Source organism: Pseudomonas sp. MWU16-30323 (genome assembly GCF_020515595.1).
In the GTDB taxonomy this organism is placed as follows: Bacteria; Pseudomonadota; Gammaproteobacteria; order Pseudomonadales; family Pseudomonadaceae; genus Aquipseudomonas; species Aquipseudomonas yamanorum.
This window is the reverse complement of record NZ_JAIWYM010000004.1, coordinates 115,344-173,014: the sequence shown is the minus strand read 5'-3', so window position 1 is coordinate 173,014 and position 57,671 is coordinate 115,344. Positions and strand designations below refer to the sequence as shown.

At 61.3% G+C, this 57,671-nt stretch carries 44 protein-coding genes (2 of these 44 cut by a window edge); 19 read left to right on the top strand and 25 right to left on the bottom strand.

Going from position 1 to position 57,671, the window contains the following annotated elements; genetic code table 11:
• On the bottom strand, positions 1-313 hold the 5' portion of the coding sequence (locus LIY45_RS07250) for a LysR family transcriptional regulator (protein ID WP_226475827.1). 578 nt of this gene lie to the left of the window's left edge; only the first 313 of its 891 coding nucleotides appear in the window; its start codon is at positions 311-313; the stop codon falls past the left edge of the window.
• 181 nt (positions 314-494) lie between these two features.
• Between LIY45_RS07250 and LIY45_RS07245 the strand changes: the two genes are divergently transcribed.
• The 4 genes from LIY45_RS07245 (at position 495) to LIY45_RS07230 (ending at position 3,894) form a co-directional block, all read left to right on the top strand.
• Positions 495-830 (top strand): multidrug efflux SMR transporter, encoded by a 336-nt coding sequence (locus LIY45_RS07245; RefSeq protein ID WP_003209492.1) that lies wholly within the window; start codon positions 495-497, stop codon positions 828-830.
• 69 nt (positions 831-899) lie between these two features.
• Complete coding sequence (locus LIY45_RS07240; protein ID WP_226475826.1) at positions 900-2,075, top strand: FAD-dependent oxidoreductase; 1,176 nt, start codon at positions 900-902, stop codon at positions 2,073-2,075.
• A complete protein-coding gene (locus LIY45_RS07235) occupies positions 2,072-2,884 on the top strand; it encodes an aldo/keto reductase (protein WP_226475825.1) in 813 nt (270 codons plus the stop codon). Before LIY45_RS07240 ends, LIY45_RS07235 begins: the two co-directional genes overlap by 4 nt.
• A gap of 41 nt (positions 2,885-2,925) precedes the next feature.
• Entirely contained in the window at positions 2,926-3,894 is a 969-nt protein-coding gene (locus LIY45_RS07230) for a hypothetical protein (protein WP_063033413.1), read from the top strand.
• Positions 3,895-4,011: 117 nt separating this feature from the next.
• Here the strand turns inward: LIY45_RS07230 and hldE are convergent, their stop codons facing one another.
• Together hldE and msbA are read right to left on the bottom strand one after the other, a co-directional pair.
• Entirely contained in the window at positions 4,012-5,433 is a 1,422-nt protein-coding gene (gene hldE / locus LIY45_RS07225) for a bifunctional D-glycero-beta-D-manno-heptose-7-phosphate kinase/D-glycero-beta-D-manno-heptose 1-phosphate adenylyltransferase HldE (RefSeq protein ID WP_026078080.1), read from the bottom strand.
• A 97-nt stretch (positions 5,434-5,530) separates the two neighbouring features.
• Complete coding sequence (gene msbA, locus LIY45_RS07220) at positions 5,531-7,336, bottom strand: lipid A export permease/ATP-binding protein MsbA (protein ID WP_026078079.1); 1,806 nt, start codon at positions 7,334-7,336, stop codon at positions 5,531-5,533.
• A gap of 159 nt (positions 7,337-7,495) precedes the next feature.
• Here msbA and LIY45_RS07215 point away from each other — a divergent pair, with 159 nt between their 5' ends.
• A complete protein-coding gene (locus LIY45_RS07215) occupies positions 7,496-9,373 on the top strand; it encodes an O-antigen ligase family protein (protein ID WP_226475824.1) in 1,878 nt (625 codons plus the stop codon).
• Between the two features lie 65 nt (positions 9,374-9,438).
• Here the strand turns inward: LIY45_RS07215 and LIY45_RS07210 are convergent, their stop codons facing one another.
• From LIY45_RS07210 to LIY45_RS07180, 7 genes are all read right to left on the bottom strand, one after another.
• On the bottom strand, positions 9,439-10,323 hold the full coding sequence (locus tag LIY45_RS07210; protein WP_177076117.1) for a glycosyltransferase: 885 nt from the start codon (positions 10,321-10,323) through the stop codon (positions 9,439-9,441).
• Positions 10,320-11,468 (bottom strand): glycosyltransferase family 4 protein, encoded by a 1,149-nt coding sequence (locus LIY45_RS07205; protein WP_177025896.1) that lies wholly within the window; start codon positions 11,466-11,468, stop codon positions 10,320-10,322. The genes LIY45_RS07210 and LIY45_RS07205 overlap by 4 nt, the downstream gene beginning before the upstream one ends.
• A gap of 86 nt (positions 11,469-11,554) precedes the next feature.
• Positions 11,555-12,961 carry a PIG-L family deacetylase gene (locus LIY45_RS07200; RefSeq protein ID WP_226475823.1) on the bottom strand — a complete coding sequence of 469 codons (1,407 nt, stop codon included), beginning with the start codon at positions 12,959-12,961 and terminating at the stop codon, positions 11,555-11,557.
• Entirely contained in the window at positions 12,958-13,854 is an 897-nt protein-coding gene (locus LIY45_RS07195) for a GNAT family N-acetyltransferase (protein WP_226475822.1), read from the bottom strand. Before LIY45_RS07195 ends, LIY45_RS07200 begins: the two co-directional genes overlap by 4 nt.
• Positions 13,855-15,612 carry a carbamoyltransferase gene (locus tag LIY45_RS07190; RefSeq protein WP_063033420.1) on the bottom strand — a complete coding sequence of 586 codons (1,758 nt, stop codon included), beginning with the start codon at positions 15,610-15,612 and terminating at the stop codon, positions 13,855-13,857.
• 154 nt (positions 15,613-15,766) lie between these two features.
• Complete coding sequence (locus tag LIY45_RS07185; protein WP_226475821.1) at positions 15,767-16,120, bottom strand: YceK/YidQ family lipoprotein; 354 nt, start codon at positions 16,118-16,120, stop codon at positions 15,767-15,769.
• 53 nt (positions 16,121-16,173) lie between these two features.
• Positions 16,174-16,506, bottom strand: a complete 333-nt coding sequence (locus tag LIY45_RS07180; protein ID WP_226475820.1) for a YceK/YidQ family lipoprotein — start codon at positions 16,504-16,506, stop codon at positions 16,174-16,176.
• Positions 16,507-16,663: 157 nt separating this feature from the next.
• On the opposite strand from LIY45_RS07180, the gene LIY45_RS07175 reads away from it, so the two are divergent.
• Positions 16,664-18,754 (top strand): TonB-dependent receptor, encoded by a 2,091-nt coding sequence (locus LIY45_RS07175; RefSeq protein WP_226475819.1) that lies wholly within the window; start codon positions 16,664-16,666, stop codon positions 18,752-18,754.
• 66 nt (positions 18,755-18,820) lie between these two features.
• Here LIY45_RS07175 and LIY45_RS07170 read toward each other — a convergent pair whose 3' ends face one another.
• Genes LIY45_RS07170 through glnE form a run of 8 tightly spaced genes read right to left on the bottom strand, consistent with a single transcriptional unit; the run spans position 18,821 to position 28,762 of the window.
• Complete coding sequence (locus tag LIY45_RS07170; protein WP_226475818.1) at positions 18,821-20,263, bottom strand: lipopolysaccharide kinase InaA family protein; 1,443 nt, start codon at positions 20,261-20,263, stop codon at positions 18,821-18,823.
• On the bottom strand, positions 20,263-21,015 hold the full coding sequence (locus tag LIY45_RS07165; RefSeq protein ID WP_008439156.1) for a lipopolysaccharide kinase InaA family protein: 753 nt from the start codon (positions 21,013-21,015) through the stop codon (positions 20,263-20,265). Before LIY45_RS07165 ends, LIY45_RS07170 begins: the two co-directional genes overlap by 1 nt.
• A complete protein-coding gene (locus LIY45_RS07160; protein WP_017478300.1) occupies positions 21,012-21,746 on the bottom strand; it encodes a lipopolysaccharide kinase InaA family protein in 735 nt (244 codons plus the stop codon). Before LIY45_RS07160 ends, LIY45_RS07165 begins: the two co-directional genes overlap by 4 nt.
• A complete protein-coding gene (gene rfaP / locus LIY45_RS07155; protein ID WP_076015502.1) occupies positions 21,746-22,552 on the bottom strand; it encodes a lipopolysaccharide core heptose(I) kinase RfaP in 807 nt (268 codons plus the stop codon). Before rfaP ends, LIY45_RS07160 begins: the two co-directional genes overlap by 1 nt.
• On the bottom strand, positions 22,549-23,673 hold the full coding sequence (locus tag LIY45_RS07150; protein ID WP_226475817.1) for a glycosyltransferase family 4 protein: 1,125 nt from the start codon (positions 23,671-23,673) through the stop codon (positions 22,549-22,551). Before LIY45_RS07150 ends, rfaP begins: the two co-directional genes overlap by 4 nt.
• The gene (gene waaC, locus LIY45_RS07145; protein ID WP_017478297.1) at positions 23,673-24,731 is read right to left on the bottom strand and encodes a lipopolysaccharide heptosyltransferase I; all 1,059 of its coding nucleotides are present in this window, start codon (positions 24,729-24,731) and stop codon (positions 23,673-23,675) included. Before waaC ends, LIY45_RS07150 begins: the two co-directional genes overlap by 1 nt.
• A 1-nt stretch (position 24,732) precedes the next feature.
• On the bottom strand, positions 24,733-25,767 hold the full coding sequence (gene waaF / locus LIY45_RS07140) for a lipopolysaccharide heptosyltransferase II (RefSeq protein WP_087692498.1): 1,035 nt from the start codon (positions 25,765-25,767) through the stop codon (positions 24,733-24,735).
• Positions 25,768-25,822: 55 nt separating this feature from the next.
• Positions 25,823-28,762, bottom strand: a complete 2,940-nt coding sequence (gene glnE, locus LIY45_RS07135) for a bifunctional [glutamate--ammonia ligase]-adenylyl-L-tyrosine phosphorylase/[glutamate--ammonia-ligase] adenylyltransferase (RefSeq protein WP_226475816.1) — start codon at positions 28,760-28,762, stop codon at positions 25,823-25,825.
• A gap of 383 nt (positions 28,763-29,145) precedes the next feature.
• On the opposite strand from glnE, the gene aceE reads away from it, so the two are divergent.
• From aceE to msrA, 4 genes are all read left to right on the top strand, one after another.
• Positions 29,146-31,791 carry a pyruvate dehydrogenase (acetyl-transferring), homodimeric type gene (aceE, locus tag LIY45_RS07130; protein ID WP_017478294.1) on the top strand — a complete coding sequence of 882 codons (2,646 nt, stop codon included), beginning with the start codon at positions 29,146-29,148 and terminating at the stop codon, positions 31,789-31,791.
• Positions 31,792-31,802: 11 nt separating this feature from the next.
• On the top strand, positions 31,803-33,452 hold the full coding sequence (aceF, locus tag LIY45_RS07125) for a dihydrolipoyllysine-residue acetyltransferase (RefSeq protein ID WP_226475815.1): 1,650 nt from the start codon (positions 31,803-31,805) through the stop codon (positions 33,450-33,452).
• A 315-nt stretch (positions 33,453-33,767) separates the two neighbouring features.
• Positions 33,768-36,458 (top strand): GGDEF and EAL domain-containing protein, encoded by a 2,691-nt coding sequence (locus LIY45_RS07120; protein ID WP_226475814.1) that lies wholly within the window; start codon positions 33,768-33,770, stop codon positions 36,456-36,458.
• Positions 36,459-36,532: 74 nt separating this feature from the next.
• Positions 36,533-37,180 (top strand): peptide-methionine (S)-S-oxide reductase MsrA, encoded by a 648-nt coding sequence (gene msrA, locus LIY45_RS07115; protein ID WP_226475813.1) that lies wholly within the window; start codon positions 36,533-36,535, stop codon positions 37,178-37,180.
• A 123-nt stretch (positions 37,181-37,303) separates the two neighbouring features.
• Here the strand turns inward: msrA and rlmJ are convergent, their stop codons facing one another.
• Complete coding sequence (gene rlmJ / locus LIY45_RS07110; RefSeq protein ID WP_093202466.1) at positions 37,304-38,140, bottom strand: 23S rRNA (adenine(2030)-N(6))-methyltransferase RlmJ; 837 nt, start codon at positions 38,138-38,140, stop codon at positions 37,304-37,306.
• A gap of 174 nt (positions 38,141-38,314) precedes the next feature.
• Here rlmJ and LIY45_RS07105 point away from each other — a divergent pair, with 174 nt between their 5' ends.
• A complete protein-coding gene (locus LIY45_RS07105; protein WP_226475812.1) occupies positions 38,315-39,592 on the top strand; it encodes an O-acetylhomoserine aminocarboxypropyltransferase/cysteine synthase family protein in 1,278 nt (425 codons plus the stop codon).
• On the opposite strand, the gene LIY45_RS07100 is transcribed toward LIY45_RS07105, so the two are convergent.
• Together LIY45_RS07100 and LIY45_RS07095 are read right to left on the bottom strand one after the other, a co-directional pair.
• Entirely contained in the window at positions 39,578-40,291 is a 714-nt protein-coding gene (locus tag LIY45_RS07100) for a DUF4123 domain-containing protein (RefSeq protein ID WP_226475811.1), read from the bottom strand. The genes LIY45_RS07105 and LIY45_RS07100 overlap by 15 nt on opposite strands.
• Positions 40,288-42,321, bottom strand: a complete 2,034-nt coding sequence (locus tag LIY45_RS07095) for a type VI secretion system tip protein VgrG (RefSeq protein WP_226475810.1) — start codon at positions 42,319-42,321, stop codon at positions 40,288-40,290. Before LIY45_RS07095 ends, LIY45_RS07100 begins: the two co-directional genes overlap by 4 nt.
• Positions 42,322-42,510: 189 nt before the next feature.
• On the opposite strand from LIY45_RS07095, the gene LIY45_RS07090 reads away from it, so the two are divergent.
• From LIY45_RS07090 to LIY45_RS07080, 3 genes are all read left to right on the top strand, one after another.
• Positions 42,511-43,005, top strand: a complete 495-nt coding sequence (locus tag LIY45_RS07090; RefSeq protein WP_226475809.1) for a DUF2165 domain-containing protein — start codon at positions 42,511-42,513, stop codon at positions 43,003-43,005.
• A 240-nt stretch (positions 43,006-43,245) separates the two neighbouring features.
• The gene (locus tag LIY45_RS07085) at positions 43,246-44,193 is read left to right on the top strand and encodes a hypothetical protein (RefSeq protein ID WP_226475808.1); all 948 of its coding nucleotides are present in this window, start codon (positions 43,246-43,248) and stop codon (positions 44,191-44,193) included.
• Positions 44,183-44,557 (top strand): hypothetical protein, encoded by a 375-nt coding sequence (locus LIY45_RS07080; RefSeq protein WP_226475807.1) that lies wholly within the window; start codon positions 44,183-44,185, stop codon positions 44,555-44,557. The genes LIY45_RS07085 and LIY45_RS07080 overlap by 11 nt, the downstream gene beginning before the upstream one ends.
• Positions 44,558-44,638: 81 nt before the next feature.
• On the opposite strand, the gene putP is transcribed toward LIY45_RS07080, so the two are convergent.
• Positions 44,639-46,123 (bottom strand): sodium/proline symporter PutP, encoded by a 1,485-nt coding sequence (putP, locus tag LIY45_RS07075; protein ID WP_177022510.1) that lies wholly within the window; start codon positions 46,121-46,123, stop codon positions 44,639-44,641.
• 123 nt (positions 46,124-46,246) lie between these two features.
• Positions 46,247-46,552, bottom strand: a complete 306-nt coding sequence (locus LIY45_RS07070; protein ID WP_226475806.1) for a hypothetical protein — start codon at positions 46,550-46,552, stop codon at positions 46,247-46,249.
• Positions 46,553-46,581: 29 nt separating this feature from the next.
• On the opposite strand from LIY45_RS07070, the gene putA reads away from it, so the two are divergent.
• Positions 46,582-50,535 carry a trifunctional transcriptional regulator/proline dehydrogenase/L-glutamate gamma-semialdehyde dehydrogenase gene (gene putA, locus LIY45_RS07065; protein WP_226475805.1) on the top strand — a complete coding sequence of 1,318 codons (3,954 nt, stop codon included), beginning with the start codon at positions 46,582-46,584 and terminating at the stop codon, positions 50,533-50,535.
• A 236-nt stretch (positions 50,536-50,771) separates the two neighbouring features.
• A complete protein-coding gene (locus LIY45_RS07060; protein WP_017478280.1) occupies positions 50,772-52,574 on the top strand; it encodes an acyl-CoA dehydrogenase in 1,803 nt (600 codons plus the stop codon).
• Here LIY45_RS07060 and LIY45_RS07055 read toward each other — a convergent pair.
• Together LIY45_RS07055 and LIY45_RS07050 are read right to left on the bottom strand one after the other, a co-directional pair.
• On the bottom strand, positions 52,571-52,864 hold the full coding sequence (locus LIY45_RS07055; RefSeq protein ID WP_226475804.1) for a cell division protein ZapA: 294 nt from the start codon (positions 52,862-52,864) through the stop codon (positions 52,571-52,573). The genes LIY45_RS07060 and LIY45_RS07055 overlap by 4 nt on opposite strands.
• Positions 52,861-53,091, bottom strand: a complete 231-nt coding sequence (locus LIY45_RS07050; protein WP_003209413.1) for a hypothetical protein — start codon at positions 53,089-53,091, stop codon at positions 52,861-52,863. Before LIY45_RS07050 ends, LIY45_RS07055 begins: the two co-directional genes overlap by 4 nt.
• Positions 53,092-53,368: 277 nt before the next feature.
• Here LIY45_RS07050 and LIY45_RS07045 point away from each other — a divergent pair, with 277 nt between their 5' ends.
• The 3 genes from LIY45_RS07045 to mscK all read left to right on the top strand — a co-directional run.
• Positions 53,369-54,994 (top strand): methyl-accepting chemotaxis protein, encoded by a 1,626-nt coding sequence (locus LIY45_RS07045; RefSeq protein WP_226475803.1) that lies wholly within the window; start codon positions 53,369-53,371, stop codon positions 54,992-54,994.
• Between the two features lie 232 nt (positions 54,995-55,226).
• Complete coding sequence (locus LIY45_RS07040) at positions 55,227-56,969, top strand: potassium/proton antiporter (RefSeq protein ID WP_003209410.1); 1,743 nt, start codon at positions 55,227-55,229, stop codon at positions 56,967-56,969.
• Between the two features lie 70 nt (positions 56,970-57,039).
• A protein-coding gene (gene mscK / locus LIY45_RS07035) for a mechanosensitive channel MscK (protein WP_017478276.1) crosses the window boundary here: on the top strand, positions 57,040-57,671 show its 5' portion. 2,719 nt of this gene lie beyond the right edge of the window; the window shows 632 of its 3,351 coding nt (coding positions 1-632); its start codon is at positions 57,040-57,042; its stop codon lies off the right edge, out of view.

The window sequence follows — 57,671 nt, the reverse complement described above, 5'->3', positions numbered from 1 at the left end:
CTTCATCCTGAGCCAGGCGCAGGCAGGCTTCCTCCCCACGCATCAACGACAAGGCGCGGCCATTCAGGCGCTCGCACTGGCGCAAGACCTCTCGCGCCTCCTCGAGCAAAACTGTGCCGGCCTCGGTCAGGCGGGGCTGACGGCCACTGCTGCGATCGAACAGACACACGCCCAGGTCTGCCTCCAACAGGGCAATTCCGCTGCTGACCGCCGACTGCGCCCTGCGCTGGTCCCGCGCCGCCGCCGAAAACGAACGCTGCTCGGCGACACTGACAAACAGGCGCATTTGCTCAAGACTCCACTGCACGCTCATGGCTCAACCCATCTTTAATTCAGATAGGTAATGACTTTACCGCATCTGGTAAGTCTCTAGAATGCCGACCTTTGTAGGAGCGAGCTTGCTCGCGAAAAACCTGAGAACGCTGCGTTATCGTTGACGATTTTCGCGAGCAAGCTCGCTCCTGCGGTTGAACCCCTGTACCGAGGATTTACCCATGAACGCCGCCTACTATTACCTGGCCATTGCCATTTGCTCGGAAGTGATTGCTACCGTTTCCATGAAAGCGATCAAGGGGTTCAGCACGCCGATCCCGCTATTGCTGGTGATCGTCGGCTACGGCGTGGCCTTCTGGATGCTGACGCTGGTAGTGCGCACCGTGCCGGTGGGCGTGGCGTATGCGGTGTGGGCCGGGATGGGCATTGTGATGGTCAGCATCGCCGCACTGTTTATCTATGGGCAGAAACTGGATATCCCGGCGATGCTGGGGATGGGCCTGATTGTGCTTGGGGTGGTGGTGATTCAGTTGTTCTCGAAAACGGCCGGGCACTGATCACCGACAAATCGCCACCGCTCTGTGCCTGTATACTGCGCCTCTTGTCTTGAACACTGAGGTCGCTGCATGCCATCCGTTATTTCCACCGACGTTCTGATTGTCGGCGCCGGGGTTGCCGGCCTCTGGCTCAATGCGCGCCTGCGCCGCCAGGGCTTTTCCACGGTACTGGTGGAAAGTGCCACCCTCGGCGGTGGGCAAAGCGTGAAGTCCCAGGGGATCATCCACGGCGGTGCGAAATACGCACTGCATGGCGCCCTGACCGGCGCCTCCGAAGCCATCGCCGACATGCCCCGCCGCTGGCGCGAAGCCCTGGCAGGCAACGGTGAACTGGATCTTTCCGGTGTGCGCCTATTGTCCGAAGCCCACTATTTGTGGTCGCCGGGCACCATCGCCGGCAACCTCACCAGCTTCTTCGCCAGCAAGGCCGTGCGCGGCCGCGTGGATCAAGTGAAGGGCGATGACCTGCCACCGGCCCTGCAAGACCGCCGCTTCAAGGGCAAGGTCTACCGCCTGGCCGAACTGGTGATCGACGTCCCGAGCCTGATCGAGCGCCTGGCGCAACTGGCCGGTGACGGCTTGCTCGCCGGGGAGAAGATCGAACCGTTAATGGAAGACGGCACCCTGGCAGGCCTGAAGGTCGATGGCCGCGAGATCCGTGCCCAACGTATCGTCCTCAGCGCCGGTGGCGGCACCGCGGATTTGCTCAGCGCCCTGGGCCTGAGCCAACCCGCCATGCAACGCCGGCCGTTGCACATGATCATCGCCAAGGGCCCCGGCCTGAAGCCGCTCTATGCCCATTGCCTGGGTGGCGGCACCAAGCCACGCATCACCGTGACCACGCACCCCGCCGCCGATGGCAATTGGGTGTGGTACCTGGGCGGTGATATCGCCGAGGCCGAAGGTGTGGCCCGTACCCCGGAACAGCAGATCGCCACCGCACAAAAGGAGTTGGCGCAGTTGCTGCCCTGGATCGACATGAGCCAAACCCAATGGGCGACCCTGCGCGTGGACCGCGCCGAACCGTTGCAGTCTGGCCTGACCCGCCCGGACAACGCCTTCCTCGCCGAACAGGATCGCCTGCTGGTGGGCTGGCCGACCAAGCTGGCATTGGCGCCGGACTTCGCTGACCGTGTGATCAACACACTGGAACGTGACGGCATCAAGCCAAGTGCCACGCAAATGCTCCCCGACCTGCCAAAGCCCGCCATCGCCCAACCTGCCTGGGAGCAACTGCTACCATGACCCTGCCGACCCTGCATGACCTTCATCGCCCGTTGGGCAGTACCGGCCTGCTGGTTTCGCCGCTGGGTTTGGGCACCGTCAAGCTGGGCCGTGACCAAGGGGTGAAATACCCCAACGGTTTCCAGATTCCTGATGACGATGCCGCGCGGATGCTGCTGCGCCAGGCCCGGCAATTGGGCATCAACCTGATCGACACGGCGCCCGCTTATGGCCGCAGCGAAGAACGCCTGGGCCCGCTGTTGCGCGGCCAGCGCCAGGAATGGGTGATCGTCAGCAAGGTGGGTGAGGAGTTCGCCGAGGGCGTGTCCCATCACGATTTCAGCGCGGCCCATACCCGGCTTTCAGTGGAGCGCAGTCTGAAACGACTTGAAACGGATTTTATCGACCTGGTGCTGGTGCACTCCGACGGCAACGACCTGCACATCCTCAACGACTGCGAGGTTTACCAGACCCTGGCGGACCTCAAGCGTGAGGGCAAGATCCGTGGTTTCGGCTTCTCCGGCAAAACCGTCGAGGGCGGCGTAAAGGCTCTGGAACAAGGCGATTGCGCCATGGTCACCTACAATCTGAACGAACAGGCCGAAAAAGCCGTCATTGATTATGCGGCCGCCCACGGCAAAGGCATCCTGGTGAAAAAGGCACTAGCCAGTGGCCATGTCTGCCTGGAATCAGGAGTGGATCCAATTTACGCCAGTTTCATGTTGTTGTTTGCGCAAACCGGCGTCGCCAGTGCTATTGTCGGGACCATTAATCCGCTGCACCTCGCCCATAACGTAGCGACCGCTGCCAAGGTCATTCGCCAACTCTGATGCCGCCGACGCGGCCGACCCCGACGCAAGAAGGAGCCGACATGGCGCGAACGCTCATTAGAAAAAACCCGAGTAACTTTAAAACACTGCCGCTGCATGTCGAAGCCACGCCCGAAGGCTTGAGTTACCAGAGCGTCGGCATGCCGCTCAACTTCGCCCAGACCCTGCAACGGCGCAAGCCGGTGGAGGTGAAAGACACTGAGCGTTTCGTGCTGGAGCTGGCCAACCTTGGTGTCTCGGTGCGCCTGACGCTGCATTGGCAGAACCGTGATTACTGGGTGCTGGTGCGCCAGCGTCGGCAAGACCGTGGCGACGTTGTGCTCAAGCTGATCTCCGGTTATGTGCCGGCCCACGAACTGAACCTGCCACTGCACACCGCCATCCAGGAAATCGCCGAGGAATGCCTGCTGGAAACCCCGGAAGGCTGGCTGGGCGGGCGCTTCAACGACACCTGGCTACCGGCACCCTACTCGTCTGCCCTGCACTACCGCGAAGCGTTGCCGTTTCGCCTCTCACCGCTGTCCGGGGCCGCGCGCCCGGTGCGCTGCGCCACCATGCAGTTGATTGAACGGCCACGGGCTTACGTGCACCTGCCGACGGCTTCGCTGCAGTTGATTTATGACTTGCGCCTGGAAGTGCCCAAGGAAGCAAAGTCCCTGAGCCTGTTTCATGTGGACGAGCGCCTGGAGGGTGACCAACTGGTGGCCCGCCTGGACCGGCAACGCCCGGACCTGTACCTGATGCCGCTCAAGGACGGACAGCCATGTGCAGAGCTGTATACCTTGAAGAAGGATCAGCTGTATCCGGCGAGTACGCGAGGGTTGTATCTGGCAGAGAGCTTTGCCCAACAGGAAGGCTGGGTGGTGCGTGATGAGCGGATCCGCTGGAAGGATTGGCTGCGCCAGCAAGGGTTGAGTGCGCCGGAGAAAGAATCGAAATTGAAGCGCTTGACGGGTAAGGCGCGGCAGATCTTGCGCAAGATCGTGCCGAAGAAAAAAGCCAACCCGTAACCGGACGCCAGGTCGCGGCGGTCAAATGAGGGAGCGGGCTTGCTCGCGAATGCGCTGTATCAGTCACTGCATCTGCCCGCTGATCCACCGCTTTCGCGAGCAAGCCCGCTCCCACAATCAGTTACTGCGGATTTTTTCCACGATTGCCGTGGTCGAGCTGTTTTCAACCAACCCCAGCACTTTGACCTTGCCGCCATAAGCACTGACGATATCGGCCCCCACCACCTGGTCGACCGAATAATCACCACCCTTGACCAGCACGTCCGGCTTGACCTGAGCCAACAGGTTTTCCGGCGTCCCCTCGGCAAAGCTGATCACCCAGTCCACCGCCCCCAAGCCCGCCAGTACCGCCATGCGACGGTCGACACTGTTGATCGGGCGACCAGGCCCTTTCAGGCGACTGACCGACGCATCGTCGTTGACCGCCACGATCAAGCGATCGCCTTGGGCCCGCGCCTGCTCCAGGTACGTCACGTGACCGGCGTGGAGGATGTCGAAGCAACCATTGGTGAAGACAATGCTCTCTTTATGGGCACGGGCATCGTCAATTGCCAACAGCAGTTGTTCGATACTCAACACACCCCGCTCCGAACCCTCGGAACGCTGAATGGCGCGGCGCAGCTCAGGTGCGCTGATGGCAGCCGTACCCAGCTTGCCAACCACAATGCCCGCTGCAAGATTGGCCAGGGCCACTGCGTGAGGCAACTCTTCACCAGCGGCAATGGAGGCCGCCAGGGTGGAAATCACCGTGTCGCCGGCACCGGTCACGTCGAACACTTCACGGGCTCGCGCTGGCAGGTGCATTGCAGGGTGATCAGGGCGCAGCAAGGTCATGCCATGTTCGCCACGGGTCACCAGCAAGGCGCCCAGGTCGAGGTCGGCCATGAGTTTGGCACCCTTGGTCACCAGCTCGTGCTCATCGACGCAACCGCCGACGATGGTTTCAAATTCGCTGAGGTTCGGCGTGATCAGGCTCGCGCCCCGATAAATCGAGAAGTCCTTGCCCTTGGGATCCGCCAGTACCGGAATGCCCCGGGCCTTGGCGGCCTGGATCAGCATCTGGTGGTTTCTCAAGGCGCCTTTGCCGTAGTCGGACAGCACCAGCACCTTGATGCCTTCGAGCAACTCGTCAACCTGGGCGCTTAGGGCCAGGGCGTCGGTGGCGAAGGGTTCTTCAAAATCGATACGCAGCAATTGCTGGTGCCGGCTCATGACCCGCAGCTTGACGATGGTCGGCTGGTGGGGAATGCGCTGGAACAACGCACGCACACCAGCACCCCGCAGGCTGTTGGCCAGGCTGTCGGCGGCTTCGTCGTCGCCGGTCACACCCACGAGGGAGGCCGGGGCGCCGAGCGCAGCAATATTGAGGGCAACGTTGGCAGCGCCACCTGGACGGTCTTCGATTTGCTCGACCTTGACTACCGGTACCGGTGCCTCAGGGGAAATCCGTGAGGTACCGCCATGCCAGTAACGGTCGAGCATGACATCGCCGACCACCAAGACAGGGGCTTGATCGAATCGCGGCATGGACAACTTCATGGAGCAACCCACATACAAAATGAACAGGGGCGCGATATTACCACAGGGTTGTCAGAGGCTTGTGCAATGTAGGAGCCGGCAAGCCGGCTCCGACAAATCAGGTGATGTCGGCCGGGATCGGCGCGTCCAGGCCCATGGCGTGCAAGCGGGCGTAATAACCGTTTTGCGCCAGCAGTTCGCCGTGGGTACCGCGCTCGACAATCCGGCCATCGTCCATGACCAGGATCAGGTCGGCCTTCTCGATGGTCGACAGGCGGTGGGCAATCACCAGGGTCGTGCGGCCTTGCATGACTTTGTCCAGGGCCGCCTGGATATGGCGCTCCGACTCGGTATCCAGCGCCGAGGTCGCCTCGTCGAGGATCAGCAATGGCGCGTTCTTGAGCAGGGCCCGGGCAATGGCCAGGCGCTGGCGCTGGCCACCGGACAGCAGCACGCCGTTTTCGCCGACCTGGGTATCGAAGCCTTTGGGCAACTGGTCGATGAAGTCCTTGGCATAGGCATCGGCCGCCGCCGCCTCGACATCGGCCCGCGGGGCACCGGCCAGGTCACCGTAGGCGATGTTGTTGGTCACGGTGTCGCTGAACAGGGTCACGTGCTGGGTCACCTGGGCGATGTGCCGACGCAGGTTGAGCAGGCGATAGTCTTCGATTTCCACGCCATCGAGCAGGATCTCACCGCTCTCGTGGTGGTAGAAACGCGGGATCAGGCTGGCCAGGGTCGACTTGCCGCTGCCCGAACGGCCCACCAGGGCAACCATCTGCCCAGGCTCTGCGGTAAAGGTAATGTCCTTGAGGACATGGCGATCGGTGCCCGGGTAGGTGAAGTTCAGGTTGCGCACTTCCAGGCGGCCGCTGACCTTGTCGCGCTCGATGGTGCCGCGATCGATTTCCACATCTTCGTCCAACTGCTCGAAAATGCTTTCGGCACCGGCCACGCCTTTCTGGATGGTCGAGCTGACTTCAGAGAGCTGGCGAATCGGCTTGGGCAACAGGCCGGCCAACGTGATGTAGGCCACCATGTCACCTGCGGAAGCATCGCCGCGAAGGTACAGAACCAGGAACATCAGCACCGCCATGGCGCTGTAGATCACCAGTTGCAGCGCCGGCGTGTAGATCGCGCCGGTACGGGTCATGCGCAGTTGCTTGTTGGTGTTGCTCAGGCTGGCCTTGAGGAAGCGCTTCTGCTCATACACCTCACCGCCGAAGCTGCGCACCACGCGGTAGCCCTGGATGGTTTCCGAGGCGACATGGGTGACGTCCCCCATGGCAACCTGGATCTTCTTGCTCTGCTTGCGGAATTTCTTGCTCGCGGTGCTGACCATCACGGCAATCAACGGCAGGATCGCGATCATCACCAGGGTCAAGCGCCAGTTCATATACAGCAGCGAGGCGAACAGGAAGATCACCGTCATGCCTTCGCGAATCACCACCTTGATGGCATCGGTCGCCGCACCAGTGACCATGGTCACGTTGAAGGTGATGCGGGAAATCAGGTGCCCGGAGTTGTGATTGTCGAAATAGCGATTCGGCAAGGTCAGCAAGTTGTTGAACAGTTGCACCCGCAGGTCATGCACCAGGCCCAGGGACACCTTGGCCAGCAGGTAGTTGCCCAGGAACGAGCCGAGGCCCTGCCACGCGGCGATCAGGATGATCAGCAGCGGCACGGCCTGCAGCAATTGCAGGTCCCGCAGCACAGGTACCGTGGGGAACAACACCGCTTCAGGGTTGGACAGGCCGTCGACAAAGTACTTGAGGATGTAGCCCAGCATCGGCTGGGTCGACGCGAAAATCAGAAAGCCGACGATACTCAGCGCAAACAAGCCAGCATAGGGCTTAACGTAGCTGAGCAGACGGAAGTATATTTTCAAGCTCGAAGGGCTTGCGCTCGGACTGGAGTCGGTCATATCACGCGGCGGTTTTGAAAAAGGAGGCTGACTTTAGCACAGCTTCTCTGTTGTACTTGCACGCGGCACAACCGCGGCCCCGTTGGATCCAACGGGCGACATTGTATAGCCACTACTTTAGTATGGTTGGCTTTCTTTATTCTGGAACGGCTTTTCTGTATGCAATCCAAGCGCCTTACCTATGGCTCAAACCGCGTTTTCGACTTCCTCTGTCTGTGGATTCTGCCCATCGGCTTGTTGCTGCTCCTGAGTGCGCTGTTCTTCGTTACCAATCGAAATGTGCTGCACAGGTTCTACTACCTGCTGTTCGCCGCGCCGACACTGTTGCTGCTGTGCCTGCGCCCGGCGGAACTCAAGCAGGTATTGCGCGAGCCCCTGGCGATTGCCTTCCTGGTTTTCTCGGGCTGGGCGCTCATCAGCCTGTTCTGGAGCCCTGAGCCCACGACAGACTCCGACTTGTTCAAGCGGCCACCGAATACCTTCACGTTGTTTGCCGGTATGGGACTGTTGCTGCATTACCGCAACGAGCTGTTCAAGCCGATCTTCTTCTGCGCCGCGCTGATTGCGCTGGTCTCCAGTGCCTGCAGCCTGGTGGCTTTTGCCCCCCACTTCGCGGAGGGCGCGCGAATGATCGGCGGGCGCGGGGCGCTTGATAATGCGCTACTGAGCTCTCACGTATTCGGATTCTTCTGCGTTTACTGGCTATACGTATGCATGACCACCCAGCGTCCGCACGCACTCTGGTTCAGCGTTCCGGCACTGGCAATCATGGCCGCAGCAGTGCTGGCCACCGGCTCGAGAACGCCGCTGGTTGCCCTCATCCTCGCCGTACTCTGGATGAGTTTCACCACTCGCAATCGGCGCGCGGCCCTGCTGATCACCTGTATGACGCTGGGGGCTGCGGCGCTGTTGCTGCTCTATCCCGAACTGATCACCAATCGTGGCAGCTCGTTCCGCTTCGAAATCTGGGGCATGTCGCTTGAGCGTATCGCCGAACACCCCTGGATCGGCCACAGCTACGACTCAGAACTGTACCTGACGCTTCCCGACAGCTATCAGCTGCGCGAGCCCCACAGCTTTGCCCTCGGGGTACTCTATTACGTCGGCATCATCGGCTTCATCCCATGGGCCTTCATGCTCGGCTGGGGCCTGTACAAAAGCCTCAAGGAACGTGCACAGCCGTTGTTCATCCTGGCCTCCTCCCTGCTGGCCTACGGCATCGGTGCCGGCCTGACCGAAGGCGGCGGCATTCTTTCGCGGCCAAAAGAGCACTGGTTTCTGCTGTGGATCCCGCTGGCGCTGATCGCCGGCCTGAGCATCGCCCAGCGTCGTCGCAGCCTGCTGCGCATGCCGGTTCAACGCCTGAAACCTCAAGACTTCGAACAGCTGTGCGCCAACGCCCACGTGATTGAAGCCGATGGCCTGGGGCCCAAGGTCCTGCGCCTGGAGGATGGCAGCTTCCTCAAGCTGTTCCGCCCTCGTCGCTGGTACACCTCGGGCAGCTTCAATCCCTATTCGGAGCGCTTTGCCAGCAACAGCGAGCAACTGCGTGCATTGGGGATTCCATCACCGGCCATCCTCAATCTCTACCAATTAAAGGATGCCAGCAGCGCCGTACGTTATCAGCCGCTGCCCGGCCTGACCCTGCGCCAGGCCCTTCAAAGCCTGGACAGCAGCCTGCGGGAGTCGTTGATTGAGCGTTTCGGCCGGTTCATGGCCCAGCTTCACGAACGCGGCGTGTACTTCCGCTCCCTGCATTTGGGCAACGTGCTGTTGATGGATGACGGCGAGTTCGGCCTGATTGACGTGGCCGACATGCGCATCTACCCGTCAGCCCTGCGTAACGCCCTGCGCCAGCGCAACCTGCGGCACATGCAGCGTTATCCCCAGGATCGCAACTGGCTGTTCGAAACCCATTTCGAGCAATTGGCCAAGGGCTATGCCTCGGTTGCCTCGCCAAGCGCGACGGCGAAGATTCGTGAACAGGTGCTGAAGCTCAACAGTCCGGCCGTACAGGTCACGAGCCCGGCCAAGTGATGGTGTGAACCGCTGAGGTTCCAAGCCCTGGCCATTGCGGTGTACGCAATGGCCAGGCCGAAGCCCTATGAGCTGCGCTGCGGCGCCAGATACAGCCGCACCAACCCACGCAAGGTCTTGCGACCCCAGAACTTCAAGGGAATCTGCTTGAGGATCTCCCGCGCCAGCGGGCGGTCGCGGTCGGCGGTCTTGAGGAACATCGAGTTCAGGAAGTTGTAGCGAACCTGATCATAGGCCGGGTGATCGCTGAACAACCCGTAGGTCTTGAGGATGTTCTGGATCATGTAGCGATGATTCTTGTACGTATTGGTCGCGTGCTGGCGATAGCGCGCCATCACCACGTTCAACACGTCGATGGTGTAGCCGGCGTGGGTGATCTTCAACTCGATCAACAAGTCTTCCAGCGGAATCAGTGGGTCGAACCCCCCGACCTCTTCCAGCGCCTGCCGACGGATCATCAGGGTCGGTGCCGGAGGAAAGGGCTTGCGATCCAGGAACAGGTCATCGAAGTCCAGGCTGCGAAACGGCAAATCGCGGCGCTGCTTCTTCTCCGGGTACGGCTTGCCGTCACCATCAATCAACTCGATATTGCCGGCACAGATGCCCACCTTCGGCTTGCCTTCCATGTAGGCAACCTGGGTCGCAATGCGCTCGGGCAACATGATGTCATCGGAACCGAACGGCGCAATCAGGCTGCCTTTGGCGCGGGCGATGGCGCCGTTGAGGGTATTGGTCAGGCCCTGGTTCTGCTGAACCTGGAAATCAAAACCGTGCTCGGCCTGCAAACGCTGGATGCGCTCCACGCTGTCGTCCTTGGAGCCATCGTCAACCACCAGCAACTCGATGTTGGGGTAGGTCTGGCCGAGCACACTGAGGATACTCTGCTCGATATACGGGCCATGGTTGTAGGAGGCGATGATCACAGTGACCAGGGGTTGCTGCAGACTCATGCTTTACCTACTTCACGCAGACCGGTTTCGATCAGGTTCAAATACTTGTGCCGGAACTCGTCCAGGGTGTGGTTTTCTTCCAGGTAGCGGAACACTTGCTCGCCCTTGGCACGCAACTGCTCGTCGCTCAACGCCAGGTAAGTGTCCAGCGCCGCCGCCAGTTGCTCGACGTTGCCCGGGTCATGGGACAGCCCGCCTGCACCTTCCACCAACGGCAACATCGCCGGGCCATTGGAGGCGATGACCGGCAAATGGCCGCTCATGCCTTCCAGCAGCGCCAGGCCCAGGCCTTCGAACAGCGAGGGCATGGTCCAGATGTCGAAACCGCGCACGTACTTCATGCCATCTTCGCGAAAGCCCAGCAGGTGCGCACGGCCGGTCAGGCCCAGGCGCTCGATGTCGGCACGCAGGTCCGCTTCGGCGCGGCCGGAGCCGATGATCCCCACCTGAGCCTCAGGGTATTTATCCTTGAGAGTGGCGAAGGCTTGCAGCAAATGGGTGTGGCCCTTGATCGGCACCAGGCGGCCCAGGGCGCCAATCATCCGCGCATCCAGCGGCAGGCCCAGGGCCTTGCGCGCTTCATCCCGTGGCAACTGCAAGGCTTCGGCCTGGGGGATGTCGATGGCATTGGTGACGAAGGTGGTGTTTTCACGGGTGAACCCACAGTTGAGGTCCACCAGGTAATCCCTGACCGCGGCCGACACCCCGACAAATCGCCACGCCGGGCTGACCCACTTCTGGGTCTGGCGCCGACGGTAGCCACGGGCGTACTCGCCAAAACCGTGGGAGATGCCGATGCACAGGGGAATCTTCAACCAACGGTTGAGGGACAGCATCATGTTGACCGACTTGAAGCGGTTACAGATGACCACGTCGAATTTCTGCTCGCGGCAATATTTGTAGATCTGCCACATGGCGCCGAAACGGATGCCCTTGAGGGACTTTTCCGGCAGCTCGAAGTAATGGGAGTGTTCAGCCACGCTCAGGGGCTGGCCGGGCAGCGGGCGGCCGCTGAGGAACCCGGATGTGACCTCGAAACGTTCAGCCGGCAAGGCCTTGACGATCTGCTCGCCGAGGTCGGCGAAGTCGTGGGTCTTGACGTTGTAGTCCGGCTGTAACTGCAAAACCTTGAAACGAGGTTTCATAACTCTCCATGCTGCAATCTGGCTGCGGGCACACAGCCCGGCAAAAAAAGGGCGGCAGGCGCTGCAAGCCTGCCTTCAATAAGGTCTCAGTCCTGCTTCAACACCCAGAGCAATTCATGGCGGCGCACCGCCTTGCGGAAGAATTCATTCTCTCCATAAGGCGATGGACTACGGCCCGCCAATAATTGCTGCAAGCACCTGCGCACACGGCGCTTGAACGGCGCCCGCGGCTGCAAGTCGTGCATCATGCCCAGGGCCATGGCCTTGTCCTGCTGCTGGCTCAGCGTCAGCGGCAAGCTGCAAGGCACCAGTTCATGCGTGGCATCAAAACGCGGCGGCAAGGCCACGCCAGCGCCCGAGTCGCCCATGGGCCAACGATCATTATCATGCAGGTGGTTGGCGTAGCCGAGCAATGTGCCCGGCTGCCACTCCAGGCCTTGCAGGGCCTCAAGGATCGCGGCGTGGGCGCAAATGTGATCCGGGTGCGGATCCAGCAGCGGCGTTGGCAACACGATCACCTGCGGGCGCGCCTTGAGCAGCAACGCCCGCAGGTCGGCAATCAGGTTGTTCCAGGTCGGGGCACCGTCCACATCCCCGGGCAAGGCCAGGGCATTGAACTGGCGAAACAGCCGCGTATCGTCCAACTGGGCTTCCCGGGAAGCCTGGGGCTGATCCGGCGCGGCCTGCATTGCCGGCAGTTGCATGCAGAAGTAGCCCAACTGCACGCACTGCGCCTCGGGAACGCCCGCCCAGCGAGGCACGGTGACGCTGTCCCAGGCCCGCAGGCGGCCTTTGAGGCGTGCGGCATCGGCCTTGGGCATACCCATTTGCTGATAGTGATCGGCTTCGATTTCGCCCGCTGTAAGGGTGACGATCCAGCTCTCATCGGCCTGGCTGTAAAGGCTGAAGGCAGCCAGTTCGGCATCGTCGGCATGGGGCGCAATGACCATCACGCGCTGGCGACGGTAATCCGGCTGGCGGAACAACCACAGCGTCGGCTGCCCCTTGATGCGGCAGAAGCGCCCGCGCAAGCGCAGCTTACCGCTGGCCAGCGCTTCGCCCATGCCTGTCAGGTTGAGGTAGCGCCGCCCTGCAACACCCCGCTCGAAGACTTGCCGGTCGGGTGCATCCAGGCCCGATAACTCCACCGCAGGATCGAAAAAACGCCCAAGCCACGAGCTATTGAGCTCAACCCCAACGATCAGGGTTTCATCCCCCACCAGGGGCGTGTCCAACAGCAGGCGCCCGCTTTCAAGACGCAGGCCCGCGCACTCGCTCCCTTCAGGAAACGCGTACTCATAGTCGTCTTTAGGCGAGTAGAACAGATGGTCGGCAAACCAGGCTTCATGCGCCGCCCACAGCACCACCGCCAGCAGCAGCGGCAACCACCAGGCCACCAGCACACCGACGGCCACCAGCAGCAACAGGCCCACCAACAACGCAATACGCTTGTTGCGGCGATGCTGCTTGAGCAGTTGCTGTTTGCGACTCATACGCTGAACACCGGCACCGGGTTGCACCAGCGCTCCTTGTATTCACGATCGGAACGCCCGAAGGAAAAACGCAGCGGCTTGTCGCTCGCCCGCGCTTGCTCCCAGGCACTTTGGGTATTCAGGAAGCTCAGCACGCTGCCGGGGCTGAACGCCTTGGTTTCAGGGTCGACACCGCCGTTGACATACTCGGCACTGACCCACTGCGGGGCCTGCACCTGATACACCAGTTGCACGGCAATCGCAGCGTCATTGAGAAACAGCACCGAGCCGAACAGGAATTCATTGAGCAACTCCAGCACTTCGGCCAGACGCTCGGCCCCCGCAGCCGGGAAACCCCAGCGCCGCTGGAACAGGTCGCAGTAAATGGCCGCCAGTTCGCTGCTGGAAAACTCGCCGACCGCCCGCACCACGCCGCCCGCCTCTTCCAGCAAACGCAGTTCGCGGCGCTGGTTGTAGCGAAACTTCTTCGACAGCTCTTCCGGTGTGCGCGCCATAGCCAACTGCTCGGCCTGGGGCTTGAGGGTGCTTACGCGCCCCTCATTCAGTGCAGAGAGATAACGCGCGCGATGGCGCAACGGCACCTGCGCATCGGCGGCAATCGGCAGGATGATCTCGGCGTTACCCAGATCAAACAGGCCTTTTTTGCCTTTGCGCTTGAGCACGTCCTTGGACAGGGCCAGGTCGCGCCCCCAGGTAGCAATTGCACCTTTGAGCTCGCCGTCCTGCTCCCAGCCCAGGTAACGCACCGGAATCTGCGCCAGGTGCGCCAGCCGCTCGACGATCTGCGGATGGGTTGCCACGCTGCCACCAAAACGCTGCCAGGCCTGGGCGTAAACCTCGGCCTCGACAGGCGTCCAGCCACGTTCACGCCAGCCCTGGAAGCGGTTCAGCATTTAGACCACAGCGTCATAAGGGTCCACGCCGTCCTTGACCACCAGGATGTCTTCCATGATCAAGTACTGCAGGTCGGAACCGAAGAACATATTCAGCGCATCCGTCGGCGAGCAGATCATCGCTTCACCACGGCGGTTGAGCGAGGTGTTCAGCGACACGCCGTTGCCGGTCAGCACTTCCAGCTCTTTCATCATGTCGTAGTAGCGCGGGTTGTATTCGCGCTTGAGCACCTGGGCACGGGAGGTTCCATCTTCATGGACCACTTCCGGCACGCGGGTCTTCCACTCTTCCGACACTTCAAAGGTGAAGGTCATGAACGGCGCCGGGTGATCGACCTTGATCATCTGCGGCGCAACGGTGTCGAGCATCGACGGGCAGAAAGGCCTCCAGCGCTCGCGGAACTTGATCTGGTGGTTGATCCGGTCAGCCACGCCGGTGGCGCTTGGGCAACCGATGATCGAACGACCGCCCAAGGCACGCGGGCCAAACTCCATGCGGCCCTGGAACCAGGCCACCGGGTTGCCGTCGACCATGATCTTGGCGATGCGCTTGGGCATGTTTTCGATCTTGCGCCAGACCGGCTTGCTCTCGTGCTTGGCGCACGCGGCGATCACGTCTTCGTTGCTGTAGGACGGGCCGAGATAGACGTGTTCCATCTTCTCCACAGGTACACCACGGGCATGGGACACGTAGGCGGCTGCACCCACCGCAGTACCGGCATCGCCGGATGCCGGCTGCACGAACAGTTCCTTGACGTCGTCACGGGCAATGATCTTCTGGTTCAGCTTGACGTTCAGCGCACAGCCACCGGCGAAGGCCAGCTTGCCGGTGTCTTTGAGGATGTCACCCAGGTAATGGTCGATCATCTGCAACGCCAGCTTCTCGAACAGCGCCTGCATGCTGGCCGCGTAGTGGATGTACGGCTCGTCGGCGATGTCGCCTTCGCGCTTCGGCCCCAGCCACTCGATCAGCTTCGGCGAGAAGTAGAACCCCTTGCCCTTCTCTTTGTAGCGGCGCAGGCCGATGACGTTGGCGTAGTCGGTGTTGATCACCAGCTCGCCGTTTTCAAAGGAGGCCAGGCGCGAGAAATCGTACTTACTGGCATCGCCATACGGCGCCATGCCCATGACCTTGAACTCACCGTCGAGCATCTCGAAACCGAGGAACTCGGTGATCGCGCCATACAGGCCGCCGAGGGAGTCCGGATCGTAGAATTCCTTGATCTTGTGGATCTTGCCGTTTTCGCCGTAGCCGAAGAAGGTGGTGGCGTACTCGCCCTTGCCGTCGATTCCGAGGATCGCGGTCTTCTCCTGGAAGCCCGAGCAATGGTAGGCGCTGGAGGCGTGGGCCAGGTGGTGCTCAACCGGTTCGATCTTGATTTTCTTCGGATCGAAGCCCAGTTGCTCCAGGCACCAGACGATCTTGTTGCGATAGCGCTTGTAGCGACGGTTGCCCATCAGGATCGCGTCGAGGGCGCGGTCCGGGGCGTACCAGTAACGTTTGGCATAGTGCCAGCGGGCCTCGCCGAACAGGCTGATCGGTGCGAACGGAATCGCAACCACGTCAACGTCGGAAGGCTTGATACCGGCTTGTTCCAGGCAGAACTTCGCCGACTCGTAGGGCATGCGGTTCTTTGCATGTTTGTCGCGTACGAAGCGCTCTTCTTCGGCGGCCGCAATCAGCTTGCCGTCGATGTACAAGGCTGCGGAAGGATCATGGCTAAGGGCGCCGGACAGGCCAAGAATCGTCAATGCCACAGGGGTCTAGCCTCTTTTAGTCTGCATGCAGGCGCGTCACGCCTGAAAAAAGTGTGCTTCTCGCCTGGGGGAGAAACAGCTAAAGGGCGGGATTATAGCGTAAACACGCCACGGGATGATCTAGGGATTGTGGCGACCGGTTGTCACTGCGGGCCTAACGGAATATCTCGATGCTGCCGTCCCTGTTCTGGCGGTAGACCGTGTAGGGCAGCACGAGGGTGTCGAGCAAGCCGGAGCCCACGAGTTCGGCGGCGAAGATCGGCAATGAGCCGGAGGCATCGCGCATGTGCTCTTTGGTGGTGTCGGGGGCGCCGTTCAATGTGCAAAAACCGTAGATCACCCCACTGTAGATACGCGGCACGTTTTCACAATAACTGCGCGATTCCTTGAGGTTCTGGCTGGCAACGGCGTCCGGGCGAAACACCGTGTTGATGGTGCCGCAACCGGCGGTGGAAACCAGTACCGCGGCGAGAAGAAATTTGGTCGCAAGACTCACGGACAACTCCATTTGGCATAAGTGTGGGCATTCACCCCTGGCCCATACAACCCTACTGGATCCGTTTATGAACCCGGGCGCCAATAGATACTGATGTTGCCATCAGTTCCTTGCCGGTAGACCGTATAGGGCAGGACCACTGTATCAACAATGCCTGAAACCGTTATATCCAATAGAACGAATGGCATCATCACGCCAGTGAGGTCCGGCGCGGCGTGCAGCCGGCAGAAATCAAAGGCAACCCCACTGTAGACACGAGGAATCGACTGACAATAGGTTTTTTGCTTTCTGAGTTCTCGTGCCGCTGCCGCATCCTCGCGCAATACCGTATTGGCCGTTCCACAGCCGCTCAACACAAGGATTCCAATGCTTAGCGCAGCAGTCATTTTTAGTGTCATGGCCGACCCTCTGAATGGCCAGCAACGCTAACATCGGCCCTGTACGTGCCCCAGACCCCGTGCACCGCCGCGCCATGTAGGAGGATTCCGAAATGGTAAAAGCTGGCTGAATCGTTAAACTCGCGCACTTTTGTGCGTCATGGATGCTGGTTTACTCATGAAAGTTGTTGCCCCCAAACGCTTCGCCCTGTTGCTTCCCGGCCTTCTGGGACTGTGTAACGGCGCCCAGGCCGACGAGGCTCCGCTGGTCCTCGACCCTAGCGTGGTCACCGGCTCGCGTAGCGCCAGCCCGTCGTTTGACCTGCCTTATTCCGTGGACAGCATCAGCCGCGAGCAAATCAGCGACGGCCAACTGGGCATCAATGCCTCCGAAGCCTTGTCCCGCGTGCCTGGCCTGGTGGTTCAAAACCGCCAGAACTACGCCCAGGACTTGCAGATTTCCTCCCGAGGCTTCGGTGCCCGCTCGGCGTTTGGGGTGCGCGGTATCAAGCTGATCGCCGACGGCATCCCTGCCAGCACCCCGGACGGCCAGGGTCAGGCCGCCACGTTCAACCTCGATACCGCCGAGCGCATCGAAGTGCTGCGCGGCCCGGCCGCTACGCTGTATGGCAGCAATGCGGGCGGCGTAATCCAGATGTTTTCCCGCAACGGCGAAGGCCCGCCGCGCATCGGTGCCGAGACACTGGTGGGCGGTGACGGCCTGAGCAAGAACCACCTGACCGCCGAAGGCGCGGCAGACGGCGCAGGCTTCGTGCTGGATGCCTCGCGCATGGACACCGATGGCTATCGCGACCACAGCAGCGCCCGCCGCGACCAGACCTTTGCCAAACTCAATTTCGAGCCGGACGAAGACAGCAAACTGGCGCTGATCTACAGCAGCCTGGAGCAGAACGGCACCCAGGATCCGCTGGGGCAGGCGTGGGATGCATACAAGGCTGACCCGCGCTCGGTCAGCAGCGCCGCCGAGCTGTACAACACCCGCAAGAGCATCGACCACCAGCAAGTGGGGATGAATTACGAGCGGTACTTTGGTGAGGCAACGCTGCAGGTGAATGCCTACACCGGGCGGCGAAGCGTGATTCAGTACTTGTCGATTCCCAAGGGAACGCCCGCCAACGAACGCGGCGGCGGCGTGGTGCAATTCGACCGCAAGTTCTACGGCGGCTCCGTGCGCTGGATGCAGCCCATCGACAGCGTGCCGGGCGAGCTGATGATCATCACCGGCCTGGATTTCGACCAGAGCGAAGACAGCCGCCACGGCTACCAGAACTACAGCGGCACTACCCTTGGCGTAAAAGGCCAGCTACGCCGGGATGAAATCGACACCGCCCGCAGCCTCGACCCCTACATCCAGGCCAACTGGGCCATCGACCGCTGGACCCTGCAAGCCGGAGTCCGCCACAGCACCATGGAACTGGACGTCGACGACCAGTTCCTGAGCAACGGCGACTCCAGCGGCAACAAGACCTACCAGAAGAACACGCCGTCCGTGAGCGTGATGTACGCCTTCACGCCCGACCTGCACGGTTACGTCAGTGCCGGCAAGGGTTTCGAGACGCCGACCCAGGCGGAACTGGCGTATGCGCCAGGCAATATCGAAGGGTTCAACTTCGGCCTGAAGCCGTCCGAAAGTACGCAATATGAAGTGGGTTTGAAGGCGCAGCTGAACGACACCCGGGTGAACGCTGCTGTCTTCCAGATCACCACCGAGGATGAGCTGGTGGTGGACCAATCAAACGGCGGCCGTACCAGCTACCAGAACGCCGGCCGCACCCTGCGCCGTGGTTTCGAACTGGGTATCGAAAGCCAGCTCAGCGAACAGTGGAGCAGCAACATCGCCTACACCCGCCTGCAAGCCACCTACGACAGCGACTTCATCGGCGGCGGCAAACCCGTGGACAAAGGCAACTACCTCCCCGGCGTCCCGCAAACCACCTTATTCGCCGAACTGAACTGGAAACCCCGGGACTGGGTCAGCACCGCCCTGGAAGGCATGTACCGCAGCAAGGTCTACGTCGAAGACACCAACCAGCAACACGCGGCACCGGGCTACAGCGTGTTCAACTGGCGGGCACGGTTTGAGCAGAAGGTGGAGCATTGGACGTTTCACCAAACCCTGCGCCTGGATAACCTGCTGGATCGCCAGTACGTAGGGTCGGTGATCGTCGGAGACGGCAATGTCCGCTATTACGAAGCCGCGCCGGGACGCTCGTGGTACGCCGGCGCAGGCGCCGAGTACACTTTTTAGAAACTGACATCGAACTTGTGGCGAGGGAGCTGGCTCCCGCTGGGCCGCGCAGCGGCCCCAACCCCCCTAACCCACTGCCTTTGGCAACCGCTGATCAATCACCCGATACAACGCACTGCTCTCAGGCCAGTTACGCATAAACCTTGCCCGATCCCTGGCATATGCCGGAGCGAAGCTGCTCAAGGACGTGTGCTGACACATCGAATCAAGGTCGATCAACGCCCAGCGATCCGTGTGCCAGAACAGGTTATGCCCCTTGAAATCCCCATGGCTGATGCGCTCGCGGATCAACTCTGCAAACAAGTAATCCAGGGCCTGCAATTCGGCCTCGGGCGCCTCGCCACTTTCAACGTGCGGTGCAAACCGCTCGATAATGTCCGGCCCGGGCAGGTACTCGGTCACCAGGTAAGCCCGGCTGCGCAGCCACAGGAAGCGCTTTTCCAGCAACGCCAGTGGCTTGGGCGTGGCGATACCGAGAAATGCCAGGCGATTGCCTTCACGCCACGAATGCCAGGCCCGGCTCGGCCGCCAGAAGCGCTTGAGCCAATGGGCAAAACCCTTGATGTTGTAGCGTTTGATCACGAGGGGTCGACCGGCCACCTCGACCTTGGCGACACTGGCCGCCCCGCCGGTTTTATACAGGTGGCCCTGATCCAGCAGCGCGTCAGCCTGCTCCAGCACCGGCAGCATCGACGCTTCTTCCTCACGACGGGTCGCGCGCAACGCGAATGGCCCGCGCACCACACTGAACAGCGTGCACTCACGGCCAACCTTGCTCAGGAAATCCTTCAAGCGCCAGGCACTGACTTTACGTACCTGCTTTTGCAGTGCTTCCAGCGGCAAGGCATGTTCGCCATTGCTCAGCAGGTAATACACCAGTAGCTCTTCGGTAAACGGCTCGAGGTTTTTCGGCAACTGTGCGAAAAACACCCCGAGGTTTTCCAGCACCCGGTTGCGCGACAGCGGCTTGCCCGCCTCTTCGACACAAATCCCGGCGCCATCGATCAAATACAGTTTGCCGTCCTGGCGCAGCAGGTTGTCCAGGTGCAGGTCTTCCTGCCACAGGCCCTTGGCGTGCATCTGCGCAATCGCGCCCAACGCTTCGGCCAGCACCGCCTGCTGCTCGTCAGCCAGCGGCGGCAAGGCTTCGACGGCATGCCAGGCATCGGCCAGGCTGTCGGCACCTTCCAGGAACTCGAACAGCAGCCAGCCGCCCTCGCCTTCTTGCAGACCATCGGCCAGCAACAGCGGTGTGGTCAGGCCTTGCTCGGCCAACAGCCGCACACCCTTGAGTTCACGCTGAAAATGCCGCGCCGCCTTGCTGCCCACCAGCAGTTTGGCCAGCACCGGGCGCCCGCGCCACACGGCTGCGCCGACATAGCGCTGGCCCGGCAATACCCGTAGCAAACTGAGCAATTGCAACTGCCCAGGCCCGGCAGCGTCCGCCAGCTCGATGCTCAAGGGCAGGCTGGGTGTACGGCCGGCATGTTTCAGTTCGGACAAACGCATCAGCGGTTCTCCTTGTGACTGCGGCGGGCCGCCAGGCGCTGGTGCCAGGTAGCGACCAACGCGCTGTCCTGCGGCTGATCCAGATACGCCGCCAACAGCTGGCGCACCTGATCGTCCGACCATTGCGGCGCACGGCGCAACAGCGGCTCCAGGTCCTTGACCCGGTCACGCCAGCCGAACAGCAGCGGGCGGGTTTTCTCCAGGTCGATCAACTGTGCCGCATACCCGTCGCCGGTGGCTTGCAGGAAAATATGCTTGGGATAAAAACAGCCATGCACCTGGCCCACGCTGTGCAACTGACGAGCAAGCTGACCGCAGGCCAGCAGGATTGCCCGCTGCTGCACGTCGCTCAACTCAGACCATTGCTCCAGCAACGAATCCAGATCATTCCAACCATCCAGCGCCCGGGTCAGCAACATCGCCCGATGCTCTCCGGCCACTTTGCGCTCACCGAAAAACGCCGCCTGCAACGCCGGAATACCCAACTGCCGATAGCGGCTGATGTTACGAAACTCGCGGGCAAAACTCGGCTCGCCAAACGGGCGGTGCAAGGTGCGCGTCAGGTAGTTGCTCTGGCGCTTGAGGTAGTAGCCCTGGCCTTCGAGCTCGAGGCGAAACACGCTGCTCCAGCCGCCGCGACTGGTATTCGGCTCGTCCACGGCATCCAGTTGCTTGGCCCACAGCGCGTCGAAAGTGCCGAGGCCGTTGCGCTCAAGCAATGCTCGATCTTCGGCCGCCAGGAAATCACTCATTCTCGCCCCTCGAAAAACTTCACCACGTGGCGAATTCGCTGTTTGTCCGCCGCGCTCAGGTGTTTGCGCTGACGGTATTGCATGTAGAAGCGCAGGCGCTGGGTAGCCGACAAGTGATACTTGGCAACCTTGTCCAGGCAGGCCAGGTCCTTGGTGATGCGGTACTTGAGCCAGAACCCGCGCCAGAAATCGCCGTTGGGGCAATCGATCAGGTACAGGGTTTGCTGGTCGTCCACCAACAAGTTGCGCCACTTCAAATCGTTATGGGTAAACCGATGGTCGTGCATGGTCCGCGTGTATTCAGCGAGCTGGCGACTGACCTTGCTGACCCACACCGGGTCGGACAGTTGCGGGTCATTGCGCTCGGCCAATGCCGACAAGTCTTCGGTCTTGGGCAGCTCGCGCGTGATCATCGCCCCACGGTGATAAGCCAGGCCTTTGCGTTCCAGGCCCCAGGCGATCACGTCGGCAGTGGGAATGCCCCACTTGGCGAAGCGCTTGAGGTTCTGCCATTCAGACTTGACCCGTGGCTTGCCCAGGTAGCGGCGCAAACCCTTGCCCGCACCGACGTAGCGCTTGACGTAATAGTTGACCCCGCCACGCTCCACGCGAATCACTTCGGACAACGGATCGCGGGTCAGCCGCTCGCCTTGCAGGGCGAACACGGCTTCCAGGCTACCAAAGTCATCCGCCAGGGCGGCGTAAGCGGGTTCCAGGTTCCAACCCGCCATCAGAGCGCATCCCCGTAGCGTTGCTTGCGGTCGTAGAGCTTGGCCGCCTTGCGTTCCAGCCAGCCGAGCAAGGCGGCTTCTTCAGCGAGAATCTGGCGCAGTGGCTGCTGGAAGTAACCCTTGAGGAAGCGCAGTTTGTCGCGGCGGGTCAGGCCGATGTCCAGGGCCGAGAAGTACAGCGCGGCCAGGTCCTTGTTGCGCCAGCGCAACGGAATCTTCGAACGCACCTGGGCGCGATGCAGGTCGATCACCGACAGCTTGAAGTCATCGGCTACCAGCGGCTTGTCGGTGTGCAGCAGGAAATGGCAGATGTAGCAGTCGCGGTGGTTGACCCCGGCGCGGTGCATCATGCCGGTCATGCGCGCCACTTCGGCGATCAGCGCATGCTTGATCACAGGCACCGGCGGCTGCTTGACCCAGTCCATGCTCAGGTCTTCGAGGCTGACGGTCGGCGCCAGCTCTTCGGTGACAATGAAAGAGTGTTGGTCCGCCGGGTTGCTGCCCTTTTCGCCGTAAGCGACGGCGGTCATGGTCGGCACGCCCACTTCCTGCAAGCGCTGGATCGCCAGCCATTCCTGGCCCGCGCCCAGCACCGGCAACTTGGCGGTGATCAGGTTCTTGAGGATTTCGGCCCAGCCGATCCCCCGGTGGATCTTCACGAAAAAGCCGTGGCCGTCCACTTCCGTACGCAAGGTACGGCGGGCATCCAGTTCACGGTACACCTGGCCGTCCAGCTTCTCGACTTCGGCGAACGCATCGCGTCCGGCCCACAGGGTCTTGAACGGTTCGGCAAGAATCAACTTCATCGGTTTGGCTCCGCCAGAATCAGGTCCGCAGCGTACTGCGGCATGCTATAGAGGTCGGCCGTCTCAGCGAAGGCCAGACCATTGCGGCTCCAGGCCGCGCGCGCTTGTGGATCGTCGAGCATATCCACCAGGTACTGGTTGAGCTGGGCCTGCTCGAACGGTTCGTCCAACACTCGGCCATTGCGGGCCTTGTCGATGTAAAACGCGTAACCGCAGACCTTGCTCACCAGCACCGGGAGGCCGGCGACCACCGCTTCGATCAGCACCATGCCGGCCGCCTCGTTGTACGCGGGGTGGATCAACAGGTCCGCGCCCAGCAGAAAGCGCGGGATATCGCTGCGCCCCTTGAAGAACTGCACCTGGTCGCCCAGGCCCAGCGCTGCACTCTGCAATTGGAATACTTTGGGGTCGTCCTGGCCGATTACAAATAGACGGGTGCGTTTCTTCAGGTTCGACGGCAGCGCGGCCACGGCCTTGAGGCTGCGATCGACGCCCTTGGTCTTGAAACCCGAGCCGATCTGCACCAGCAGCAAATCATCTTCGGCCAGGCCGAATTCGCGACGAAACTCGGCACGGACCTCGGCAGCGTTGGGCGGCGCACGGCGGTCGCGGGCGATACCCGGTGGCAACAAGTGAAAACGCTCGGCCTGGGTCCCGTAATACTGGGTGAACAGCTGCTGCTGGTGCTCGGACAGCACCATGATCTGCGTCTTGGCGTCCTTGTCGAACACCGCGCGCTCGTATTCGGCAAAGTGTTTGTATCGGCCGAACCAGCGGTACATCGGGTTGCGCAGGGTCTGTGCCTTGTCTTCGAACACACCGTCGGCGGCGAAATACAGGTCCAGCCCCGGCATCTTGTTGAAGCCCACCACGCGATCCACCGGGCGCTTGGCCAGGTCGGCCTGGATCCAGGCGTAGAGCTTTTCATTGCGCCGATGGTTGACCAACGCCTTGACCGGGGCCACCAGCACTTCGAAGCCCGGCGGCACGTCACCCTCCCAGATCAGCGTGTAGACGCGGATCTTGTGACCGCGCTGCTGGCACTCCAGGGCAATGCGCATGAAGTCGCGCTGCAGGCCACCAAAGGGGAAATACTTGTAGAGGACAAAAGCCAGTTGCATCAGTGTTCCTCAGCCAATAACAACGTGCTTAATCGCGTTGCGACACGCTCAGGGTTCAGGCGAGTGAAGCACAGGGGCCACTCGCGCTTGAGATCAAACCGACGCTGGTCTTCGGCAGTCGGTTGATAGGTGCATTTCTTTTGCAGGCACGGCGCACACGGAAAATCGCTGGCCAGGTGGACCTGCGCCTTGCCGTAGGCGCCGGTCAGGCCAGGATTGGTGGGGCCGAACAGGGAAATCGTCGGCACATCCAGCGCGGCTGCCAGGTGACCGAGACCGGTGTCGACTGCGACACACGCCTTGGCACTCGCCAGCACTCGGGCCACGCCCGCCAGGTTCAACTTGGGCAACACTTCGGCGTTTTTCAGGCCGCTGGCCAAGCGTTCGGCCCGGGCTTTTTCGGCGGCATTGCCCCACGGCAATTTCACGTCCACGCCAAAGCGGTCCATGCGCTCGGCCAGGTCGCGCCAGTAGGCTTCCGGCCAGTGCTTGGTGTCCCAGGTGGTGCCGTGCAGCAGCAGTACAAACGGCTTTTTCGGCGGCAGGCCCAGCAGCTTGTCGACGCTGAGGCCGTAGTCGCCCAGGCCTTTTGGGAGGTCATAACCGAGGGCCACGGCAAACAGCTGGCGCAAACGCTCCACCGCATGCTGCCCACGGGCCACGGCCAAACGACGGGAATAGAAGTGCGCCGCCAACGGTTCACGAGCCGACTGCTTGTCGAAGCCGGCAACGGGCGCGCGCACGTAGCGGGTCAGCCAGGCGCTTTTCAACAGGCCCTGGGCGTCGATCACCAAGTCGTATTTGGTCGACTGCACGCTCTTTTTGAAACGCCGCCATTCGCCACTCTTGAAGGTCTGCCAGAGGTTCTTGCGCCAGCGGCGGATCGCCACCGGGATCACCTTGTCCACCGCCGGGTGCCAGGTGGGAATTTCGGCGAAGCCTTCTTCCACCACCCAGTCAAACCGGATGCCCGGGATCGCCCGCGCCGCGTCGGTCAACGCCGGCAAGGCATGAATCACATCGCCCAGGGATGAGGTCTTGATTACCAGAACCCGCAACTTAACGGACCTCGACCACAGTGCCCTGCAACCGCTGCAACGCGTCGCTGACAGGTTGCGGCAGCAACTGGCGCAGGCAGTTGTAGTGGCCGAAGCGGCAGGTGCGATCAAAACACGGGCTGCAATCCAGGCCCAGGCGCACCACTTCGACCTTGTCGGCCAGCGGCGGGGTAAACCCGGGAGATGTAGAGCCGTACACCGCCACCAGCGGGCGGTTCAGCGCCGCAGCCACGTGCATCAGGCCGGAGTCGTTGGACACCACCGAGTCGGCGCAGGACAGCAGGTCGATGGCCTCGGCCAGGGACGTGTCGCCGCTCAGGTTAACGGCTTCTTCCCGCAGGCCCGGGATCAGGCGCTGGCGAATATCCTCGCCCACCGAATGATCGTTTTTCGAGCCGAACAACCAGACTTGCCAGCCCTCGCGAATCTTCATCTCCGCGACCTTGGCGTAATGCTCCGACGGCCAGCGCTTGGACTCGCCAAACTCGGCGCCGGGGCACAGCGCCAGCACCGGACGGTCCAGCTCCAGGCCGAACTTGGCCAGGGCCGCATCGCGGGTGACCGGGTCGATTTGCAGGCTCGGGCGCGGATACGGTGTAGGCAGCTCGGCACCCGGCGCGTAGGCCAGGGCCATGAAGCGCTCGATCATCAGCGGGTAGCGGGCCTTGTCGAGCTTGCGCACATCATTGAGCAGGCCATAGCGAAACTCACCACGCCAGCCGGTGCGCTTGGGAATGCCGGCGAAGAACGGCACCAGCGCCGATTTCATCGAGTTGGGCAACAGGATCGCCTGATCGTACTGGCCGGCCAGGGACTTGCCGATACGTCGACGGGTCGCCAGCTCCAGCGCGCCGTGGCCGAGCGGGAAGCTCAAAGCCTGACGCACCTCGGGCATACGCTCAAGAATCGGCCGGCTCCACTCGGGGGCGAGCACGTCGATTTGGCAGTCGGGATGGCGTTGTTTCAGGCACTGGAACAGTGTCTGTGCCATCACCATGTCACCGACCCAACTGGGCCCAACGATCAGAATATTCATGTAGTTTCCACAAACGATACGGGGAGGCTCATGCCTCCCCGCCTTATATAGTGTTTCAGCTTAACCCCAGTTCATGCCAGATTCGCTGCACCTGGCGCCGTTCGTCAGCGAACTGATCCCCGGCAACGGTCCCGGCCTCGTTCTGCAAGGCCTGGCGGTGAGCGGCGGAACGGTAGGCTTTATACACCTCGCGCAGCAAATGGGCATCGGCGGCGGGCATCAGCCCGACCTGCTCCAGCCCTTCCAGAATGCGGATATTGTCGGTGTAGCGCAGCAACGATGGATGTTGCGCAGACCACGCCAAAGCCGCGTATTGCACCATAAATTCAATATCGACGATACCTCCGGCGTCCTGCTTGAGGTCGAACGCCACCGTGGGTTCGAAGGCATTCGCCGCCGTTCCCGCCGCCGTGGACTTGGTGCCGAGGTTGTCGCGCATCTTGGCGCGCATCTCGCTCACCTCCTGGCGCAGCTTGTCCAGGTCCTGTGCACGGCCCAGCACTTGCGCCCGCACCTGCTCGAAAGCACGCCCCACATCCTGACTGCCTACCAGCACCCGCGCACGTACCAGCGCCTGGTGTTCCCAGGTCCAGGCTTCGTTTTCCTGATAGCGCGCAAAGGCGCCCAGGGAACTCACCAGCAAACCGGATGCGCCCGAAGGCCGCAGGCGCATGTCCACTTCATACAACTGCCCGGAGTTGGTCTGGGTGGTCAGCAAGTGAATGATCCGCTGGCCCAGTCGGGTAAAGAACTGCGCACCGTCGATCGGCTTGGCGCCGTCGGTTTCGGCCTGGGGGTCACCGTCATGGATAAACACCAGGTCCAGGTCCGAACCATGCCCCAATTCGATGCCGCCGACTTTCCCATAACCGACAATGATGAAGCCAGGATCGCACAAGGTGCCGTCCACCCGTTGCGGCGAACCGTGACGGGCGACGGTCTGGCGCCAGGCCAGGGCCAGCACTTGCTCGAGGATGGCTTCGGCGAGCCAGGTCAGGTAGTCGCTGACTTTCATCAGCGGCAGGCTGCCGGCGATTTCCGAGGCGGCCACCCGCAGGCGGTGGGCCAGCTTGAAGTGACGCAAGGCCTCCATCTGCTGCTCAAGGTCATCTTCGGGGATGCGTGTCAGGCGCTCGCGCAATTCGGCGGCCAGTTCCGGCGCCAGCGGCGGCTTGAACAGGCGGCCTTCGTTGAGCAATTCGTCCAGCAGCAGCGGGAAGCGGGTGATCTGTTCGGCAATCCACGGGCTGGCGGCGCACAGGGTCAGGAGGCGGCGCAGGGCGTCGGGGTTTTCCGTCAGCAGCACCAGATAAGCGGAACGCCGGGCGACGGCTTCGACCAAGGGCAGGACGCGTTCCAGCACCAGGTCCGGGTTGGCGTGCTCGACAGCCTGGGCCAGCAGGCGTGGGATAAACGCATCCAGGCGCTCGCGACCCAATCGCTGCATGGCACGCAATTGTGGACTGCTGCGCAGGCCAGCCAAGGCTTTCAAGGCCTTGGGCGCGTCGGCAAAACCACCCTCCTGCAACTGTCGGCAAGCCGCCTCTTCGTCCTGGGACTCCTCCCACAACGGCAACCACTCACCGCCCACCACCAACTCGCTCTCTTCGCCCTCTTCTTCATCCGGGTCGGCAATCACCTGGCGGAAGTGCCAGTCAACTCGCCCACGCCAGTACATCAGGCGCTCATGGAACGCGGTCCAGTCCGGGAAGCCCATCATGAAGGCAATCCGCGCCTGGTCTTCGGTGCCGTCCGGGAGCATCTGCGTCTGGCGATCGGCAATCGCCTGGATCGCGTGTTCGGTGTAGCGCAGGAATTCATAGCCATCGCGCAGCTCGGCAATCACCGCCGGTGGCAGGTAACCCTGGCCTTCCAGGGTGCCCAGCACTTTTAACAGCGGGCGTTGTTGCAGGCTCAGGTCGCGGCCGCCGTGGATCAGTTGGAACGCCTGGGCGATAAATTCGACTTCACGGATGCCGCCCGAGCCCAGCTTGATATTCTCGGCCATGCCCTTGCGCCGCACTTCCTGCTGGATCAACTGCTTCATGGTGCGCAGCGCTTCGATGGCGGAGAAGTCCAGGTAACGCCGGTAGACAAACGGTCGCAGCATGTCGAGCAGTTGCGCGCCAGCCACCTGGTCACCCGCCACCACCCGCGCCTTGATCATGGCGTAGCGTTCCCAGTCGCGGCCCTGATCCTGGTAGTACTGCTCCAACGCATTGAAACTGAGCACCAGCGCCCCGGCTGAACCGTAGGGCCGCAGGCGCATGTCGACGCGGAACACAAAGCCGTCGACGGTCATCGGGTCCAGGGCCTTGATCAGTTTTTGACCAAGACGGATGAAGAATTCCTGGTTATCCAGCGAGCGCTTCACGCCGACCGTGTCGCCGCCTTCGGGGTAGGCAAAGATCAGGTCGATATCGGATGACAGGTTCAACTCCACGGCGCCGAGCTTGCCCATGCCGAGGATGACCATGTGCTGCGGCTCGCCGCTGCGACGGCCGGTAGGCGTGCCGAACAGGACGCAGTGGCGCTGGTACAACCACTGATACGCCTGGTCGATGCTGGCGTCAGCCATGTCCGAGAGATCACGGCAGGTTTGCACCAGGTCCGCCTGTCGGGTCAGGTCGCGCCAGATGATCCGCACTTGCTGGCGGGTGCGCTGGCGTCGCAGAACGCGGCCCAGCTCGTCTTCCGTCTGGGCTTGCTGCACGGCAGCCGCAATCTGCCCGCACAGCTCGCCGGGGGCAAAGCCGCGGTCCAGCTCGCCCCAGGCCACCAGTTCCAGCAACATCAAAGGGTCACGAACACTCTGTTCAATGACGAAATCACTGGCGGCGCACACACGGGCGAAGTCAGCCCACCGTTGCGGCGTCCACTCAGAAAGGCCATTATCGCCGTCCAATCCGGCCACGGCGTCACGAAATGACTGCTCGGCCCGCTTGGCAAATGGAAGCAGGATGGCCGGTAGTTCGGCCTGCATGGGAAGGCTCATGGTCTATCCTTGATCGGCGCGTAAAGGGCTTGTCGCTGTGAACGCAAGAACCACGCTCGGTGAAGGACTGTCGAACAAAGGTTAGAAATAGCTGAAAATTTTTCTTTTTTGGCAGTCAACATCAAATCTCTACCCTTTCTTGTTCGCAAAAGATCAACAATAACGATTATGCTCGCCAGCTAGACCGAGCAATCCGCTCAGTCTTGTGTAGTTTTACTACTCGTATATACATTCGAAAGGCTGAAATGGCCGACGATTTGTAGTAAAACTACAGGACGCCGAAGCAACCTTCGGCCATCCAAGAATTTATGTCGTCTGCCCACAAGGCCAGTCGCAAACTTCAGGCAACCGATTCTGGTAGCCTTTCCGCCCTGGAGCAAGCCATGCAAGACCTCGATCCCGTCGAAACCCAGGAATGGCTGGACGCCCTGGAATCGGTTCTCGACAAAGAAGGCGAAGACCGTGCTCATTACCTGATGACCCGTATGGGCGAACTCGCGACCCGCAGCGGCTCGCAACTGCCCTACGCCATCACCACGCCGTACCGCAACACCATCCCGGTAACCCACGAAGCACGCATGCCTGGCGACCTGTTCATGGAACGCCGCATTCGCTCGTTGGTACGCTGGAACGCCATGGCGATGGTAATGCGCACGAACTTGAAAGATTCTGACCTGGGCGGTCACATCTCCAGCTTCGCTTCCAGCGCAACCCTGTATGACATTGGCTTCAACTACTTCTTCCAGGCCCCGACCGAAGAACACGGCGGCGACCTGATCTACTTCCAGGGCCACACCTCGCCAGGCGTCTACGCCCGTGCGTTCATGGAAGGCCGCATCAGCGAAGAACAAATGAACAACTTCCGCCAGGAAGTCGACGGCCAGGGCCTCTCGTCCTATCCGCACCCTTGGCTGATGCCTGACTTCTGGCAGTTCCCGACGGTATCCATGGGCCTGGGCCCGATCCAGGCGATCTACCAGGCACGTTTCATGAAGTACCTGGAAGCCCGTGGCTTCATCCCTGAAGGCAAGCAGAAAGTCTGGTGCTTCCTGGGCGACGGCGAGTGTGACGAGCCGGAATCCCTGGGCGCCATCTCCCTGGCTGGCCGCGAGAAGCTGGACAACCTGATCTTCGTCATCAACTGCAACCTGCAGCGCCTCGACGGCCCGGTTCGCGGCAACGGCAAGATCATCCAGGAACTCGAAGGCGTGTTCCGCGGTGCTCAATGGAACGTGACCAAAGTCATCTGGGGCCGTTTCTGGGACCCACTGCTGGCCAAAGACGTCGACGGTATCCTGCAACGCCGCATGGACGAAGTCATCGACGGCGAGTACCAGAACTACAAAGCCAAAGACGGCGCGTTCGTACGTGAACACTTCTTCAACTCGCCAGAACTCAAGGCGATGGTTGCTGATCTGTCCGACGACGAGATCTGGAAACTCAACCGTGGCGGCCACGATCCGTACAAGGTCTACGCGGCGTACCACGAAGCGGTCAACCACAAAGAACAACCAACCGTCATCCTGGCCAAGACCATCAAGGGTTATGGCACCGGTGCCGGCGAAGCGAAGAACACTGCGCACAACACCAAGAAAGTCGATGTCGACAGCCTGAAGTTGTTCCGCGACCGCTTCGACATCCCGGTCAAGGACGAAGAGCTGGAGAACCTGCCGTTCTTCAAGCCAGAGCCAAACAGCGCCGAAGCCCGCTACCTCAGCGAGCGTCGCACCGCACTGGGCGGTTTCGTGCCACAGCGCCGCGCCAAGAGCTTCAACATCCCGACTCCGCCACTGGATACCCTCAAGGCTATCCTGGACGGTTCGGGCGACCGTGAAATCTCCACCACCATGGCCTTCGTGCGAATCCTCGCGCAGCTGGTCAAGGACAAGGAAATCGGCTCGCGTATCGTGCCGATCATCCCGGACGAAGCCCGTACCTTCGGTATGGAAGGCATGTTCCGTCAGTTGGGCATCTACTCCTCCGTCGGCCAGCTCTACGAGCCAGTCGATAAAGACCAGGTGATGTTCTACAAGGAAGACAAGAAGGGCCAGATCCTCGAAGAAGGCATCAACGAAGCGGGCGCCATGAGCTCCTTCATCGCTGCCGGTACGTCGTACTCCAGCCACAACCAGCCGATGCTGCCGTTCTACATCTTCTACTCGATGTTCGGTTTCCAGCGTATTGGCGACCTGGCTTGGGCAGCCGGCGACAGCCGTACCCGTGGCTTCCTGATCGGCGGTACTGCCGGGCGGACCACGCTGAACGGCGAAGGCCTGCAACACGAAGACGGCCACAGCCACATCCTGGCGGGCACCATCCCGAACTGCCGCACCTTTGATCCAACCTACGGCTATGAGCTGGCGGTGATCATCCAGGACGGCATGAAGAAGATGACCGAAGAGCAGCAGGACGTTTTCTACTACATCACCGTGATGAACGAGTCCTACCAGCAGCCAGCCATGCCGGCCGGTGTCGAGGAAGGCATCATCAAGGGCATGTACCTGCTCGAAGAAGACACCAAGGAAGCCGCTCACCACGTGCAACTGATGGGCTCCGGCACCATCCTGCGCGAAGTGCGTGAAGCGGCAAAAATCCTGCGTGAAGAGTTCAACGTCGGCGCTGACGTATGGAGCGTTACCAGCTTCAACGAACTGCGTCGCGACGGCTTGGCCGTAGAGCGCAGCAACCGTCTGCACCCGGGCCAGAAGCCTGCGCGCACCTACGTCGAAGAGTGCCTGGCTGGCCGTAAAGGTCCGGTGATCGCCTCTACCGACTACATGAAACTGTTTGCTGAACAAATTCGTCAGTGGGTACCGTCCAAGGAATTCAAAGTCCTGGGCACCGACGGTTTCGGCCGTAGTGACAGCCGCAAGAAGCTGCGTCACTTCTTCGAAGTCGACCGTCACTTCGTGGTGTTGGCAGCCCTGGAAGCCTTGGCTGACCGTGGTGAAATCGAACCCAAGGTGGTAGCTGACGCTATCGTCAAGTTCGGGATCAACCCGGAAAAACGCAACCCACTGGACTGCTGAGGAGACTTTCTGTGAGCGAACTCATTCGCGTACCTGACATCGGCAGCGGTGAAGGTGAAGTAATTGAACTGTTTGTGAAGGTCGGCGACACCGTCGAAGCCGACCAGAGCATCCTGACCCTGGAATCGGACAAGGCGAGCATGGAAATCCCTGCTCCCAAGGCTGGCGTGGTCAAGAGCCTGAAAGTGAAGCTGGGCGATCGCCTGAAAGAAGGCGACGAACTGCTTGAGCTGGAAATCGAAGGTGCCGCTGATGCGGCCCCTGCGGCGGCCGCTCCTGCTGCTGCCCCGGCTCCTGCCGCCGAGAAGCCTGCCGCTGCTGCCGAGGCCCCTGCGGCTCCGGCTGCTGCACCTGCCGCCGAAACAGTCCAGGACATTCATGTTCCGGACATCGGTTCTTCGGGCAAGGCCAAGATCATCGAGCTGCTGGTTAAAGTCGGCGACACCGTCGAAGCCGACCAGTCGCTGATCACCCTGGAGTCCGACAAGGCCTCCATGGAAATCCCTTCGCCGGCTGCCGGCGTGGTGGAAAGCATTGCCGTGAAGCTGGAAGACGAAGTCGGCACTGGCGACTTCATCCTCAAGCTGAAAGTGGCGGGCGCTTCGGCTCCTGCTCCTGCTGCTGCCGCTCCAGCCGCCGCTGCTCCGGCCGCCAAGGCTGAAGCTGCACCTGCTGCCGCCCCTGCACCTGCTGCAAAAGCCGAGGCCGCACCGGCTCCGGCGGCTGCACCTGCGCCGAGCGGTGCCAAGGTTCATGCCGGCCCTGCCGTGCGCCAACTGGCCCGTGAATTCGGCGTCGAGCTGAGCGCTGTGTCGGCCACTGGCCCACACGGTCGCGTGCTGAAGGAAGACGTGCAGGTTTACGTCAAAGCCATGATGCAGAAGGCCAAGGAAGCTCCGGCTGCCGGCGCTGCTACCGGCGGCTCGGGCATTCCGCCGATCCGCACCGTCGACTTCAGCCGCTTCGGCGAAATCGAAGAAGTGCCGATGACCCGCCTGATGCAAATCGGCGCGGCCGGCCTGCACGCCAGCTGGCTGAACATCCCGCACGTGACCCAGTTCGACCAGGCCGACATCACCGACCTGGAAGCTTTCCGCGTTGCGCAGAAAGCCGTGGCCGAGAAGGCCGGCGTGAAGCTGACCGTGCTGCCCCTGCTGCTCAAGGCTTGCGCACACCTGCTCAAGGAACTGCCGGACTTCAACAGTTCGCTGGCACCTAGCGGCAAGGCGATCATTCGCAAGAAGTACGTGCACATCGGCTTTGCCGTCGACACTCCGGATGGCCTGCTGGTACCGGTCATCAAGAACGTCGACCAGAAGAGCCTGCTGCAGCTTGCCGCTGAGGCTGCTGCACTGGCGGCCAAGGCCCGCGACAAGAAGCTCACCCCGGACGACATGCAGGGCGCGTGCTTCACCATCTCCAGCCTCGGCCACATTGGCGGCACTGGCTTCACGCCAATCGTCAACGCGCCGGAAGTGGCGATCCTGGGTGTTTCCAAGGCCACTATCCAGCCTGTGTGGGACGGTAAAGCGTTCCAGCCGAAGCTGATGCTTCCACTGTCGCTGTCCTACGATCACCGTGTGATCAACGGCGCGGCTGCCGCACGCTTCACCCAGCGCCTGAGCCAGTTGCTGAACGACATCCGCACCATCCTGCTTTAAGCCATAACAGGTCTCCTGCACACGCAGGAGACCTGGCTTCACCGATTTCCGAGCGCCACGCTCGTACCTCAACCCCGCCAATTGGCGGGGCTTTTTTTGCCTGCTTTCCAGGCAAAACCTGTACACGGAAATCGAGGTTGTACACCGCCCATCACCCCGGTTGTAGAAAACCGTTCGCTGGCCGATAACCCACTTATAGCACTTAGCCTTCATCCTCTCTTGTCAGCCCGTGCCGCATGATGCAACCTTGCCGCAGGCAACAGTCAAGAGGGCGTGAGCCCGGCGCGAAGCGCATTTTTCCAAGCGAGTTTCCCCATGAAAAGCCAACCCGATGTCGCCCGTACGGCGGCCGAGGTAGTGACGCAATTACCGGTGCCTTCGCGCCTCGGTATGCTGCGTTTCGAGCGGCTTAATGAGGCAAGCTGGGCCCTGCTGTACCTCGACCCCAATTGCGAACGCCAATTCGGCCTGCCCGCCGTGGAACTGTGCGCCCTGGTCGGCTCGCCCTACGCCAGCCTGATGGAACCCCAGGCGCGTTATCAGCTGCATGACGCGATCCAGGAACAGCTGACCATCAGCCCCCATTACCTGGTGCGCTACACCCTGCACACCCACGACGGCCCGTTGAGCCTGCTGGAGCTGGGTGAGGCCTACAAACAACACAACCGTCACCTGCTGCGTGGCTACCTGATGGTGGTCGATGGCCTGTTCAGTGATATTTCACTGGCCCCTGCCGTGGATCTCGAAAGCCAGAACAGCCGCTTGCAGATCGCCCTGGAACTCAACCAGCGCGCCCAGCAGGAACAACTGCAACACCTTGAGCGAGTGCGCGCCCAGCAGGAACTGATCCTGCTGCTGGCCCGCCAGCGCTACAGCACCAACAACTCGCTGCAAGAAGCCGCCGAACTGATCACCCGCAGTGCCTGCGATATCTACCAAATCGACTGCGCGAGCATCTGGAACCTCGAGAACCAGCACCTGGTGCCGATTTCCGCCTATCACCGCGCCGATCAGCAGCACCACCTGCCCGAGCCTATCGATGCCAGTGGCTTCCCGGATTACCTGGAAGCCCTGCAAACCAGCCGCGCCATCGATGCCAACAACGCCCTGCGCGACCCACGCACCCGGGAAATGGTCGAGAGCCTGCGCCCGCGTGACGTCCACGCCATGCTCGACGCCAGCATCCGGGTCGATGGCAATGTGGTCGGGGTGTTGTGCCTGGAGCAAAGTGGCAGCACCCGCGTCTGGCAGTCCGACGAGATCGCCTTTGCCGGCGAGCTCGCCGACCAGTTCGCCCAGGTGATCAACAACCACAACCGCCGCACCGCCACCAGCGCGCTGCACTTGTTCCAGCGAGCCGTGGAGCAAAGCGCCAACGCGTTCCTGCTGGTCAATTGCGACGGGGTGGTGGAATACGTCAACCCCAGCTTTACCGCGATCACCCAGTACAGCACCGAAGAAGTCCACGGCCACCAGCTGTCGGAACTGCCGGCGCTGGAAAACCTCAGCGAGCTGCTGTTCGACGCGCCGTCCAGCCTGGCCAAGAGCAACAGCTGGCAAGGCGAGTTCAAGAGCCGACGCAAGAACCTCGAGCCCTACTGGGGCCAGTTGTCGATCTCCAAGGTCTATGGCGACAACCGTGAGCTGACGCACTACATCGGCATCTACGAAGACATCACCCAGACCAAGCTGGCCCAGCAGCGCATCGAGCGCCTGGCCTATACCGACAACCTGACCAACCTGGGCAACCGTCCGGCGTTCATCCGTAACCTGGACGAACGCTTTGCACGGGACAGCGACAGCCCTATCAGCCTGCTGCTGGTGGACATCGACAACTTCAAGCGGATCAACGACAGCCTCGGCCACCAGACCGGCGACAAACTGCTGATCAGCCTGGCCCGGCGCCTGCGCAACAGCCTGACGGCCAGCGGTAGCCTGGCGCGGTTTGCCAGTAACGAGTTTGCCGTGCTGCTGGACGATACCGACCTTGAAACCGGCCAGCAGGTCGCCAGCCAGTTGCTGGCCACCCTCGACAAGCCGATGTTCGTCGACAACCAACTGATCAGCGTCACCGGCTCCGTGGGCCTCGCCTGCGCGCCGTTGCATGGCCGCGACCCGCAAACCCTGATGCGCAACGCGGGCCTGGCGCTGCACAAGGCCAAGGCCAACGGCAAACACCAGGTACAGGTCTTTACCGAGGCGTTGAACGCCGAGGCCAGCTACAAGCTGTTCGTGGAAAACAACCTGCGCCGCGCCCTGACCCAGAACGAACTCGACGTGTTCTACCAACCCAAGCTGTGCCTGCGCAGCGGTCGCCTGCTGGGGATGGAAGCGTTGTTGCGCTGGAACCATCCGGAAAAGGGCATGATTCGCCCCGATCAATTCATCAGCGTGGCTGAAGAGACCGGGCTGATCATCCCCATTGGCAAATGGATCGCCCGCCAGGCCTGCCGCATGAGCCGACAGCTGACCGCTGCGGGCCTGGGCAAACTGCAAGTGGCAATCAACCTGTCGCCCAAGCAGTTTTCCGACCCGGACCTGGTGGCCTCGATTGCCACGATCCTCAAGGAAGAACAGCTGCCCGCCAACCTGCTGGAACTGGAGCTGACTGAAGGCCTGCTGCTGGAAGCCACCGAAGACACCCGCCTGCAACTCGACCAACTGAAGAGTTTTGGCCTGACCCTGGCCATGGATGACTTCGGTACGGGTTACTCGTCACTCAGCTACCTGAAAAAATTCCCGATCGACATCATCAAGATCGATCGCAGCTTTATTCATGAAATCCCGGACAACCAGGACGACATGGAAATCACCTCGGCGGTGATCGCCATGGCTCACAACCTCAAGCTCAAGGTGGTGGCCGAAGGCATCGAGACCGCCGAACAGCTGGCGTTCCTGCGCCGTCACCGTTGCGACGTCGGCCAGGGCTACCTGTTTGACCGGCCAATCCCGGGTTCCGATCTGATCGAGAAGCTTAAACGCTATCCTCGCGGGCCAATCGCCTGACAGCGCGGTAACACTCGGGCAAACTGGCAGTCTGAATGCTTACTTGTAACTCAATCTGACTGAGAGGACTGATCATGGTCTTGCGCTCGGAAATTCTGGTGAACAAAAACGTGCTTCCTACTCAAGAACAAGCTTTGCCTGGCCGTGAAACCCCGATGTCCCTCCCCGAGACTCACTTCGTCAACGGCAACCCGCTGCTGGGCCCGTTTGTCGACAACGTAGAGTTTGCGATCTTTGGCCTGGGTTGCTTCTGGGGCGCAGAGCGCCGCTTCTGGCAGCGCGAAGGCATCGTCAGCACCGTGGTGGGTTATGCCGGTGGCTACACGCCAAACCCGACCTATGAAGAAGTCTGCTCGGGCCTGACCGGCCACAGCGAAGTGGTGCTGGTGGTGTTTGACCAGGACAAGATCAGCTACGAAGAATTGCTGAAAATGTTCTGGGAACTGCACAACCCGACCCAGGGCATGCGCCAGGGCAATGACATCGGCAGCCAGTACCGGTCGGTGATCTATGCGGTCAAGCCGGAGCACCTGGAGGCGGCGAAGGCCAGCGCAGCGGCTTATCAGACGGAACTGACCAAGGCCGGCCTGGGCACCATCACCACCGAAATCGAAGAAGCGCCGACGGTGTATTTCGCCGAGGCGTATCACCAGCAGTACCTGGCGAAGAATCCGCAGGGTTATTGCGGGATTGGCGGCACCGGCGTGACCTGCCCGATCTGATTGCACCAGATCGTTCCCACGCTCTGCGTGGGAATGCCGCTCTGGACGCTCCGCGTCTGCTCTGAAATTCGTGACGCAGAGCGTCACAGGATGCATTCCCACGCAGAGCGTGGGAACGATCAGTTACTCGGCGATAAGCCAATCCATCTGCCACCCACCCTGGGTTTGCCCAAGCTGCTTGGACAACCACGGCAGCAGCTCACGCAACTCTTCCTCCAAACCCCACGGCGGATTGGCAATCGCCAGACCCGAACCGGTCAGGGTGTTCGGCGTGTCCAGCGGATGCACCAGCAATTCAACCCGCAGCAACTTCGGCGCACCGGTACCGGCCAGGTCCTGGTAGAAGCGGCGCAACATGCGCTGGTCCTTCACCGGGTACCAGATCGCGGCCACGGTCTGGCGCATGCGACTCACGGCTTCCTTGAGGGACGCGGCGCAGCGCTGCATCTCGTCGAGCTTTTCGAACGGCGGGTCAATCAGCATCAGTGCACGCTTTTCCGGCACCGGCAGCAATGCCCGTGGCACGTGCCAGCCTTCACCTAGGTGCACTTTCACCCGACGGTCGCCCTTCATGTTGTCCTTGAGCAGCAGGCCGTCTTCCGGGTGCTTTTCATTGAGCAACACGCGGTCCTGAGGGCGAGTCAGGCGTCGCGCCAGCTCCGGTGAGCCCGGGTAGTAGCGCAACTCGCCATCCGGGTTCATCTCGTGCAGCACACGCATGTAATCGGCGGTCAGCGGCGGCAGGTCGGTCTGGCCCCACAGGCGGGCGATGCCTTCCAGGTATTCACCGGTACGGTTCGCCTGGTCGCCCTGCAGGTCGTACAGACCAATACCGGCGTGGGTGTCGAGATAGGCAAACGGCTGCTCCTTGCGCGACATCAGGGCGATGAGGCGGGTCAAGGTCAGGTGTTTGAAGACATCGGCGTGGTTGCCGGCGTGAAAGGCGTGACGATAATTCATGGTTGCTCCTGCGCAGGGGGCGAAGTTTACCTTTTACGCAGGCAAAGGTGCAGGGCTGCGCGTCAGGTGGTGCTTATGCCGCAAACACAGGGGCGCCGCCGAAAATAGTCTAATCGCCGGCGCGAAAGCGGATTTATTGTGGCCAGCAATTATCCATGGAGGTCATAAAAACTCATGAAAGACGCCACCATCGCCCTGCACCACGGCTTCAAGTCGGACCCGACCACCAAGGCCGTCGCCGTGCCGATCTACCAGAACGTCGCTTTCGAATTCGATAACGCCCAGCACGGCGCCGACCTATTCAACCTCGACGTACCCGGCAATATCTACACGCGCATCATGAATCCCACCAACGACGTGCTGGAGCAACGCATCGCAGCGCTGGAAGGCGGTATCGCGGCCCTGGCGGTGTCGGCCGGCAGCGCGGCGATTCACTACGCAATCCAGACCTTGACCCGTGCCGGTGACAACATCGTCACCACTCCGCAGCTGTACGGCGGCACCTACACCCTGTTCGCCCATTTGCTGCCGAGCTTCGGCGTCGACGTGCGCTTCGCCCGTGACGACTCGGCCGCAGCCATCGCCGAGCTGATCGATGACAACACCAAGCTGGTGTACTGCGAAAGCATCGGCAACCCGGCAGGCAATATCATCGACATCGAAGCCCTCGCCGACGTCGCCCACGCCCGTGGCGTGCCGCTGATGGTGGACAACACCGTGGCCACGCCGATCCTGTGCAAGCCGATTCAGTTCGGCGCGGACATCGTCGTGCATTCGGTGACCAAGTACGTGGGCGGTCACGGCAACTCGCTGGGTGGCGTGATTGTCGACAGCGGCACCTTTCCCTGGACTCAATACCCGGAGAGATTCCCCGGCCTCAACCAGCCAGAGCCGGCCTATCACGGCGTGGTCTACACCGAGAAGTTCGGCCCCGCGGCGTTCATCGCCCGCGCCCGCACCGTGCCCCTGCGCAACACCGGCGCAGCCCTGGCCCCGATGAATGCATTCCTGCTGCTGCAAGGCCTGGAAACCCTGGCCCTGCGTATGGAGCGCCACACCGAAAACGCCTTGAAGATTGCCCACTTCCTGCAAGACCACGCGCTGGTGGAATGGGTCAGCTACGCCGGCCTGCCGGATCACCCTCACCATCATCTGGCGCAGAAATACATGCAGGGCAAACCGTCGGCAATTCTGTCCTTCGGCCTGAAGGGCGGTTATGAGGCGGGCGTACGTTTCTATGACTCACTGCACATCTTCAAGCGCCTGGTGAACATTGGCGACGCCAAGTCCCTGGCCTGTCATCCGGCGTCCACCACCCATCGTCAGATGAATGAACAGGAGCAGGCGAAGGCCGGGGTGAAGCCGGAGATGATTCGCCTGTCTGTCGGCATTGAGGCGATTGAGGACCTGATCGAAGACTTGCAGCAGTCGCTGGCCTCAACCCAGCTCTGAGGCCAGCCAGGCGGCCAGCGCCTGATGGCTGACATCCGGCCGGCGCACGAAGTAGGCGACCTTGTGCTTCAAGGTCGCCGGCACAAAGGCGCTGTACAGGTCCGGGCGCTGTTCTTCCAGCCATTGCAGCAGGTTGTCCACCCGCGTGACGCTCGATTGCTCACCCAAGTGCTGGAGAACCTGCGGCGGCACTTGCCACCACGGGCTTGGCTTCGCCGCTCCCGCCGTCGTGACCGCTACCTCATGCTGGCGACCATTGATCCAGTAGCGACTGAACACCGGGAGCAACGCCTTCGCCTGCGGTCCTAGCGCCTGCAAGACAGGCAGGACATAAGCGCCGTCCCAGAAACGAAAGAACACCGCCTGCCCTTCCGGCAACAGTACCTTGGTCAGGCTGCGCAAATGCTCAACAACGGTTTGCACGGGACAGGACGACACCGCCAACCATCCCCAGTCAGTACCTTCGCATTCGGCGGCCCATTTCAGAAAAGCACTTTCAACGGCAACCACCGCAACGTAGGGCATGACCTCATCCCATGCCGCATACTCGCTGCCCGCCCAGATTGGACTGAGCGAGCCACCATTGGTACGACGCCAGGCTTCAAGCGGCTTGCAGTCGCTGGCATTGCCCAACACTGCAAATAACTGCTCGCCCTCCTGCAAGGGTGCAGCCTCAAGCCACTGCCCGGGGGAAATCATGGCGTACCTCCGGCGAGTGATGCGCTGCGATGCAGAGGCGTATCACACGCCCCATTCCTGCAGCGCTCACACTCTTCGCAAAAGGGCGCACTGCGTTTCAGGCTGGACACCTGCACAGCACTCAACGGTGCCGCGATGACAGCCAGCACCTTTTCCTGCAGCGCTGGCGTCAGCAGCGCTCCGGCCGATGCCGGCGAACCGCCAAGCTGGACCTCTGTGCTGCTGAAAATCCCGTCCGCTGAAACATTGATCCAGTGCCCGCCAGCCTGAAGGGTCACGCTGGCGCCTGCATCGATAACAATGCGTTGCCCGGCGCCGATGTGAACGGTGAACCCGGCACGCACCTGCTGGGAGCCGGCGATCATCAGGTGATCGTCCTGCTTGAGTTCGGTCAGTCGGTTGCCGTGGGTGGTGCGCTGTTCTTCGCCCTGAAGCTCGTGACGGTCTAGGCCTTTGACGATTACGTTGCGCTGGTTGTCGACCTGCACGTGCTGGTCGTGCAGTACATGCTGGGTCCAGTTGCGCTGGGCGCGCAGGTAGATTTCCTCGGCGCCCTTGCGGTCCTCGATGCGCAGCTCGTTGTAGCCACCACCGCCGGGGCTGGTCTGGCTGCGGAAGATGCTGCGGGTCTTGTCCGCCGGCAGGTCCAGCGGTACTGGCGTCGCCGCATTGGCCAAACAACCGACCACCAACGGCGTGTCAGCATCGCCGTCGACAAAGCCCACCAGCACCTCCATGCCTACCCGCGGGATCAACACCGCGCCGTAATGCTCATGGGCCCAGCCACTGGCCACTCGCAACCAGCAGCTGGAATGCTCATTATTTTCCCCGGAGCGATCCCAGGCCAGTTGCACCTTGACCCGGCCGTATTCATCGCAATGGATTTCACTGCCTGCCGGCCCGGTCACCACGGCGTTTTGGTAGCCCGACATTGATGGTCGCGATACCAGCAAAGGTGTTCGAAAGGGTACATCCCATGGAGTTACAACAAAGTCATTGCTATAGCCCTGAGAGCGTTCATCGCCGGCTGCGTCAAGGATCGACTCCTCCAGCGCCTGAGGTTGGCGCCCTACATGCGTCACTTGGGTGACCAGCCACAAATCATTCCATTCCTGCCGAGGATGCCCGGTCATCCTCAGGAAGCGCCCGCTGAGCAGAGCCGGCTGATCGCTATGACCGTTGGCCTGGCGGAAGTCGCCGCGATGACGCTCCAACATGCGTTGCGCCAGGTATTTACCATGAGCGCGATCCGTAAAGCACCCGGGATAACGTTGGTCTTCCAGAGTGGGGCGCTGCCCGACAGACACGGTGCTTTCCAGCGCGAGACGTGGTTTTTTGAAGTCGTAGTCACGCAGGCTCACACCAGTGGTGCGGGTCTTCAGCCGCACGATAAAACGCTTGATCACCGGCATCTCGGCGACCATCCCCGAGCCCGCAGCGTACTGAGTGGCTTGATCAGGTTGGGCGAACACCGTCTGGTCATCGCCAAACACCAAAAGATGGCGCTCGGGATGATGCTGGAAGTGATAGTGAATGCCTGACTCGGAACACAAACGCTGGACAAACTCCAGATCGGTTTCGCCGAACTGAACGCAGTACTCACGCTCGGGATACACCCCACTCAGTTGAAATGAGAAGGCATCCCCCTGGATACCCTGCGCCTCCAACACCAGCGCAATGATCTGCGGCACCGTCTTTTTCTGAAAAATCCGCTGGTGAGTGCTGTGTTCCAGATAAGCCAGCTGCGGCACCAAAGTGATCTGATAACGGGTCTGGCGCTTTCCCGAGTCGCCTTGAGCCACGCGATAGACCTGGCCATGAACGCCGTGGCCATGGGAGTCGAATCCCAGAAACGCCTGGCGGTGCATCAGGCTTTCCAGATCCAGGTCGGGCCGTTCGCTGACCAGTTCTAGGTCGAAACGATAGGGCAGGCTGATGAACTCCTCGCCCATGAACTCAAAAACCTTGAGATCACTGGGTACACCGTCGAGGGTCAGGGTAAAGGCACTTTGATTGGCAGGAGCGAACATCCGGTGTTTCTCTGCATGTAGTGGGTGGCCGATTCTGCACCAGCTGTTTGCCGAGCTGAGTGCGCTGCAGGCAAATCAGTAAATCCTTACATCCCAGGTGCCCAATTCTTCATGCCTCAAACGTCGAACCACCGTCATGAGCGTGCTAGCGTTACGACCCACCTCATCGGCATCACAATGGAAAAAAACATGGCCACCCGCTACGCAAAAATCGTTCTGACCCTTGCCCTGGCAGCCTTCGCCACACTCGTCGCCTTCAACAACATCACCGACTACGGCTCCAACTTTGCCTTCGTCGAACATGTGCTGAGCATGGACACCACCTTCCCTGGCAACGCCGCGATGTATCGCGCCATCACCACCCCATGGCTGTGGCACGGTGCGTACTGGCTGATCATCGCCGGTGAAGCCCTGACGGCCGTACTGCTGGCGCGTGGTGCACTGGCCTTGTGGCGGGCTCGCCGTGCCACAGGTATCGACTTCAATCGCGCCAAGAAAAGCGCAGTCATCGGGCTGACCCTCGGTTTTGTCGTGTGGTTCTTCGGCTTTATGGTGATCGGCGGCGAGTGGTTCCTGATGTGGCAATCCCATCAGTGGAACGGCCAGGAAGCTGCATTCAAGTTTTATATGGCGATCCTGGGTGTGCTGATTTTTCTGAACCAGCCAGATGCTAATCACGACTGAAGGGCTACGAAATCGACATAGGTAAATGCCCTTTCACAAACTTCTGTCAGATAGCTGACGGTAGCTTGTAGCCCTTTTCCCAAAGTATAAAAACCGCCCCACACTCAACGCTCACAGCCACCAGGCGAGCCCTTAAATTGCCGTGCCATCTCCCTTCGGAAAGGACCGCATACATGGCACGCAACAACCATCACGCCCTGAATACCCCCATCATCCATAAAGACTGCTGAGGACGCCCCAATGCCTCAGCCCTATGCATTCATCAATGAACGGCAACAAACCTCAGTGGAACTCAAGGCCAGGCTGCGCCTGGGCAAACACGCGCAGGCCAAGTTCGACGTACTTAACAGTCACATTCGCAATGTTGTTGTTCTACCCGGCCAGTTGGTGATCATAGGCGATGACTCGACGGCGGCCTGCACCCTGGAAGAGTCCCGCTTGATGAGCACCGCCTGGAATATTCGACATAGCGTTATGGCCGAAGGCAGCGATACCTTTGCCCTGCACAACTACGACCTGCTGCAAAAAATACTGGGCTACGCCTCGCTCGGAATAGGTACGGCGGGTGACGCCTGGAGTCGGCACCTGCGGGACATTGGTAAAACGCTCGAAGACATTGATGCGCTGCATAAACAGTCGCTGCGCCAAGGTGGCGGCGTCGTGCGGAACGACTTCCTGGCTCGACGCCAAACCCTGTTCGCCAAACTGGAAGCACAAATGCGCGGCTTTGCACGTTATGGCACTCACTTGCGCAATGAAGGATCGATCAAGAAAATGCTCGGGATATCCACCCGAAGCTATCTGCACACCGGGGAAATCCATCGGTATGCCGAAACGATTGCGCGGGTTTCAAAGACCGCCAAGCTGCTGAAAAACGGAACGCCACTGGGAATTGCACTGAGCACCACGGCGTCGGCGCTGGAAATCAGGGAGGCTTGCTCTACAGGGAGGGAAGAGCAGTGCAGGAAGGCGAAATATGTGGAGGTGGGAAAGTTGGCGGGAGGGGTGGCAGGCGGCGTAGTGGGGGGTGCTGCTGGATCAACGCTATGCCTTGCCATATTGCTTCCCGCCACCGGCCCTGGCTCTTTAGCTTGTTTATTGATAGGCGGAGGAGTTGGTGGTGCGACAGGGGGACATTACGTCAGCATTGGTGGCGAAAAGGCAGGAGAATTGTTGTATGAATATTGATTACTTTTTAAATCTCCCTGCAGAGTCCTTGATTGTAATCAGCTCATTCCTGCTGATAATCATTGCCAACATTCTCGGCATATTCTTGTGCTACCGAAAGCTTGAGACTATGGAAATCCTCTTAAACAGAAGTCGCCTGGTGACCTTCCACAGCGGCTATTGGGGAACCTCTCCACGAGAAAGAATGATGAGACTTTGTGCAGTGTACGTAGCCGTTGCACTCCCCAGGCTAAATGCACGGCGTGGTGCTGTAGACCTTCAGCAGGTGCAAGCATTTCCGCGCAATACCAAGCTTCTGCTACACACAACGGTTCTTGTTGGCATGACTGGCCTGCTAGGAATGATCGTTGTTTATTTTGACTGACCAGCAGCGGTGAAAAAAACGGCCCGTCATCCAAAAGATGCGGGCCGTTTTCACCTCAGCGGGCATTCAAGCCCCCGCCGATTACTTGTTGAGGTTGTAATCCGCCTCGGCCGCGTCAAACCGCTGAAGCATGCCAGCCGTCGGAGCACCCAGCTTGCTCACGAAGTAGATCGCCAGGCTCGCGAAGATGAAGCCCGGGATGATTTCGTACAGGCCAAACAGGCTGAAGTGCTTCCACACGATCACAGTGATCGCACCCACCAGGATGCCGGCCAGTGCGCCATTACGCGTCATGCCTTTCCACAGTACGGAGATCAGCACCACGGGGCCAAATGCAGCACCGAAACCGGCCCAGGCGTAGCTCACCAGGCCCAGTACGCGGTTTTCCGGGTTGGCGGCCATGGCGATGGCGATCAGCGCCACCAGCAGCACCATGGCGCGACCGACCCACACCAGCTCAACCTGGGAGGCGTTTTTACGCAGGAAGGTTTTGTAGAAGTCTTCGGTCAGGGCGCTGGAGCACACCAGCAACTGGCAGCTCAGGGTGCTCATCACGGCAGCCAGGATGGCCGACAGCAATACACCGGCAATCCATGGATTGAACAGCAACTTGGCCAGCTCGATGAACACACGCTCGTGGTTCTCGGTCACGGGACCGGCGACTTCCGGGTGCGCCGAGAAGTAGGCGATACCGAAGAAGCCCACGGCCACGGTGCCGCCCAGGCACAGGATCATCCAGGTCATGGAGATGCGGCGCGCCTTGGCAATCGACTTCACCGAATCCGCCGCCATGAAGCGCGCGAGGATGTGCGGCTGGCCGAAGTAACCCAGGCCCCAGCCCATCAGCGAAATGATGCCGATGAAGGTGGTGTTTTTCAGCATGTTGAAGTTGTCAGGGTTCTGCGCTTCGATCGCCAGGAAGGTGGTGTCGACGCCTCCGGTGGCCAGCAGCACGATGATCGGCGTGAGCAACAGGGCGAAGATCATCAGCGTGGCTTGTACGGTGTCAGTCCAGCTCACCGCCAGGAAACCACCCACGAAGGTGTAGGCAATGGTCGCCGCAGCACCGGCCCACAGCGCGGTCTCGTAGGACATGCCGAAGGTGCTTTCAAACAGGCGGGCGCCGGCCACGATGCCGGAAGCGCAGTAAATGGTGAAAAACACCAGGATCACCACCGCAGAGATGATCCGCAGCAGGCCGCTTTTATCTTCGAAACGGCTGGAGAAGTAATCCGGCAGGGTCAGGGCGTCGCCGTTGTGCTCGGTCTGCACCCGCAGGCGGCCGGCTACAAACAGCCAGTTCAGGTAGGCACCGACGATCAGGCCGATGGCGATCCAGCTTTCCGACAGGCCAGACATGTAGATCGCGCCGGGCAAGCCCATCAGCAACCAGCCGCTCATGTCCGAGGCGCCGGCCGAGAGCGCGGTGACCACGCTGCCGAGGCTGCGACCGCCGAGGATGTAATCGGAAAGGTTGTTGGTGGAGCGATAGGCCATAAAGCCGATCAGCACCATGGCAGCGATATAGATCACAAATGTGATCAGGGTAGGATTACTTACGCTCATTGAGTTACGCCCTGGCATTGTTTTTATGTAGCGGCGGTCTGTCCGGACGGCCACCCACTTGGCGAGTGGATAGACGAAGCCTGGCGCCGCGCATTTATGACTGACGTTTCCCCAGGAAAGCCATCAGCCGATGAACCGCCGGTAAGAGGTTGCACCTTGGGCGCGAATGCTATTCAACAAAGCAAATAAGGTGCAACCAGTTTCTTGAGAATAAGTTGCACCTCGATGTGTTTTGCAGAAAACACCGTGTTTTTGCTCCTTTTCGGAGCAAGGGCAGCCAAAGTCAGAAGCAAATGCACCAAGGCGCAGCCGATTCGGCTGCGGCGATAATTTTTCCCGATCAGCATCAAAAATTTCATGGATAAAAAGGGTTGCACCCGGTTGCACCTCTCTCGGCGCAAAGCTAATCTTGCCGCCAGCTGATGCCACGCAGTAGTGGCACCCATGAGGATAAAAAGATGGCTACGACCACCCTTGGGGTCAAACTTGACGACCCGACCCGCGAGCGCCTGAAGGCGGCCGCGACCTCCATTGATCGCACGCCGCACTGGCTGATCAAGCAGGCGATTTTCAATTACCTGGAGAAACTCGAGGGTGGTGCAACCCTGGCCGAACTCAACGGCCTGGCCAGCAAGGACGCAGAAGAAGCCGGCGAGGTCCAGACCGACCACGCCCACCAGTGCTTCCTGGAGTTCGCCGAGAGCATCCTGCCGCAATCGGTGCTGCGCGCGTCGATCACCGCCGCTTACCGTCGCCCGGAACCTGAAGTGGTGCCGATGCTGATCGAGCAGGCCCGCCTGCCCGCGACAATGGCCGACGCCACCAACAAGCTCGCCTCTTCGATCGCCGAGAAACTGCGCAATCAGAAAAGCGCCGGCGGCCGTGCAGGTATCGTCCAGGGCCTGCTGCAAGAATTTTCCTTGTCGTCCCAGGAAGGCGTAGCGCTGATGTGCCTCGCCGAAGCGCTGCTGCGTATCCCGGACAAAGGCACCCGCGACGCACTGATACGCGACAAGATCAGCACCGGCAACTGGCACCCGCACTTGGGCAACAGCCCGTCGCTGTTCGTCAACGCCGCCACCTGGGGCCTGCTGCTGACCGGCAAACTGGTCGCCACCCATAACGAAGCCGGCCTGACGTCGTCCCTGAGCCGCATCATCGGCAAAAGCGGCGAGCCAATGATCCGCAAGGGCGTCGACATGGCGATGCGCCTGATGGGCGAGCAGTTCGTCACCGGCGAAACCATCGCCGAAGCCCTGGCCAATGCGAGCAAGTTCGAAGCCAAGGGTTTCCGCTATTCCTACGACATGCTCGGTGAAGCCGCACTCACCGAACACGACGCCCAGAAGTACCTGGCCTCGTACGAACAAGCCATCCACTCGATCGGCAAAGCGTCCCACGGCCGTGGCATTTATGAAGGCCCAGGCATCTCCATCAAGCTTTCGGCCCTGCACCCGCGTTACAGCCGTGCGCAGTACGAGCGCGTGATGGACGAGCTGTACCCGCGCCTGCTGTCGCTGACGCTGCTGGCCAAGCAATACGACATCGGCCTGAACATCGACGCCGAAGAAGCCGACCGCCTGGAGCTGTCCCTCGACCTGCTGGAACGCCTGTGCTTCGAGCCGCAACTGACCGGCTGGAACGGTATCGGCTTCGTGATCCAGGCTTACCAGAAGCGTTGCCCGTATGTGATCGACTACGTGATCGACCTGGCACGCCGCAGCCGCCACCGCCTGATGATCCGCCTGGTAAAAGGCGCGTACTGGGACAGCGAAATCAAGCGCGCCCAGGTCGAAGGCCTGGAAGGCTATCCGGTCTATACCCGCAAGGTGTACACCGACGTTTCCTACATTGCCTGCGCACGCAAACTGCTCTCGGTTCCGGAAGTTATCTACCCGCAGTTCGCTACGCACAACGCCCACACCTTGTCGGCGATTTACCATATCGCCGGTCAGAACTATTACCCCGGCCAGTACGAGTTCCAATGCCTGCACGGCATGGGCGAGCCGCTGTACGAGCAGGTTGTAGGCAAGGTCTCCGAAGGCAAGCTGAATCGTCCGTGCCGCGTGTACGCACCCGTCGGCACCCACGAAACACTGCTGGCTTACCTGGTGCGTCGCCTGCTGGAAAACGGCGCCAACACTTCGTTCGTCAACCGCATCGCCGACCAATCCATCTCGATCCAGGAGCTGGTGGCCGATCCAGTAGCCAGCATCGAGCAGATGGCGACGCTGGAAGGCGGCTTCGGCCTGCCGCACCCGCGTATCCCGCTGCCCCGCGACCTGTATGGTGCCGAGCGCGCCAACTCCGCCGGTATCGACCTGGCCAACGAACACCGCTTGGCGTCGCTGTCCTGTGCCCTGCTGGCCACCGCCCACAACAACTGGAAAGCCGCGCCGATGCTCGGTTGCGCATCCAGCAATGAAGCCGCTGCGCCGGTATTGAACCCGTCCGATCTGCGTGATGTGGTCGGCCACGTACAGGAAGCAACTGTCGAAGACGTCGACAACGCCATCCAGTGCGCCCTGAAAGCCGCGCCAATCTGGCAGGCGACCCCGCCCGCCGAGCGCGCCGCGATCCTGGAGCGTGCCGCCGATTTGATGGAAGGCGAGATCCAGCCACTGATGGGCCTGCTGGCCCGTGAAGCCGGCAAGACCTTCGCCAACGCCATCGCCGAAGTGCGTGAAGCCGTGGACTTCCTGCGTTACTACGCCGTGCAGGCCCGCAACGATTTCACCAACGACGCCCACCGTCCATTGGGCCCGGTGGTCTGTATCAGCCCGTGGAACTTCCCCCTGGCGATCTTCAGTGGCCAGGTCGCCGCTGCACTGGCCGCCGGTAACCCGGTGCTGGCCAAGCCTGCCGAGCAAACGCCACTGGTGGCCGCACAAGCCGTGCGCCTGCTGCTGGAAGCCGGGATTCCGGAAGGCGTGCTGCAACTGCTGCCGGGCCAGGGCGAAACCGTCGGTGCCCGCCTGGTGGGTGATGATCGCGTCAAGGGCGTGATGTTCACCGGCTCCACCGAGGTTGCGCGCTTGCTGCAACGCAGTGTCGCCGGCCGCCTGGATGCACAGGGCCGTCCGATCCCGCTGATCGCCGAAACCGGCGGCCAGAACGCGATGATCGTCGACTCCTCGGCGCTCACCGAACAAGTCGTGATCGACGTGGTGTCCTCGGCCTTCGACAGTGCCGGCCAACGCTGCTCGGCCCTGCGCGTGCTGTGCTTGCAGGAAGATTCTGCTGATCGCGTCATCGAAATGCTGAAAGGTGCCATGGCAGAATGCCGCCTCGGTAACCCGGAGCGCCTGTCGGTGGACATTGGCCCGGTGATCGACGCCGAAGCCAAGGCTGGCATCGAGAAACACATCCAGGCCATGCGCGACAAAGGCCGCAACGTTTACCAGGTCGCCATTGCCGATAGCGAAGAGGTCAAGCGCGGCACCTTCGTGATGCCAACCCTGATCGAACTGGAAAGCTTCGACGAGCTGCAACGGGAGATCTTCGGCCCGGTGCTGCACGTGGTGCGCTACAAGCGCAAAGAGATCGACCAGCTTATCGGCCAGATCAATGCCTCCGGCTACGGCCTGACCCTGGGCGTGCACACCCGCATCGACGAGACCATCGCCAAGGTGATCGACAACGTCCATGCCGGTAACGTCTACGTTAACCGCAACATTGTGGGGGCCGTGGTCGGCGTGCAGCCGTTCGGCGGCGAAGGTTTGTCGGGTACTGGCCCGAAAGCCGGCGGTCCGCTGTACCTGTACCGTCTGCTGTCGACCCGTCCTACGGACGCCATCGAGCAATCCTTCGTGCGCGGTGATGCCGTGACAGCACCGGATGTTCGCCTGCGGGATGCCATGAGCAAGCCACTGACGACCCTGCAAGCCTGGGCCGACAGCAACAAGCTCAGCGATTTGAGCGCCCTGTGCGTGCAGTTCGCCGCGCAATCCCAAAGCGGTATCACCCGCCAACTGGCCGGCCCGACCGGCGAGCGCAACAGCTACGCCATCCTGCCCCGCGAGCACGTGTTGTGCCTGGCGGAAGTGGAAGGCGACCTGCTGACGCAACTGGCCGCGGTACTGGCTGTCGGCGGCTCGGCGGTATGGCCGGAAACTGAATTGACCAAGGCCGTGTTTGCACGTTTGCCGAAGGAGCTTCAGGCGAAGATCAAGCTGGTGGCGGACTGGACCAAGGATGAAACCGTATTTGATGCCGTGCTGCATCACGGCGACTCCGACCAACTGCGCGGGGTTTGCCAGCAAGTGGCCAAGCGTGGCGGGGCGATTGTCGGGGTTCACGGTTTGTCTTCGGGCGAAACCGGGATTGCCCTGGAGCGCCTGGTGATCGAGCGGGCGTTGAGCGTCAACACCGCCGCGGCGGGTGGTAACGCCAGCCTGATGACCATCGGCTAACGGAAGAAACGCGGTCAAAATGTGGGAGCTGGCTTGCCTGCGATGGCATCACCTCGGTGTATCTGACACATCGAGGTGCCTGCATCGCGGGCAAGCCCGGCTCCCACAACAGCCCTCACATTGACCGCGTTCCACCTTCGAGCCGCGTTCTGCCCCTCCATCACCCAGATCAATCTTGCTATCCAGCCTCTATTTGCGCACTTAGACTCGGCCCATTCCCACACAGGTAAGCCACCATGTCCGAGACGCTGCTCAGTTCCCGCAATCTGGCTTTCGAGCTGTACGAAGTCCTCGATGCCGAGGGCCTGACCCAGCGCGAGCGGTTTGCCGAACACAACCGCGAAACCTTCGACGCCGCCATCGGCACCGCCCGCAGCATTGCCGAGAAGTTCTTCGCCCCCCACAACCGCAAGGGCGACGAGAACGAGCCCCGCTACGAGAACGGTCAGGCGATTCTGATTCCTGAAGTGAAACCGGCGGTGGACGCCTTCCTCGAAGCCGGCTTCCTCAACGCCGCCCGCAGCTTCGAAGCCGGCGGCATGCAATTGCCTACCCTGCTGTCCCAGGCCTGTTTCGCACACTTCCAGTCAGCCAACGCCGCCTCTACGTCGTACCCGTTCCTGACCATGGGCGCCGCCAACCTGATCGAGAGCTTCGGCACCGAGGAGCAGAAACAACGCTTCCTGCAACCGATGATCGAAGGCCGTTTCTTCGGCACCATGGCGCTGACCGAGCCCCACGCCGGCTCCTCGCTGTCGGATATTCGTACCCGTGCAGAACCGGCGGCTGACGGCAGCTATCGCCTCAAGGGCAACAAGATCTTCATCTCCGGCGGCGATCACCCGCTGTCGGAAAACATCGTGCACATGGTGCTGGCCAAGCTGCCGGACGCGCCCGCCGGGGTGAAGGGCATTTCGCTGTTTATCGTGCCCAAATTCCTGGTCAACGACGACGGCAGCCTGGGCAAACGCAACGATGTGTTGCTGGCCGGGCTGTTTCACAAGATGGGTTGGCGCGGCACCACCTCCACCGCGTTGAATTTCGGCGATAACGGCGAGTGTGTCGGCTACCTGGTGGGCAAGCCGCATCAGGGCCTGAGCTGCATGTTCCAGATGATGAACGAAGCGCGGATCGGCGTGGGCATGGGCGCGGTGATGCTCGGTTACGCCGGCTACCTGTATTCCCTGGAATACGCCCGCGAGCGCCCGCAAGGTCGCCTGCCGGACAGCAAGGACCCGAACACCGCGCCGGTGTCGATCATTCAGCACGCCGACATCAAACGCATGCTGTTGACCCAAAAAGCCTACGTGGAAGGCGCCTTCGACCTTGGCTTGTACGCCGCGCGCCTGTTCGACGACACCACCACCCTGGAAACCGAAGCTGCGCGCAAACAGGCCCACGAACTGCTGGACCTGCTGACGCCGATCGTCAAATCCTGGCCGTCGGAGTTTTGCCTTAAAGCCAACGAACTGGCGATCCAGATCCTCGGCGGCCACGGCTACACCCGCGAATACCCGGTGGAGCAGTACTACCGCGATAACCGCCTGAATCCGATCCATGAAGGCACCCACGGCATTCAGTCGCTGGATTTGCTCGGGCGCAAGCTGGCGCAGAACGGCGGTGCGGGCTTGAAGCAACTGATCCGCCTGATCGCCGAGACCGGCGCGCGGGCACAGGCATACCCGTCACTGACTGCCTTACGGGAACCGCTGGAACACCTGGTAGCGCGCCTGCAAGAGGTCACCCTCGGCCTGCTGACGGATCTCGCCCAGGGCAAGGTCAACAGCAGCCTGGCGAATTCGGCGCTGTACCTGAAAGTGTTCGGGCATACGGTGATTGGCTGGCGCTGGCTGGAACAGGCAATTCGCGCCGAGGAAGGGCTGGCCAAGGGCAATGCTGCCGATGTCGCCTTCTATAAGGGCAAGCTCCAGGCCGCCCGGTACTTCCTGACGTGGGAAATACCGGGCTGCCATCATGAACTGGCGATTCTCGAGGCACGTGATGACACGTGCCTGGGGATGCAGGATGAGTGGTTTTAAGGCTGTCCGATCGCCTTGGAAATCACTTCGACCGTGGCGCTGACTTGCTCTTGGTAACGGTCGAGTTCCTGCTGATGGTGCTTTTGCATTTCGATCTGCTCGGCGCACAGGTTCAGCGCCGCCAGCACCAATAGCTTGTCACCGATCAGCGTCGGGTACTTTTTCTTGGTGGTGGCCAGGGATGCCTTGAGCATCGTCGCGGCGCTCATCAGGGTGTTGTCTTCCCCTTCCGGTGCCTTGATCGAGTAATCCTCACCGAGAATCGAAACGACCTTTATCCCTTCATTCATGCGCTGACAGGACCTGCGCTCACACGCTCAACCAACGCCTGGATACGGGCAGCGGTGGCGCCCTGCTTTTCTTCCTGTTCCATCAGGTTCAACTGCAGGCTGTCGTTCTCATCCTTGGCGCGAGCCAGTTCGGCCTTGAGGGATTCGTTGGTGCCCAGCAGATCCTGGTTCTGCTGTACCAGGTCACTGACCAGTTGTTCCAATTGGCTGAGGGATGCTTCTAACATTTTGATTTCTCGGGCTTTTTCAAAGGGCGGTGACGATAAAGAAAAATCACCTCGGATGCCAGGGTTATCCCCGGCGCGGGGCCTTGATTTTACAGGGCAGGCCACGCTTTCGAGCCTTAGTGACTGCTTTTATGGCATCTGGTTCCTGAATCCCGTCGGACCGTCCCGCTCTGCGACAAAAGCGCGCACCCCCTCAAGACTTTAGTCGTATGACCGATAGGTCATGGACACCCCGCCCAAACCCCGCATGGATCGCGCTTCTCCCCAGGATCACAGCATGTCTCTTCGTAATATGAATATCGCGCCGCGGGCCTTCCTCGGCTTCGCGTTGATTGGCGCGCTGATGTTGTTTCTCGGCGTGTTCGCGTTGAACCAGATGAGCAAGATTCGCGCGGCGACGGAAGACATCACCCTGAGCAGCGTGCCGAGCATCCGCGCCCTGGACGAGTTCACCCAGTTGACCCTGCGCCTGAGGGTGCTGTCCTATCGCCTGCTGACCAACCGCGAGCCCGACGTCCAGCAAAAGACCCTGGAAGCGTTTGATCTGCGCAATCAACAGATTCGTACCGCCCAGGCGGTGTACGAGAAGCTGATCGACAGCAGCGAAGAGCGCAGTACCTATAACGAGTACGTGCGTCTTTTGGGCCAGTATCACCAGATCGAAGAACGCATGAAGAGCCTGTCCCGGGCCAATCAGGTGGACGAGCTGCGCACCCTGCTGAACACCGAACTGCTGAGCAACTCGGAGCAGGTCAACGCCGTGCTGAACCGCCTGCTGGACATCAATAACAAGATGGCCACCGCCACCAACCAGCAAGCCGCCGACCAGTACGACATGGCCTTCGAGCTGGTGGTGATCCTGCTGATCCTGGCCACGGCGCTGACCATGCTGTTCGCCTGGTTGCTGACCCGCAGCATCACCCTGCCGATCGCCCAGGCCCTGGACGCCGCCGAGGAAATCGCCGAAGGCAACCTGACGCGCCCGATCAAGGTCGACGGCAACGACGAAGCCGGCCGACTGCTGCTGGCGATGTCCAAGATGCAGGACAAGTTGAAAGACACCTTGCAGCGCATCGCCGGCTCGGCCACCCAGCTGGCTTCCGCGGCGGAAGAACTGAACGCCGTGACCGACGAAAGCGCCCGCGGCCTGACCCAGCAAAACAACGAAATCGAACAAGCCGCCACGGCGGTGAACGAGATGACCAGCGCGGTTGAAGAAGTGGCCCGCAACGCGGTCAGCACCTCCGAAGCCTCGAAAAACGCCACCTCCTCGGCCGGCGATGGACGTGACCTGGTGCAGGAAACCGTCGGCGCCATCGAGCGCATGAGCAGCGACGTGCAAGCCACCGCGACCTTGATCGGTCACCTGGCGGAAGAGTCCCGGGACATCGGCAAGGTGCTGGACGTGATTCGTGGACTGGCCGACCAGACCAACCTGCTGGCCCTGAACGCAGCGATTGAGGCGGCGCGTGCCGGTGAGGCCGGGCGTGGTTTTGCGGTGGTGGCGGATGAAGTGCGGGCCCTGGCCCATCGCACCCAGCAGTCCACCAGCGAGATCGAGCGGATGATCGGCAGCATCCAGGCCGGTACCGAGCATGCAGTGGATTCGATGCGTAACAGCACCGAGCGTGCGGAGTCGACGCTGAATATCGCCAAGGGTGCGGGGATGTCACTGGACACCATCAATACCGCCATCGTTGAAATCAACGAGCGCAACCTGGTGATCGCCAGTGCCGCTGAAGAACAGGCGCAAGTGGCGCGGGAAGTGGATCGCAACCTGGTGAATATTCGTGACTTGTCGGTGCAATCGGCGACCGGCGCCAGCCAGACCAGTGCGGCGAGCAGTGAGCTGTCGCGTTTGGCGGTGGATTTGAACGGGATGGTGGGGCGGTTCAGGCTTTAACTGACACAGGCGATCCCTTGTGGGAGCTGGCTTGCCTGCGATAGCAATCTGACAGTCACGATCTCCAGTGACTGACACACCGCAATCGCAGGCAAGCCAGCTCCCACATTTGACCTGTGTACATCCCCAACACCTTTTTTGACAGCACAGCAATTCAACAGGTTAGAATCGCTGGCACGCAGACTGCATGGTCAGTTTGCGCCTCGTCTTTCCTGCTCATGGAGTACTGCCTTTGAATGCGACGACCATCAACAGCCTGTTCTTGATCGGCGCGTTGCTGGTAGGTGCGAGCATTCTGGTGAGTTCTCTTTCGTCCCGCTTAGGGATTCCGATCCTGGTGATCATCCTGGCCGTGGGCATGATCGCCGGCGTCGACGGCGGCGGCATCATTTTCGATAACTACCCGACTGCCTACCTCGTGGGCAACCTCGCCCTGGCCGTGATCCTGCTCGACGGCGGCTTGCGAACACGGGTGGCGAGTTTTCGCGTGGCGCTCTGGCCCGCCCTGTCCCTGGCGACGGTCGGGGTACTGATCACCACCGGCCTCACCGGCATGGCAGCCGCCTGGCTGTTCAACCTCAACATCATTCAAGGCCTGCTGATCGGCGCCATCGTCGGCTCCACGGACGCTGCGGCGGTGTTCTCGCTGCTGGGCGGCAAGGGCTTGAACGAACGGGTCACCGCCAGCCTGGAAATCGAATCCGGCAGCAACGACCCGATGGCGGTGTTCCTCACCGTCACCCTGATCGACATGCTCGCCAGCGGCCAGACCGGCCTGCACTGGAGCCTGCTGGGCCACTTGATTCGTGAGTTCGGCATCGGCGGCATCATTGGCCTGGGCGGCGGCTGGTTGATGCTGCAGATGGTCAACCGGATCAACCTGGCCAACGGCCTTTACCCGATCCTGGTGATTTCCGGCGGCCTTTTCGTGTTCGCCCTGACCAACGCCCTGCACGGCAGCGGCTTCCTCGCGGTGTACCTGTGCGGCCTGGTGATCGGCAACCGTCCGGTGCGCAGCCGCCATGGCATCTTGCATATGCTCGACGGCATGGCCTGGCTGGCACAGATCGGCATGTTCCTGGTGCTGGGCCTGCTGGTCACGCCCCATGATCTGCTGCCCATCGCGCTGCCGGCCCTGGGCCTGGCGCTGTGGATGATTCTCTTCGCACGGCCACTGTCGGTGATCGTCGGCCTGCTGCCGTTCAAGGCCTTCCACGGTCGAGAAAAAGCCTTTATCGCCTGGGTCGGCCTGCGCGGTGCGGTGCCGATCATTCTGGCGGTGTTCCCGCTGATGGCCGGCCTGCCCCACGCGCAGCTGTACTTCAACTTGGCGTTCTTTATCGTGCTGGTGTCGTTGCTGGTGCAGGGCACGAGCCTGCCCTGGGTAGCCAAATTGTTGAAAGTGACGGTACCGCCCGAGCCCGCGCCGATTTCCCGGGCTGCCCTGGAAGTGCACGTCACCAGCGAGTGGGAGCTGTTCGTCTACCGCCTGGGCGCCGAGAAATGGTGCATCGGCGCTGCCCTACGGGAACTGAAAATGCCCGAAGGCACGCGGATCGCCGCGCTGTTTCGTGGCCAGCAACTGCTCCATCCGTCGGGTAGTACGGTGCTGGAAGTCGATGATTTGCTCTGCGTGATCGGCCATGAACACAACTTGCCGGCCCTCGGCAAACTGTTCAGCCAGGCACCACAACGGGGCCTCGACCTGCGCTTCTTCGGCGACTTCGTACTGGAAGGCGACGCCCAACTGGGCGCAGTTTCGGCCCTATACGGGCTCAAGCTCGAGGGCATCGACCCGGACATGCCACTGAGCCGCTTCATCACCCAGAAAGTCGGTGGTGCGCCGGTGGTCGGCGACCAGGTGGAATGGAACAACACCATCTGGACCGTTGCGGTCATGGACGGGAACAAGATCGGCAAAGTCGGCGTCAGATTCCCCGAAGGAAGTCGCCCGGGCCCCGGGCTCTTCCTCTAAACTGCGGGGCGACGGCGCGCCAGTCGATGTCGGGACGCCCCCTATTTATCACCTTGCTCGACCGGTCTCTATGACAACCCTGCGTACTTTTCTCGCCACTGCCCTGCTGGGCCTGACCCTCTGCGTCGGCACCGTAAACGCTGCCGACCCGCCCAGCATCGACTCCGTCCAGCAAACCCTGGACAAGCTGCCGGACCGCAAACTGCCCGACGCCGACATGAAGGCGCTGCAAAGCATCCTGCAGCAGACCCTCACCTTCCTCGGCAACCAGCAGGATTACCAACAGCGCCTGGTCGACCTCAAGCGCCAGTTGGAAAACGCGCCGCGCCAGAGCGCCGAGAACCAGCGCGAGCTGACCCGGCTCAAAGCCACCAAGGTGATTCCGGTCGCCCAACGCTACGCCACCTTGCCGGTGCCGCAGCTTGAACAACTGCTGGTGCAGCGCACCACCCAGCAAGGCGACCTGCAAAAGGAACTGGCCGACGCCAACAGCTTGAGCATCGCCGCCCAGACCCGCCCGGAACGCGCCCAGACCGAAATCAGCAGCAGCCAGACGCGCATCCAGCAAATCAACTCGATCCTCAAGGCCGGCAAAGACAATGGCAAGGCCCTCAGCGGTGACCAGCGCAACCAACTGAACGCCGAGCTGGCCGCCCTCAACGCGCTGATCCCCTTGCGCCGCCAGGAGCTGGCCGGCAACAG

Bases quoted from the DNA above. Each gene is read 5' to 3' on its own strand.
- LIY45_RS07245 (WP_003209492.1), top strand. From the start codon at position 495: ATGAACGCCGCCTACTATTACCTGGCCATTGCCATTTGCTCGGAAGTG.
- LIY45_RS07240 (WP_226475826.1), top strand. From the start codon at position 900: ATGCCATCCGTTATTTCCACCGACGTTCTGATTGTCGGCGCCGGGGTT.
- LIY45_RS07235 (WP_226475825.1), top strand. From the start codon at position 2,072: ATGACCCTGCCGACCCTGCATGACCTTCATCGCCCGTTGGGCAGTACC.
- LIY45_RS07230 (WP_063033413.1), top strand. From the start codon at position 2,926: ATGGCGCGAACGCTCATTAGAAAAAACCCGAGTAACTTTAAAACACTG.
- hldE (WP_026078080.1), bottom strand. From the start codon at position 5,433: ATGAAGTTGTCCATGCCGCGATTCGATCAAGCCCCTGTCTTGGTGGTC.
- msbA (WP_026078079.1), bottom strand. From the start codon at position 7,336: ATGACCGACTCCAGTCCGAGCGCAAGCCCTTCGAGCTTGAAAATATAC.
- LIY45_RS07215 (WP_226475824.1), top strand. From the start codon at position 7,496: ATGCAATCCAAGCGCCTTACCTATGGCTCAAACCGCGTTTTCGACTTC.
- LIY45_RS07210 (WP_177076117.1), bottom strand. From the start codon at position 10,323: ATGAGTCTGCAGCAACCCCTGGTCACTGTGATCATCGCCTCCTACAAC.
- LIY45_RS07205 (WP_177025896.1), bottom strand. From the start codon at position 11,468: ATGAAACCTCGTTTCAAGGTTTTGCAGTTACAGCCGGACTACAACGTC.
- LIY45_RS07200 (WP_226475823.1), bottom strand. From the start codon at position 12,961: ATGAGTCGCAAACAGCAACTGCTCAAGCAGCATCGCCGCAACAAGCGT.
- LIY45_RS07195 (WP_226475822.1), bottom strand. From the start codon at position 13,854: ATGCTGAACCGCTTCCAGGGCTGGCGTGAACGTGGCTGGACGCCTGTC.
- LIY45_RS07185 (WP_226475821.1), bottom strand. From the start codon at position 16,120: ATGGAGTTGTCCGTGAGTCTTGCGACCAAATTTCTTCTCGCCGCGGTA.
- LIY45_RS07180 (WP_226475820.1), bottom strand. From the start codon at position 16,506: ATGACACTAAAAATGACTGCTGCGCTAAGCATTGGAATCCTTGTGTTG.
- LIY45_RS07175 (WP_226475819.1), top strand. From the start codon at position 16,664: ATGAAAGTTGTTGCCCCCAAACGCTTCGCCCTGTTGCTTCCCGGCCTT.
- LIY45_RS07170 (WP_226475818.1), bottom strand. From the start codon at position 20,263: ATGCGTTTGTCCGAACTGAAACATGCCGGCCGTACACCCAGCCTGCCC.
- LIY45_RS07165 (WP_008439156.1), bottom strand. From the start codon at position 21,015: ATGAGTGATTTCCTGGCGGCCGAAGATCGAGCATTGCTTGAGCGCAAC.
- LIY45_RS07160 (WP_017478300.1), bottom strand. From the start codon at position 21,746: ATGGCGGGTTGGAACCTGGAACCCGCTTACGCCGCCCTGGCGGATGAC.
- rfaP (WP_076015502.1), bottom strand. From the start codon at position 22,552: ATGAAGTTGATTCTTGCCGAACCGTTCAAGACCCTGTGGGCCGGACGC.
- LIY45_RS07150 (WP_226475817.1), bottom strand. From the start codon at position 23,673: ATGCAACTGGCTTTTGTCCTCTACAAGTATTTCCCCTTTGGTGGCCTG.
- waaF (WP_087692498.1), bottom strand. From the start codon at position 25,767: ATGAATATTCTGATCGTTGGGCCCAGTTGGGTCGGTGACATGGTGATG.
- glnE (WP_226475816.1), bottom strand. From the start codon at position 28,762: ATGAGCCTTCCCATGCAGGCCGAACTACCGGCCATCCTGCTTCCATTT.
- aceE (WP_017478294.1), top strand. From the start codon at position 29,146: ATGCAAGACCTCGATCCCGTCGAAACCCAGGAATGGCTGGACGCCCTG.
- LIY45_RS07120 (WP_226475814.1), top strand. From the start codon at position 33,768: ATGAAAAGCCAACCCGATGTCGCCCGTACGGCGGCCGAGGTAGTGACG.
- msrA (WP_226475813.1), top strand. From the start codon at position 36,533: ATGGTCTTGCGCTCGGAAATTCTGGTGAACAAAAACGTGCTTCCTACT.
- rlmJ (WP_093202466.1), bottom strand. From the start codon at position 38,140: ATGAATTATCGTCACGCCTTTCACGCCGGCAACCACGCCGATGTCTTC.
- LIY45_RS07105 (WP_226475812.1), top strand. From the start codon at position 38,315: ATGAAAGACGCCACCATCGCCCTGCACCACGGCTTCAAGTCGGACCCG.
- LIY45_RS07100 (WP_226475811.1), bottom strand. From the start codon at position 40,291: ATGATTTCCCCCGGGCAGTGGCTTGAGGCTGCACCCTTGCAGGAGGGC.
- LIY45_RS07095 (WP_226475810.1), bottom strand. From the start codon at position 42,321: ATGTTCGCTCCTGCCAATCAAAGTGCCTTTACCCTGACCCTCGACGGT.
- LIY45_RS07090 (WP_226475809.1), top strand. From the start codon at position 42,511: ATGGCCACCCGCTACGCAAAAATCGTTCTGACCCTTGCCCTGGCAGCC.
- LIY45_RS07085 (WP_226475808.1), top strand. From the start codon at position 43,246: ATGCCTCAGCCCTATGCATTCATCAATGAACGGCAACAAACCTCAGTG.
- LIY45_RS07080 (WP_226475807.1), top strand. From the start codon at position 44,183: ATGAATATTGATTACTTTTTAAATCTCCCTGCAGAGTCCTTGATTGTA.
- putP (WP_177022510.1), bottom strand. From the start codon at position 46,123: ATGAGCGTAAGTAATCCTACCCTGATCACATTTGTGATCTATATCGCT.
- putA (WP_226475805.1), top strand. From the start codon at position 46,582: ATGGCTACGACCACCCTTGGGGTCAAACTTGACGACCCGACCCGCGAG.
- LIY45_RS07060 (WP_017478280.1), top strand. From the start codon at position 50,772: ATGTCCGAGACGCTGCTCAGTTCCCGCAATCTGGCTTTCGAGCTGTAC.
- LIY45_RS07055 (WP_226475804.1), bottom strand. From the start codon at position 52,864: ATGAATGAAGGGATAAAGGTCGTTTCGATTCTCGGTGAGGATTACTCG.
- LIY45_RS07050 (WP_003209413.1), bottom strand. From the start codon at position 53,091: ATGTTAGAAGCATCCCTCAGCCAATTGGAACAACTGGTCAGTGACCTG.
- LIY45_RS07045 (WP_226475803.1), top strand. From the start codon at position 53,369: ATGTCTCTTCGTAATATGAATATCGCGCCGCGGGCCTTCCTCGGCTTC.